This is a genomic window from Planococcus maritimus (assembly GCF_001592825.1).
In the GTDB taxonomy this organism is placed as follows: domain Bacteria; phylum Bacillota; class Bacilli; order Bacillales_A; family Planococcaceae; genus Planococcus; species Planococcus maritimus_C.
In genome coordinates this window covers 748136-805806 of the sequence record NZ_LTZG01000001.1, presented here as the reverse complement: position 1 = coordinate 805806, position 57671 = coordinate 748136, and the positions used below count along the sequence as shown (strand labels likewise).

Sequence of the window (57671 nt, the reverse complement as noted above, 5' to 3'; positions counted from 1 at the left end):
GGATAGTGCCGGGGTATTGATTGCTTTATTCCTGCTTTGTACGGGGGCGCAGATCAATTTGAAAAATGTTGGGGTCTCACTAGGAAAAGGGGCGACATTACTTGCCACGAAATGGGTGGTCGGCGCTTTATTCGGATTGATTGCTTATATGTTTGCGGGAGATAATGGATTGTGGCTCGGGCTTGCGCCTATCGCCATTATTGCGGCGATGACCAATAGCAACGGCGGTTTGTTCGTCGCACTGGTCGGCCAATACGGAAACAAAGAAGACCGCGCGGCATATTCACTATTGGCTTTGAATGACGGGCCCTTTTTAACGATGGTGGCGCTAAGCATTTTCGGGGCGATGGGCTTTGTGGAAGGCTTGTTTTCTCCAATTGCCTTCATTGCAGTGCTGTTGCCGATTATTATCGGGATGATCTTAGGGAACTTGGACGAAGACATGCGTTCCTTCTTGGATAGCGGCAGTTTGATGCTCATTCCGTTCTTTGCATTCGCACTCGGTATGGGGATCGACTTTACGGCGATTGTTCAAGGCGGTCTAGGTGGAATCGTGCTCGGGCTCTTGACAGTATTTGTTACAGGTACGGCCGGCTATTTCGTGTTCAAGGCGTTTAAATGGAATCCGATTGTCGGGGCAGCGGAAGGCTCGACTGCCGGAAATGCCGTGGCGACACCGGCTGCGATTGCTGCTGCAAGTGCGAGCTTCGCGTCTGTCGTGGATATCGCAACGGTTCAAGTAGCTGCTTCGACAGTCACCACCGCGATATTGCTGCCATTATATATAGGCTTTTTAGTAAAACGATTAGAACGCAAAGGGTTTATTTTTGAAAATGGGGAAATGCTACAAAAGGGTAATTAAGGAGTGGACGAATATGGCAGGGAAGATTGGAATTATTGCTGACGACTTTACAGGGGCAAACGACAGCGGTGTCAGGCTGGCGCAAAAAGGGCTGCGGTCCAAGGTGATGCTCACCCCGCCGGCTCACCCTGCTGCAGATGAACCGGAGATTGATGTGTGGATCGCTGATACCAACAGCCGATCAATCGCACCCGATCAAGCGTATCAAAACGTTTGCCTGGAAATACGGCAGTTAAAAAAGCGCGGCGTCACGAGCTTTTATAAGAAAATCGACTCGACGCTTCGCGGCAATATCAAAGCGGAATTAACAGCATTGCAAGATGAAGCGGCTCTCGATGTCCTATTGATCGCGCCGGCTTTTCCGAGCATGGGGCGTACTGTGGAAGACGGCCATTTATACGTATACGGCCAACTGGTCACTGAAACCGAATTTGCCCGCGACCCCAAAACGCCGGTCTTGTACGATTACATTCCGGACTTGCTGGAAAGTGAAGGCGTTGCGATCGATGTTCTTGATCAAGCACGGCTTCGCGGGGAAGCACCTGAACGGTGGATTGCCGAGCGAGTTCAAAAGGGCGTCCAATGGATTGTCTGTGATACTTTGGAAGAGCGGGATTTAGCGGTACTTGCGGCTCTTGAAGCGAAACTCGATCTCTCGATTGGCTTTGCAGGATCTGCAGGGCTCATCGATCACTTGTATACACCCGCCGCAGGCAATAATGAAAAACCGGCCGGGCAAATGGAAAAAGTGCTCGTGGTGAGCGGCAGCTTGTCGAAAAACACGCAGAGCCAATTAACGAAACTGAGAGAACGGCCTGCGACGTATATGATTGAAGTGGATCCGATGGCTTTACTGGAGAATCCAGCAGGTGTAAAACAGTCGATTTCAAAGCTGGACGAAGCAACGGATTGGGACAGTGCGGTGATTTTTGTCGAGGCATCTGAACGCAACCGTGATCAGGTGAAAGCCTGGGCGAAACAACACGGCGAAAAGACTGAAACGGGCGCCGCCATCATTGCACAAGGCCTGGGCAGTTTGGTGAACGCCGCAATGGAAAAGCATCCGTTCGATGCGGTCGTCATGACTGGCGGCGATACAGCGAAAGCAATCTGCAGCCGGCTTGGCATCGCGGATATGGAATTGAAGTTTGAGATTGAGGCAGGGTTACCGCTTGGTTTGGCCAAATGGCGGGAAAAAGAAATTTCCGTCATCACCAAAGCCGGAGGATTCGGCACTGAAAATTCACTGGTGTATGTAGTGGATTATTTGAAAGGGGCAAAAACGTATGACAATGAGTAAACCAATAATCGGGATCACCATGGGTGATGCGGCGGGCGTAGGACCGGAGATCATCTTGAAAAGTTTTGAACACGATGTGGTACATGAGACAAGCCGTTCGTTTGTTATTGGGGACGCCAACATTTTAGAGCGGGCACAACAATATACCGGCAGCACAAAAGCGATTCGCCGCATTGCGTCGCCTGCAGAAGCGCAGTTTGAGCGTGGCAGCATCGATTGCCTGGACTTAGGGTTGTTGACTGCAGATTTGCCACTCGGCGAAGTATCCGCACAAGCGGGCGATGCCGCTTTTCAGTATTTGGCAAAAGCCATCGAACTGGCCAATGCGGCAGAAATCGATGCCATTTGTACGGCACCGCTGAATAAAGAAGCGTTGCAAAAAGGCGGCCATATGTATCCGGGACATACCGAGATTTTGGCCGACTTGACGGGAACGAAGGATTACTCGATGATGCTGTCTGCGCCGAATCTGAAAGTCATTCACGTCACGACCCATGTGGGGATTGTAGACGCCATTCAAATGATTACGCCAGAACGCGTGCTGCATGTCATTCAATTGGCACACGATACCTTGAAAAAAGCCGGCACTGAAAACCCGAAAATCGCAGTGTGCGGAATCAACCCGCACGCCGGGGAAAATGGCTTGTTCGGTTACGGCGAAGAAGAAGAAAAAGTCATCCCCGCCGTTCAACAAGCACAACAAGCAGGCATCGACGTTCAAGGGCCGCTCCCGGCAGATACACTGTTTTTCCGTACCGTGCGCGGCGACTTCGACATCGTGGTCGCGATGTACCACGACCAGGGCCACGCACCAGTGAAAGTGTTGGGGCTGGAAGCTGGCGTGAACATCACGGTCGGCTTGCCGATCATCCGGACGAGTGTCGATCACGGGACTGCTTTTGATATCGCGGGTACGGGGGTTGCGGATGAGAATAGTTTGGTGGAAGCCTTACGGCAAGCGGTGGAGTTGGCACCGAAGAGAGGGTAGTTTGGTGTTGTGGATTTGGAATGTCCCTGTAAACGGAACTATTCTGATAATAGAAACCTTGTAAGATGGGGATTTGTCGATGTATTTGATCGTTTTTGTCCCTGTGCATGACACAATTCACCATAAAAAAGCGCCAGTTGAGCATTCAACTGGCGCTTTTTGCAGAAAAACAAGCTCGAGAACCACTCGTGCCATATAATAGAACCAGCTAGGACATCTGAGAACTAGTCATAAGAGTAAGGATACCGTCCGAATGGGGGGATTCTTATAACTGAATTCTCCGCGTTCTTGCCTCCTATGTATTCTGCGCATACGTCAGGCTATCGGTCACTTTAAAATTCTTCTTTTAGTACTTTCCAAGTCTCATTTTTGTAATGTGGAGGACGGTGATAATCTTGAAAGGACTGTTAACAGTTCTAGTGGTAGGGTTGATTTGTGCGGCTCTTTATATCTTATTGGATGCTGGTGATAATGATCAGCAGTCTGCTTTATTGGATGAAGATGCCTTTCTTTTGATCGCTCATCGTGGGGCGAGCGCAATTGCTCCTGAACATACGTTAGCATCCTATCAGATGGCGGTAGATATGGGTGCAGATTATATTGAAATTGATTTACAGATGACAAAAGATGGGGTTCTGGTTGCCTTACATGACGATGCGGTGGACCGCACAACCGATGGCAGCGGAAAAGTAGCGGAAATGGATTTGGCAGACATTAAAAAACTGGATGCGGGTTCCTGGTTTAATGCCGAAAATCCGGGCAGGGCGAAAGGTGAGTACGTAGGCATTCAAGTTCCGACCCTCGAAGAAATCTTTACTGCTTTCGGTGATAGTACCAACTATTATATTGAAACGAAACAGCCGGATGAAAGTGAAGGAATGGAAGAGAATTTGCTGGAATTGCTCAATCAGTTTGAGTTGTTGGAAGAGTGTCTACCGGAAGGCAAAGTGATTGTCCAGTCGTTTAGTTCAGACAGTTTAACTGCGATTCATGGAATGGACGACGATATACCACTCATCCAATTGATAGACAACTCGGAGCAGCTAATTCCTTCCCATGAAGCTTTTGAGTTGTATAGGGAATATGCCGTTGGTATTGGCGTTAGTCATAGGAAGGCGGACGAGGTATATATTGCTGCTGCAAGAGAAGCCGGTTTATGGGTCCATCTTTTTGCTGTCGACGAACTAGCAGAAGGGAAGAAGCTAAAATCCTTGGGAGCAAACGGGATCTTTACGAATGATATTGACGCTGTTCGCGGTTTGAAATGATGATGGCGTCCCTGTGCACGACACAATTCGAGAAAAAAAGACCGTCAGTCGGGGATTTCATTTTAGTATTGTCCCTGTACACCACACAATTTAATGCAAAAAGAGACCCAGTTGAATTATCAACTGGGTCTCTTTTTACTTCGGATACATATAAGAATTTCCTGCTAATATGCGAACTAGCTTAATTAGAAGGCGCGAATATTAAGGAGTTCTATTCCCGATATCCTTTGTCGAACTTTCTTGCGAAATCTTGATCGTTCAATATTAAGTATCGAATTCCTTCGATAATACCGAGTATAGCTGGGATGTAAGTCCAGAAGAAAATGATATAGATGATTCCCTGAATCCACTTGCCCAAATAGAATTTGTGAATGCCGAAAGCTCCCAATAAAATAGCGAGCAACCCAGCAGTTACCTTGCTCTTCGAATAGTAGGGCATTCTGGCAGCGTCGCTACCAACGCTTGAAGATGCACTAGCAGCTCCCCCACCGCCTCCAGCGTTCATGAATACCATAGGTTGTTGGCTTTTACCTGAGTCTTCCAGTTTGTCCATTTTTCTCTTTTGGTCTTCGAATATCTCGTCTACACACTTTTTGCAGGTGTTTTTGCCTTTCAATTCAGTATTGCAATTTTCGCAAATGAACTTTCCGCATGATACGCAGGTTCCTACGGATAAAGCTTCTTCGTGTACATAACAATTACTCATAGTTTTCATCTCCTAATTTTTTTATATTTTTAAGTACAATGACATTGGAAATTCGGATTTTTAAGAACTAAATTACTTATGATTATATCGATAAAAATAGTTAATGTATACTACTTATTTGGAAATAAAATAATTATAACTTATTGAGAATATAGCGGTTTTTCTAGTATTCAAAGTGTAATGAAAAATATAGTATTGCCATGTGCCTATTCAAGAAGTAAGATTTTACTAATACTAAATACATGTAATGTGGAGGTAAAAGATGAGCTTTTGTACACAGTGTGGTAACCCTGTTGAAGTGACGGCGAAATTTTGCGGAAAGTGTGGTGCAGGAATTGAGGGGGAGAAGCAAGCTTTACAAAAGAATGGCCCCCTTGATTCAGATGTTAACCCTATTAACTCGCAACCAAGCGCTATTCCTTCTAGCAAAAAGAATCAGAGAAATTGGAAAATCGGTGGACTAATAGCAGTGGCGTTAGTTGCTGTGATTTATTTTATGGTTTCTCCTAAACAATTGTCCGTGCCGGAATATGAGAATCTAGCGATTAAATTACTGGTTGCTGATGAACTGGCAATGGAGGAGTTCGGTGAAGCGATCGAATATTCGAATGTATACTTTGGGTTTGAACCAGACTGGTCAGAAGAATATAGACAATTTGTGGAACCTGCAAATAAGCTTGAGCAGGAGTTTGGGAATTTAAGAAAGACCTTAGAGGATGTAAAGCCTCCGCGTCAATTTGAATTTGAGCATGAAACGATGCTAAAAGCTTTTGTGGCCCACGAAACCATGGCTGCCAGCCTCGGAGCCTTTATGGACACTGGCAGAGAAGAACACATCGAGTCTTTTGAAGAATACGAAAGTAGAGCTGAAGATTATATTGAAGAGTCGATTTTCGCATCGGAGCAATATGAAGATCGAGTGTATGAAGCTTATCAAAGTTCGATGGTGGAATGAGTGGCAGAGATATAGAGAATAACGGCCAGTATGCAGATCATAATGTTCTGCATACTGGTCTTATTTTTTACAAAGCGATCGACTTAGAATACTTTTCAATAAAATAAGGGACCGAATTGTTGGGCATTTAGTCGAACTAACATAAATTTCGAGCACGTGTAGTACTATCTATTTTTTTACTGATATTGCCTTTACTTACAGGTAGATTCTATTATAATGGTAAAAAGGTACTGTCGATGTTAAAAAAACGTGTACCTTTTGAATTCCTGCAATTGTACCTACTTTTATCTACTACTTATTAACAGGAGGGAACAGAAATGAAATGTCCAAATTGTCACCATGAACAAGATACGGGGAAATTCTGCGGAAAATGTGGAGCGGGCCTGGGCGCAAATCCGAACATGGGGGCCCAAGCAACCGTAACGCCAGAACCAGCCGGGTATCAGGCAGCTACTGCAGTTAATCCTGCGCACACGGAACCCAACCAGCACGTGGAAAAAGTGAAAGTGCAGTCAAAGCAATACTGGAATTATTTCTTGCGTTATTTCAAGCAACCGGGATCGATTATCGACCAGTCGGCTGATCAGTTCGTCAATGCTCTTATTACGATGGGGATTTTTGCGCTATTCTTCTCGTTAGCTATTTATAAAAACTTGAGTGTGGCGCTTAGCCCGATGGACGAGCTTGGTGGTTTCTTCGGCGGTTCTCAAAGCCTTATGCCTTCCTTTTTCTCAGTTCTTTTTGGTACTGTGCTAACTTTGGGCTTGCTTTTCGCCCTGTCTGCAGCCTGTATCTACGCGGTCAGTAAGTTTGCCGGGCCGGATGGATCGTTCAAGAGTATTGTGACCAGCTATGGGACTTTGATGATCCCATCGGTAGGACTTGTCGTGCTTGCGTACGCTTTATTGTTAATCAGCTCCATGACTTTCGGGAATTTGGTGCTGATTATCAGCTTGAGCTTAGCTGTTTCGGTGATGCCATTGTATTTGGTTACCGTTTTATTGAAGAAAGCTTCAAAAACATTTGATTCGTACTATGCGTACCTTTCTTACATCGTGTTATTCACGATAGGTACATTCATTATTATGACCGTGTTTTTTGACTCAACGATTGGCCGTTATATGGATGATTTTAGCGATCTATTTTACTTTTAAAATTTGAAAGCATGGTGAAAATATGAAGACGTTCTGTACAAATTGCGGGCATGAAAATGACCAAGCCAACCAAGTATGTGTGGAGTGCGGAAAGCCGCTTTCTAAAGACAAGCTGAAAGCGAACTCCCCTGCGCCGAAAAGAGATAAAAAACCTCTAAGTTTAAAAACGAAAATACTGGGTGTAGTGGGGATCTTGCTCATCGCATCTTTAGTGGGAGTCTATTCGTGGGGAACAAAGACGGCGTCGGCGGAGACAGCGGTGTCCAAATTCTTCGAAACATTGCAAAATGAAGATGCAGAAGGTTTGGCCAAACAGGTCCAGTTATCAAATGGCAAGAAGATGACAACTAAAGAGGCAGAAGCGTTTATCGCAGAGTATGGCGATATCACGCCTTATGAGCTGGAAGATGTCGCGAACGTTGAGAAAAATGGAAAAGTGATGGGGGTTTTCAATGCCCATCGAGTTGTCATTCCGGTTCAGAAAGTGTCCTTCTATTTTGCTGACGAAGGGCTAACGCTGAGCTTAAATGGTGAACTGGTAGAAGAAAGTAAGACTAAAGATGATGAATATATATTTAGTGGGATTACCCCTGGTAGCCATAAAGCTGAGTTTATCTACAAAGGCGAGTTTGCCGAATTCACTTATCCATTTGATTTATATGTAGGATTGAGCCGTGCCTCATCAGAACCTGAGGAAATTTACGAAGAGTTGCCGCTCACTTCAGTGGTGTTTGCCTTGGATACTTTTGTTGTCGATACACCAGAAGCGAATAAAGTAATGATTGGAGAGACAGAAATCCCAGTGAATGAAATGGGCGAAACTGATGAAGTCGGTCCGCTTTTATTTGACGGCAGCGTGACGGCGCAGGCTCAGGTAGATTTCCCGTGGGGCACCCAATTATCCGAACCGGTAGAAATTACTTCTGGATATGAGACCTTGGAGTTCACTGGACTGGACGAAAAACAGCAGCCAGCTTTAATCGAACAGGTAAAAGTCTTCGCTGAAGAGTACGTGGAAGCCTTTGCTAAGCGAGATGAAGCCGTGTTTACAAGCGTAGAAAAAGACCAGCTTGCTGTATCTAAGGAAGATTTTAAGTGGATGAAAGAATACGAAAATCACTTTATGGGAGCGCTGACTGAAGTCGGCATCGATGAAGATTCGATTGCCATTTTAGATGACGGAAAAACCGTAGAGCTCGGTGCAGAATTCCTGATTGACGGTGACGAATATTACGTGTCGGATACACCTGAGTCTGAAGAAATCACAAAAGACGTGGCCATGAATTTTGTCTATGACGAAGAGAATGAAAAATGGATGGTGAGCTCGTACAACGACGATATTTGGATGTACGACGTAGCGCCGACTAAAATAGTTGAAGGCAGCAAGAAGATGCATAAATCCAGTGGGACTTCAAAAACAGCAGTTGAAGAAGAAAGTAAAGAAGAAAGCGAAGAAGAAAGTGAAGAAGAAAGTGAAGAAGAAAGTGAAGAAGATACTGGAGGTTTCGCTGATAGTGATGAAACCGTGGAATGGTTCATGAGTGATTACAACGACGCCAGTGTCGCGGCCATCAACCAGGGAGATTACTCAGTCGTGTCCGAATTTGTACTGGAAGACAGCCCAAAAGCGAAAGAACAGTCTGCATTCGTCGATAGCATGTATGAAAAAGGAATCACGGAAGAACACTTAGATACTACATTAGAAAACATTGAATCGGTTGGCGGAAAGTATTATGAAGTGACTACTATTGAAACGTTTATCATTCATGGTACAGAGAAAAGTAGTGAAAAAACCTATCGAACAGTCACGAAAATTACGGAAGAGGCTGATGGACTTCAGGTTTACGAGTTAATATCAACAAAAGAAATATAGGAGGGAAAAGATGAATCGTTTTTGTAGTGAATGTGGCCACAAACTAGAAGCGGATCAGGTTTTTTGTCCGGAATGTGGGACTCAGCAAAAAACAGAAAAGCTTGAACAGCAGCAGGCACCGGTCCAACCTCAAGCACCAGTTCAACCGCAAGCACCTATCCAGGATCAAGCTCCAAAGCCACCAAGAAAGCCAATGACATTAAAGAAAAAAGTGGGCTTGTCGCTTGTCGTCTTGCTTGCGGCAGGCGGAGTCGCTGGACACCAAATCATCAAAGCGAATACAGAACCTCAACAAAAAGTCGATGCATTTCTCCAGGGCTTATACGAAGGGGATATGGATAGCGCAATGGGAGAAATCAATGTGCCCAAAGATACAGTCTCAGATTTCACTGCTTTTCAAGATTATTTAGTGGAACAGGATTTAACAGAGTTTAAATCCCGTTTTTACGAAGCTGGCAGTGGAGTTGTAGAAGATGGCATTACAAGAGTCGTGCTTCATGAAAATGGTACGGAACTGTTTAAGGTGAAGGAAAGCAAATTCATCGGCATGTATCCAGGTATTGAGATCGAAGCGATCCCGATGGACGTGGAGCTTGCTTCAGACGTGGAAGGCATGGAATTCATGTTAGGGGATGAGTCTGTTGCTACCGTAGATGGAGAGCTGCCACTTGGGAAATACTTGCCTGGCGTCTATAACTGTTCCTTGTCGATGAAAAATGGCGAAGTCGAAAAACTGGTGGAGTCCGAGTGTGGAATTACAGAAGGCGATGAAATCCTGCTGGATTTCAATCTCAAAGACATGGGCGTAGAAATTTGGTCGAATGACGAAGAGGCCATTGTTTATATCAACGAGAAATCGACTGGAAAAACGGTAAAAGATTTGCCTTTTGTTGGTCCGCTTGCTGAAGATGAAACCATTAAGCTATTTGCTGAAAGAAAGAATGTTAAAGGTGATGTCGAACAGTCGGAAGTCATAGAAGCTGGAATCGGCAGCTTTATTCAATTACCGATCTATGCAGCTGTGGCCGAGGATGAAGAAAAGGAACAGTCGGAAGAAAAGGAAGATGAGGAAGAAAGTGAAGAGGCGGCAGAAGAGGAAGTAGAAGAAGAGGAGACTGCAGAAGAGGTGACTGCTGAGCAGTTGCAAACCTTCATCGCAGATTTCCGCTCCGCTTACGAAATTTCACTGAACGCAAAAGACTTCTCTGTTGTCGATAGCTACCTGAAAGAAGGCAGCATCGCCCGCAAAGAACTGGTCGACTTCATCGGAAATATCGGAAACGATTATTATTTGTATGAATTCTGGGTCGACGAAGCGGTCGGTGTGGAAATTCAAGGGGACAAAGCATTCGTCACGACTTATGAAGAATTTGATTTCACCAATCACTTAAGCGAAGTGACGAATTACAAACGAAGCAAAAAATATGAGATTCAAGGATTGGATAGTGGGGATCTGAAAATCTCGAGAATTGATATTATTGATACTACCCGGGACTGATATGGTGGTGGTGTCCCTGTGCACGGAACGATTCTGACAACGGAAATATTGTAGCGTGGGGATTTGGCGGATGGTTAGACCGTTTTTGTCCCTGTGCGCGACACAATTCAAGTGAAAAAGCCCCCAATCGGCGGACCGATTGCGGGCTTTTCTCTATTTTCTAGTCAGTATAAGGGAGCTCTATATCACACTTCGCAATCATCTTACGAGTCGAATGTTCATTGTCCGGAATTATCACCGGGTCCAGCGTTGCCGGATTGGATTTTCTTTAGGTGAATTTCTCTGAAAATGCGCATCAGCGGGCGAATGAGCAGTTCGATGCTTCCGAATAGAAAGAACCAGATCGCTACCGTTTCTGTTTCCTTCCAAAAGAATAAGGTACTGCCGATGATGAACCAAACCGCGATGAGGACATCGTTTACATTGTAGTAGAACTTATAGCGGTTGCGAATAATGAGTTCGTGATTGCCTGAAATAACATCAATTTCTGGATGCTCGGTTTCATTTTGTCGTGGCATGGGTGAATGCACCTCCTCCAGACACAGTCTCGATTCCGTCGATTCATTTTTCCATACCCCAAAATGGCGGCACTTAAAAGAAGTTCATGATATTGCCGTGGCCGTTTCTTGATATTCAGGAGTTGATGCATGGCTTAGTCCTCGAAGTTCTGAAAAAAGTAGGCTGTTTTTGGTCAAATCCCAAATGTGGGATCATAACTGCAGCGCAGAAAATAAGCTTATTTTTAACCGAAATAAGCGGAGAAATGACAAAATTAAGCGACAAAATGGTGGATTTGATGAGTCTTTTTGACTTAAGTTGGCTAATGACCATATTCGCGTAGAAAAGGGAAAAATATCTATACAAGTAGACCTAAAAAACTATATAATGAGTAAAGTTAGAATAGAGTGACAAATTCATTCCGCTTTAGCGGCCGTAAGAGTTCCAACCTAATGCGCTGGAGCTTGGCGGCTGTGAGAGCCCACTTGGAGCGACGGAGAGTCAGGGGTATTTGGCTGATGGGGTTTATCTAAAACGTGGAAGCAGATGAGATGCCGCGAGTGCGCGGGATGTCGTTGAATCGGATAGCTGTTCTCGAAACTGACGATGAAATCGAATATGGGGAGGTGGGCTATGTACACGCTTAAGGGGATTAAGGCAAAAAGAAACCTCCGGATGTAATGGTCTTGGGAGACAGACATCCGGAGGCACTCAGTTGGAGTGTACCAACTATTAGTTAGTATACTCCTTTTTGGTTGAAGAGATAAGCATAAACTCAAAAAAGGGGATACGGAAATGAGAAAACGGAAGAATTTCAAGTTGGAAATGAATATTGAAAAGGAAATCGGGCAAGATACCGTATTGATTTTGCCGGACTACGATGAACATGGTTGCTTGAATTCAGTGATTTATCATACGGGCGGCATGATCAAAGTCGAGTCGAAGCCTTTCGATTTGATCGATACGAATTTACGCTTCCGGGGGTCGAGCATGCGCGGCGCGGTGGAAGGGTCTGCGGCGATTCTTGGGAAACTCAATAAGAACCCAATCATCATCGACCGCGATAAAGGCATTATTTTATTGCCAAGCAAGTCAGCATTGCTAGAAGGCTGCGTCTGGCTGTCCTTGCAGCATATCATGGAATGCATTAGCCTGGACGGCCGTACGACGAAAGTCAATTTGAGCACGGGCAGTTCGATCATCCTCGAAGGCAGCAAGAAGTCGATCCAGCGCCGCATGGAAAAAGCATACGAGCTTCAGTTCAAGATGGAAGCGCAAAAACGGTTTTTCGAAAGCGGCCGGACCTTGCCGGAGACGACGTATCATCTGGTTAAGCAAGCGGGACAAGTGAATTACGAGCATAAGGCTTTGGAATAGATAGTAGGGGGAGAGCGGGCATTGTGCCTGCTCTTTTTTGTGTTCGTGTCCCTGTGCATTACACAATTCGCGTGTGAAAAAGCTAGTGATAGCGGGATTTCACTCGCTTTACGTCCCTGTGCACGACACAATTCTCCCCGTGCGGTAAACTGGAGAAAACGCACGAGAAAGGAAGTTATACATATGGACAGCATCATTTTTGATTTGGACGGGACATTGTGGAATTCGCTCGACGTCGTGTTGAAGGCATGGAACGAGGCGCTGGAGGAAAGCGGCGCAGAGGGGAATTTGACGAAAGAGGATATCCGCGGCGTCATGGGGCTGCAGTCAGATGACATCCGGGAGAAGCTGTTCCCTCATCTATCGGATGAGCAGCACCGCATCTACACCGAGAAGGCGTCGGAGTTGGAAAGTGCGTATTTACGCAAACAAGGCGGCCAACTGTACGAAGGTTTGGAGCATGTGCTGGAGCGATTATCACAGAAATACAATTTATACATCGTCAGCAATTGCCAGGAAGGCTATATCGAAAGCTTCTATGCGTACCACAAGCTGGATCGGTATTTCCAGGATTTCGAGAATCCGGGAAGAACGGGCTTATCGAAGGGTGAGAACATCCAGCTGGTCATGGAGCGCAACAATGTGGATAAAGCCGTGTATGTCGGCGATACCGCAGGCGACCAGAAGGCGGCAAAAGCGGCCGGGACCCCGTTTGTTTATGCGGCGTATGGATTCGGGGAAGTGGAGGAATATGATTATGTGATCGAGCGCTTCGGGGATTTACTGACATTATTTATGTGAAAAAGCGGAAGTGTTGTAGCGATAGAATTTAGTTAAATACCTTGCTACAATAAGCATCAATAGAATAGTTATTACGCAGTAGGCAGATATGACGTTTAACGTAAAAAGTTTTGGTGCGAAAGCTGACGGACTCACTGATGATACTAATGCCATTAAATCTGCATTCAATCAAATGCCGTCTGGTGGCACTCTTTTCTTTCCCGCGGCTCAGAATTATCGAATCTCAGAACCAATTATTATCAATAAGCCATGCACAATTACCGGTAATAAATCATTACTCAGTTCTTTGACTAGTGATATCTTCATAGTAAACGCCGATAACGTTTCGATTACAGGAATTGATTTCATCTGTGACACCAGTAATTATTTCAAAGATCGCACTTTCATTAAAGCTACAGGCAAGAACTTTGTGTTTGCGAACAATCGCATAAAGGGTATTCAACACAGCGGAGTTAAGCTCGAAGGGACCACTAATGCCAAGATTATAAACAATGACTTTAAAGATTGTGCTTATATGGTTTATTGCAGTAATACTGCCGTAACCTCAATTCAAAATAACTATTTCACGGGAGGTAGAACTCACTATTCTAGTGGAGAAACAACAGTTGGTGACGGCGTCAAGTTAACTGGCGACTACAATAGAGAAATCATTATTAACGGAAATTTCTTTGAAGGCATTTACAGAGATGCTATTGACATGTTCCGAGGTGGATTTAACGTAATTATTTCAAACAATGTTATGAAAGATATAGACATCTTAGGTTTGGACATAAAGACAATATACCGGAATCCTGAAGATCCTAACGGTACGTCGACCGAAGAAAACAAGAGTAGAGAATACACCATCACAGGAAATAGATTTTACAACTGTGGCACTACTCCGGATGGTGCAGCTATATCTATCACCCACTCTGAGCATAGGACAGGGCTTACAAGAGACTACAAAAGAGGCGTAGAAAGTGTATTGATTTCCAACAATTATATCGACAAGACATCTCGTCTCGGAATTGTTTTGGAGAGTTGTTTTGATATTAGTATTAGAGGAAATACGATAAAGAAAGTTCCTGGTAAAGCGATTCCGTTACTGGGTGAATGCAGAAACATCAGAATATCAAATAATGATATCGATGCAAGTGGCAGTAATGACGCAGTTATCGCTCCAAACACTCTGTGTTCTAATATAACGATTACAGGGAACTCAATAAATAGAAGTGACACTACAATTTATAGTGGGATTTTTCTTGAAGGGGATTATTTGGAAGTCTTAAATAACACCGTCAAAAACTTCGCTGTAGGGATTAGTTCCTCATTAGGGAAAAGACATCATTTGAATGGCAACAACCTTTATAATTGCTCAACCGCTGGCATTAGTACGGGCGGTTCTACGACATCGCCGATCGAATCTATATATCAAGCAAACGTTATTCACGATTCTTCACGAGCATTTTTCTTTAGGAGTGCAGATGGCAAAAACTTAGTAGTCATGAATAACGTTTCTGTAAAATGCAGTACCAACTATTCCAATAGTAGTTCAATAGAAGCGAGTAAATTTATTAATAATCAAGTTATAGCGTAGCTAGTAATTAATTTACCTCTACTCATCCTCTTTCTCAATTGGTATACTTTGTTAAAAAGGAGTGTTCATATGAGTAGTGTAGTAAGTAAAATGATCTATTTCGGATATTTTTTAAAAAGCGCGAATTATAAAGAATTGCGTCAAAACATTAATTTCGTAAGCAAAGAAAAAGAGGTTTCCAAAATTAAGATAGTTGGAGATTTTCTATCTTCGTCAATCAAATATGAATCGAGTTTTGAAGATTATTTTGATTTGAGGTTCTTTGACATGCCGAAAGGCGAAAGAAAAAACTATGCTACCACTGGCATTATGAAACAATATCACACACAAAAGAACCAAAAAAAAGAAGCCGAATACTTTAGAAATAAGTTTTTGTTTTCTGAAAAATTCCCTTCTTACACAAAACGTTCTTTCTTACAAACAGATGATGTTTCTGAGGAAGAAATTGCGAAATGGTTTGTGACTCATGAAAGTTTCATAGCAAAACCTCTTTCCGGTCAAGTCGGTAAAGGGGTGGAAAAGTTGAGTGTTAATGACTTCGAAAGCCTAAATACATTAATCACTTATTTAAAGACAAACAAGTTAAATTTATTGGAAGAGGTAATCGATCAACACGAAGACATGAGCTCTTTGAACCCTACCTCGGTAAATACTGTGAGAGTGATGACTGATTTGCACAATGATAAAGTTCGCATTTTGGGAGCAAGTTTACGGATCGGTATGGGTGGAATCGTAGATAATATGGCAGCTGGAGGAATAGCAGCCCCTGTCGATCCTGAAACTGGAATAGTTTCGGGAACGGCAATGTCTAAGAGCGTAAAAAGAGAAATTTATTCTGAGCATCCGATTACAGGTGCTGCAATAACAGGAATTCAATTGCCTTACTGGGAAGAAGTATTAAAAATGGTCAGGGCGGCAGCGTTGGTTGTTCCAGAGGTGAAATCAGTTGGGTGGGACGTAGCTATCACCCCAAATGGACCAGCAATTATTGAAGGTAATGACAACTGGGATAAAGTCTTGTGGCAAATGCCTCAAAGCAAAGGTTTGAAATACATGCTTGATTCAAAGTAGAAGCAAACTGCATATTAATGAAATTAGTCAAATCTTTATTGATATTAAATGTAAATAGAGTACTTACTATAACAGCAGGTATAAAAAAGCCGGAAGTCTCGTGTCTCGAGATTTCCGGCTTTTAATGCGTTTTATCATCTTTTAAAACATGGGACAGTTTCCGCATGGCATCTGAAAAAGCGGGAATCACACCTCCGTGAGACCGAACATGCACGCTCAAACGGTAAGCAGCGTAAACCCCGGCGACATCAATAACAACATCGACGAGCCTCCCGCTGCGTTCAAAGAACAATTGCAGGAACTCCGTGAACAGGGCGAACAAGCTGCATAGGACGATGGCGGCGCGGTGGTCTTTGATGGCTTGATTTAGTAATAGATACAATACGCCGAATGACAGGGCGTGGCCGGTCTTCTGGAACACGTAGAGCCTGCTGTCGAGGTGGATGTCGCTTGTGATGAATAGGTCGGACAGGTTCGGGAACAGCCGAATGTTGAAGTTGACGTCGTGTGCGAATAGCGCTGTGAAGTTGTAATTATTGGTGGCGACGAGGATGCACAGCGCCCACAGGAGGACGGGGATGCATTTGGCTTTCATAATAGGTTCCTCCGCAGTGATGCTAGTTAGTTGGAATGGCTTTGGTCCGGCGTCTGTTGATGGCGCCGGATGGGAAGTTGAAGGCAATCAAGACGATACCGACAATCGTGGTGACCCACGGATAAAGAAAAGGATACAAAAGTGATGGGTAATAATAGCCCGGCGGCAAATAATAATTGATCGGCCCGCTAAAGTTTTCGGTGATCAATTGTGTCTGCAGTTTAGATTTATTTTCGAAGGTGAACAGTTCTACTGAAACATTTCCGTCTTTAGCGATTTTGATGAGCTTGAATTCCCGGTCTTCTGTGGAAACGTAGCCTTCAATCCAGCCATCTTCATCAATCTGTCTCGTATCATAGCCATTTTGAGTAATCATGATAGCGAAGAAATCCCGGTCAGTGAATTTGTCCTCTACGGCCCAGTAGGTGATGGCATGTCCGTAACGGTTGAGGCCTTCGACGGCAATATCTCCGGAATCGAGCAATTGAACCGGGTAGTCTTCGAGTGTTTCGATGGTTTCGCCGTTGACGGTGAGACGGATGTCGCTCGGGTAAACGAGATCGTCCCAATCATTCGTATACGGCTCGCCGGTTGTGACGTGCGAGGCGCGGATAATGTTCCCGTTGTAATTCGTGTCGTCCGGGGCGCCGGCGTAATCGGAGTTTAATTCGTCGATGTCGTAGCGAATGTTCATTTCTAGCTTATAAGCGATTTCCATCAGCATCGGAGTGATCGAGGGAAGCGATAGAGCGACTAGGATAATGCCGATAGTCAGGCGTGTGCGTTTCTTTTTGGGCATGAGGAAAATCCTTTCATTCGTAAAGTCGGTCTAGGTTGATGAGTTTGCCGATTTGTTGCGAGTGGCCCGCCACAGCGTGTTGATCAGCCGGCGGTACGGAAAGCCAATTAATAGGAATAAGATTCCGACGCTACTCGTCAGCCACGGATAGACGAGCGGCACGAGGAAGTTCGGGTAGGAGCTATCGGTGTAATAGCCTACAGTCCCGTTATAGTTTGCTGAAATGAACTGGGTTTGCAGCTTGGATTTGTCGCTGTAGCTGAATTGTTCTTTATCGATCGTACCGTCGGGCTGGATCGTGAGGAGCTTATAGCGGAGTTCTTCGCGCGGGAGCTCGCCTTCCATATAGCCGTCGACGATCTGCTTGGTGCGGTAGCCGTTTAACCGGTATGTGACGGCGAAAAACTCGCTGTCTGTCGTTTTGTCTTCGATGAGCCAATAGCTCAAGTAGTCGCCGTATTGATTGAGCCCGTCAAACCGGTCGAAGTCTTGCTTTTGGAGAACGGGATAATTGCTCAGAACTTCAGCCGCTTCGCCGTTAATGAAAATGGTCAAGTCTGCTGGATGGACGAGGCGGTCCCAGCCATCGAGGTAAGGCTCTTCCCCTGTCAGCGTATGTTCCGTACGAATTGTATTTCCCCGGAAATAATAATCCGTCGGCGCATCCGTAGCCAATTCGTTGATTTCAGTAATGGTGTAAGCGTCCGCCATTTCTTGTTGGTATTGCCGCTCGAGCATCTCGGGTGCTGTATAAAGCATGGAGAAACCGAAGAGTGCCAAGCCAAGGATGAAAAAGGTAGGTTTGAAACGTCTCATAGGAAAAATCCTCTCATGATGAATCAAGCTATGTATAAATGCCTATGCTTAATTATAACAGGAAATGATGTTTGTACCGAAAATTACTTGAAGGAAGATGGGTAATTTATTAATAAGTGGAAGAATAAAAGTGCTGGAGTAACACCCTTAATTGAAAATGATAGGAATAAAGATATGAAAAAAACAGCATTTCACAGATTTTTATTGTATAATAGTCCTTGCTGATTTTAAAACGCTTTTAACGGGGGCATCCCTGTCGAAAGGAAGGACGTGTCAATTTGAAAACGGTCATACGCACGACCATTATTATGCTCGTCGGGCTCGGTATACTCGCAGGAGCGGGATTCTGGGGATACAAGAGCTTGACAGCAACCGATGAACAACAAATCTCGAAAGCGGCAGAAGAAGCAGATGACAAGCTTGAGCAGGGAGAAAATACGGTAGCGCCGACATCTGATGAAGACGTGGAGACGGTCGGATTGAGCGAAGGGGAATTTCAAGTCAAGCTTCACCAAATGACGCATCAGAAAATCAAAGCGACCGAAAAGCGTGGGGCCATCCAGATGACCGAAGCGCGAATCGAGGAAATGCAGAAAATCCTTTACGCCAATAAAGGCGCATACGAGCAATACGATTTCTATGAACGCAGCTTAGAGGCCTGGAAAGATGGCGATTTCTCAAATGCCGTCAGTGTCCACAACACCATCTGGGAATGGCATAACGGCACGGTCGGACGCGCGACAGGATTGTTGTCGGCAGAAGAAGAAGCGGAGTTTTTAGAAGAACGTTTCGAGTAAAGGATTCGGTTTTTTATCAACTGCCTGAGGATGTGTAGGTCATGAGTGAATTTGCTAAAACGATGATGCTTTCAGTCGTCTTAATCGGTTTGATCGGCGCTGCGGGTTATTATGTATTGCTCCCGCTATTCTCAGCAGATGCGAATATTGCACTGGCTGCCAAGAAGGCGAATGGGCAAAGGCCAGAAGAGGGTCAAGCGATCGGCATGTCGGAGCCTCAGTTTCAAAAGCGCTTGCATCAGATGACGCATCAGAAAGTCGTTGCGGACGAAAAGCGTGGAGTGGTGGAAATGACACCGGAGACGATTGAGAATATGCTCTTGATTGTCACAGCCAACCAAGACGTTTACGACCGTGCCTTTTTCTATGAATTGGAATTGAACGCTTGGCAAGAAAGCGACTTCAGTAATGCCTCCGAGTTCCATAATGTTATATGGAAGTTGCAAAATGGAGTTGACGGAGAAGCAACGGGATTGATGACTGAAGAGCAGGAAGCACGTTTTGTGGAGAAACATTTCCGTTAGCCGAATGTCTTAAAACTTCATGGCCTGCCATGTAAAAACCTCGGATTCCTTTATGGAGTATGGGGTTTTGGTGTATTCGGGGAGGAAAATGGAATGAAGCGAGAGGTCCTGTTATGAGCGGAATTGCCGAGTTTTGCTAAATATGCAAAATAATTTCCTGAATATTGTTTAAACCTTATGGAGTGAGGGAAATATTTCATATCTTGAAATATTATAGGGGGAGAACAGTTGGAAGGATTTATGAAGGGAATTGCTGATTTTTCAGCGTGGATATGGGGCATCCCGCTCATTACATTGTTATTGGTTTCTGGACTTTATATGACGTTTAAATTAGGGTTTTTTCAGTTTCGGTATTTCAGATACATAGTAGGGCAAACGTTCGGTAGCATTTTCAGAAGACCTAAAGGCGAAGGGACGGTTACGCCGTTCCAGGCATTGACGTCTGCTTTGTCTTCGACGATCGGTGCTGCGAACATTGTCGGGGTTCCGGCGGCGATCATGTTCGGCGGGCCGGGCGCAATTTTTTGGATGTGGGTCATCGCATTGATCGGCATGGCGCTGAAATTCGCGGAAAGCGTACTGGCGGTGGAGTACCGCGAGAAAAACGGCAACGGCGAATTTGTCGGCGGGCCGATGTATTACATGACGAAGGGCTTGAACATGAAATGGCTCGGCGTCTGGTTCTCGTTTGCATTAATGATTGAATTGATTCCGAGCATCATGGTGCAAGGGAACTCGATTGCGAGCACTGTGGAAGCAACATTCAGCATTCCTGCCTTATGGACAGGCATCGCGACTGCTATTTTAGTATCGATCGTCGTCTTTGGCGGCATCAAGCGCATCGGCAAAGTGACGGAGATTTTCGTGCCGTTCATGGCCTTGATCTACGTCGGTGGGGCTGTTGTCATTTTGTTAATGAACGTTCAAGCGGTTCCGGAATTCTTCATGCTGATCTTTAGCAACGCCTTTTCACCGGCGCCTGTCATGGGTGGTTTTGCCGGTGCGGCAATTGTAGAAGTCATTCGCTGGGGCTTTGCCCGCGGATTGTATTCCAATGAAGCGGGACTCGGGACAGCGCCGATTGCACATGCTGCGGCGACAACCGACCATCCGGTGCGCCAAGGCTTTTGGGCCGTTATTGGTGTAGTTGTGGATACTTTGATCGTCTGTACGGCGACCGCATTTGTCATCTTGTCTTCCGGCGTGTGGACTGAAGAAGGCGCCATGGAGAATTCATCGGCTTTGACGAGCCTGGCCTTTGAAGAGTATTTCGGTGACTTCGGTGCCATTCTCGTAACGATTGCCTTAATTTTCTTCGTACTGTCGACGATTTTGGTCGTCGTGTTCTATGGCGCGAAGCAAGCGGAGTTCTTATTCGGCCTAAAAGCCGCACAAGGCATGCAAGTGGTTTACGTATTCGCTGTTATCCTAGGTGCAGTTGGTGCGGCAGAAGTCATCTGGGGCTTCCTCGACATCATGCTTGCGGCCATCCTCATCCCGAACATCATCGCGATCTTACTGCTTAGTAACAAAGTAAAAGACTTGAAAAACGAATTCTTCTCGTCGGATGAGTACTATCATAAGGACCGGAAAGTGAAGAAACGGGCGAAACGTTGGAAAGCCGTGAGGGAAGAGTAGGTGTTTTGCGTCCCTGTGCACCACACAATTCGGAAAGAAAGATTGGCGGCGTGGAGGGATATCGATGCTTCGCTGTCCCTGTGCGCCACACAATTTCAGTAGCTGGAACATCAAAAGCCCCTTGAACTCGAATGAGTTCAAGGGGCTTTTATGCATTCTGGATTTTCGGGTCTGTTGTGTAATGTCCCTGTGCATGACACAATTTTTAGCGCAAAATTTGCGTCGCTTCGGGAGTTTGTTTCGTCTCTGTCCCTGTGCGCCACACAATTTAAAAGATAGACGTTCTGAATTTTTATAAAACTTATTGAATGGTCATAAGTAAACGAATGCATGCAAAAAAGAGTGTAGGTCGAGAAAAAAGTTTCAAAAAAACATTATAGCGATTTCCTTTTTTCTGTAAACCAGGCAGGGTATGCACCGAAGAATATTTGAAAAAGTGGGGAAAGAAACCTTTAAAACAGTGGATTCCCCGCAATCTTGTTTGTTTCTCGGTCAATTCGCAGGCTGGAAATTTTCCATTAAAAGTATACAAGAAAAACAAAATAAAATCTGAATTATGAGAATTTTCATAGCTTACTTTACATATTTTGGCCCTTAATGTAGTCTTATTGTAGTGTTAAATATTATACTAAATTGCTTTAGAGATAATTAATTGATATTAAAGTATTAATTGGTGATGGCAAAAGCAGTTTCAGGGTTTTGGGCTCATGGGATGATTGGAAAAAGCCGGTACTGGCAATTAATCAAATCGAGCGGGGGTATGGTTGGCATGATGAACATGCAACAGGTGATTTCACCAAGCGACAAGATTAAAAGGCAGATGGATGCAGCAGCGACAGCGCCCTTGCAGACTGAGGAGTGTGTCATTCCTAAAACGGGAGAGCAAAAACTCCTCAATTGTATATTGGCTTGCCGATGGAACGGGGTGTTTCCGTTCAATTGTACCGAGATGAGCAATTGGGTGTGAACGATGCAGAAATCTTGATTCCGGTTGAGCAAGTGGCTCGGTTCACACGAGCCCTTATTGAACATCCGCTCTTGTTGCCAACGAGTTATGCGCAAAGCTCTCAAGTAAATGACGGGCAGCACATACTGCGGATTGCTTCGAAGGAAGCTTTGGCAGATTTTGTAGAACGGCTGACGGATGCACTTGATGTGTTAGCGCGAACAAAGTGATTATGGCAGATCTTCCTGTATCTTTTGAAAGGGAAGAAATGCATTTAATTTAGCATGACCAGCAAGGTTTAAAGAACCAAGTTAGTGGCCGCGTACTTAATACTTGTAAGGACCAAAACCGAGGAGGATGAACCGGATGACTACAACTGTAAAAAAAGAATTAACACTGGAGACCCCGACTAAAAATTATTTGCAAACTTATAAGGACTATATCGACGGCTATAAGCAGTATAAGCTGGAGAAATTGGCGCCGCAGTGGCATGTGCCAGTCGGCAGCAAGCTGAAGAGAATATAGGGATAGTCCCTGTGCGCCACGCAATTCAATTGTCAAAAAGCCGAGAACTCTAAAGAGTTCTCGGCTTTTTAGTTACCTAATTATCATAGTAAAAGAAGTCTACAAGATTTCTTTCTAAACGATGAAGTGTGTAACTCATTCAGCCACAAATCGTTGACACTAAAATATTTTTTGTATGAAATCTTGACTTTAAGTGTGTCTTTTCGCGCTCTTATCATATGTATATAATATAGTAACAAACTTCAAAATATTTAATGAAAACAGGAAGTGAAAATATGACTGGAAAAGAAAAAGTTATGGGTCTAATAGAAAGTGAACTCACTATTCTTATAGGAGAATATGAGAAACAATTAGACACGAAAAATACGGAAATTCAAAAGCTTAAAAAACAAGTGTTAGAAAGTAATGCACGAAATGTAGAATTAATGTTTATAATCCAACAGCAAGCAAAAGAAATAGAGCTGAATAAAAGGCAATCGCTTTCTTATCCAAATATTCTAGAGGATGAAAATCTGATGGAGTTTAGAAATACACTTGAACGAAACGATCTACAAGAAATAGCTGATCTCGCTTCAGCTATGGAGCAGCTTTGGAATAAAAGAGAAAATAAAACCTTAATTAATTTGCTTAAAGAATTGAACTCTACACTCTACAGAAATCAGTTTAAAATAAGTGATTTCAATCATCGCATCTCGATAATATGCAAGGAAATTTTAAGTGCTACTGAAACAATTGATTGCCAATTAGATTCTTTAATTAAACAAGCAATAAACTACGGTATTAAGAGTATCGACACTAATGGAGAGAAACTTTTTCGAGACCTGTTGAGGTCAAAGCACACAGAGATATTTACGGCTTTATTAGATCGAAATGAATCAAATTTAATTCGGGACTACTTCCGCTTGCTACTTGTATTTAAGCAAGAAAAGACTTTAAAGGAGGCTCTCGAACACATAATAACTGTCGAATGGAGTTTCTTGTTGTCAACGATTACTGAAGAGGATTTTGAATTTTACTTTTGGTATAGCTACTTATTTAATAGTGAACAAGGGATTCTCGAAAGTGTGAAAGATTTCTACCCACAAGGTATGCAAAACGAGAAAGATTTCGATTTGTATTATCAAGCAACTAAACTGGCTGGTGTGACGGAAGAATCCTATCGAGTATCAAGAAATGCATTCCGTTCAAATAAGAATTTTACGAATTTGGAACGGAACATGGTTTTAAAAAAAGTCGATAGCCGAATCAAGCAACGTTTACTAAGTGGCGTACAAGCTCACGAAGCGCCAGTTTATATAATTACTGCAAGCGAATATGGCAAGTTGAAACAAACATTGGGATTACAACGCAAGCGCGTAAAGCTGCCTTTGTACCAAAGAGGCACACCAAACCAGATCTATTTATATAAAGAAATCGACGTCTGGTTTAGTAAAGATAGAGGTCGAGCATTTTTAGCAAACAAAGATTATCGTGCATTTAGCGATCAAATTGCTCCCTTGGTTATTAAGACCGGAGAGATGAGATATACAATACCTCCCGAAGAACAAGTGAAAGTCCAATCAGATTCCTTTGCTTGGCCGCCAACTGAAGTTAAGACGACAAAAGAAAATCTATTAAGCGATGAGAAAATATTGAATGAGACGAGCGAATTAAAAAAACTGGGATATCAGATTACAGGTGTTACGCGAGCCAAAAGATGGCAAGCATTAGAACTCGCCGTTCCTAAACTGGGTTTGAAAAAAGTTGTCGGGATTATTAGTTATAATATTCTGTTGAGAAAAGGTCAAAAGAATGGAGAAAGAAAATTCTCCTATGCTATTGCTGAGTGGGAACATGACTTGGGAAAATTAAAAAAACATTACTATCGCAGTGATTTTAAATGGCCGGATCCTAATAAGTGATGATTATTTATGTGATATAAAAGTGCTTAAGTCGGCGGAGGGATTAGAATGGAAGGTGTATTGCTAAAAGCGGGCGTATACGCAATCATCAATAAAAAATTGAACATTGTTTACGTTGGAGAAACTGAGATTTGTTTTTTAATTCGTTGGATTGAGCACGTTTCTAGGACTTCGAAGTTTTTAGATGAGCGAGATAGAGCCCTGCTTTACCTTGATAAACAAACTGAATATATAATGTTGAAAGAATTGGACCCAACACAGGTTAGCCGTAAAGAATTCTATCGGTATGAAGAGGAAGCAACTAAATTTTATCTAAATAAAGGGTGGATTGTTGTCTCCAAACCGAATTACCATCCCGTAATGAATGAGGTAACTTACGAAAATTTGGCAGGTACTATGAAAAGGTATAGAAAAGCTGTTAGACACATGATCAATACTATCGGTCTGAAAAACACAAAAGAAAATAATGTTGGACGGTTATATGCAGCGTTGTATAAAAAAATAAATAGAAATTTCGATACGGATGTGTGGGAGCGAGCGGAAGATAATATTATAGATACTTTAACTAAAGAAGAACTGGAGTTTATTTTAATGGATTTATTCCCGCGTTATCGTGAAAAGAAATTGAGTCTAGATCGGAAAGAATATAGGCAAATGGAGCGGCAGTTGTCTTTGTTTCAATAAGCAAATGAATGAAATTGATCTAATATCGTTGTAGTTGTTTATTCGAGCCCATCTAATTCAAATGGACTTAACCCCTTTATCTATAAAAATAATATAGTGAAGAGGTTCGCCATTTAAATCGTGGGCTTCACTTTTAAAATTGTTTTTTTAAATCATTTATTGCTTTAGTTATTTTATCTAGATCTTCATCTAGAATGTGGCATGGATAATTAGTTTTAATCTCCTTTAATTTACATGCTTTTTCGAAGTTTCTATTCGATCCATACTGTACGAAAACTGTACAAGCCTTATGAATATTATTTGGATCTGAAGTATGCCAATGTACAGTTCCATAAAAAACTCTATAGTTTCGTTTAACTCCGTTTAATTGTCCGGCACTTGAAGGAACTAATATATGATTCCATTCTTGATAAAGTGGATGATTTTGCATTGTCAATCACTCTCCTTTAGATTTGAAGCTAGCATACATTAGAATCACTCAATTAGTAAAACCGATAAAAGGGCGTTTTTTCCTACAATGGTTTTATACAGTTCCTACTAAAATCTCTCATATACTCTCTTTTTCTTAGAAATTCATTTATTTTAGTAAATAACTCAATCGAATATGACTTCTTTAAAAGTAAACGCATCGTATACACTAAATAAGTCCAGATATCAATCGGATATTAACAAGCTTTATATTGCTGGGGGCATCTGTAATACCCAAATTGAAAAAACTGAGTAAAACTGTTTTTGATGACGAAAATCGTAGAATAATGCTTTTGAGACATAATGGGAATCATTTTTTGTTGCATGTTTGCTATCAATAGAAGATGACAAACTTAGTAATGCAAAAAAACGTTATCCCGCCAGCTGAGTTAATCTATGAAGAATACCTCTTTCGATTCCCAGTAAGTATCGGTGAAAGGAGCCTTTAATATGGATGCATTTTTGAAAAAAGCAGAAAGTGTTCTTGGCACGGCGAAAGTGAAAGAACTAAAAAGAGAAGCTTATGTGGCGGCTCAAATAAAAACCAAAAGAAAAGAACTCGGATGGTCACAACAACAGTTGGCCGACCGAACAGGTTTACAGAAATCGACCATTGGCAGGATCGAAGCAGGATTGAATAGCCCAACTATTGAAACGGTCGGGTTGATTGCAGAAGAACTGGATATGGATATTATGATTCCAGGGAAGAAGGAAAAAGTATAGTTGTCCCTGTGCACCACACAATTCGTGCGATGAGATTCGCGTCATAGCGGGATTCTGGCGCTTGGATGTCCCTGTGCACCACACAATTCCATTCGAAAAAGCCGAGAACTCAACTGAGTTCTCGGCTTTTTTGGCATTATAGGTTTTTGACGTAGTCTTCTACTTCCTCTGAAGTTGCAAGACCTAAGATGTGGTCGACGTGCCCTTCCATGTCCGCTTTTGATAGGCGGCTTAGCTGGGAGCGGGCTTTTAGGATGGACGAAGCGCTCATCGAGAATTCGTCCAGGCCGAGGCCGAGGAGAATCGGGATGGCGATTTCGTCGCCGGCCATTTCGCCGCACATGCCGGTCCATTTGCCTTCTTTGTGAGACGCGTCAATGACGTTCTTCACGAGGCGCAGGATGGCTGGGTTGTATGGCTGGTATAGATAAGAGACCGATTCGTTCATACGGTCAGCGGCCATCGTGTACTGGATCAGGTCGTTCGTGCCGATAGAGAAGAAGTCGACTTCTTTTGCGAACGTATCTGCCATGACGGCAGTCGACGGGATCTCGACCATGATGCCGACTTCGATGGAATCGCTCACGTCGATGCCTTCTGCTTCGAGTTTCGCTTTTTCTTCCATTAGAAGCGCTTTCGCTTGGCGGAACTCATCGAGTGTGGCGATCATCGGGAACATGATTTTCAGGTTTCCGTGAACACTCGCGCGAAGTAATGCGCGAAGCTGCGTGCGGAACATGTCCGGCATTTCCAGGCAAAGACGGATGGCACGAAGCCCTAGGAACGGGTTCAGTTCTTTTGGCAAAGTGAGATACGACAATTCTTTGTCGCCGCCGATGTCGAGCGTACGAACGACGGTCGGTTTGCCTTCCATGCCTTTTAAGACAGCGGAATAGGCATCGAATTGCTCGTCTTCGGTCGGGAAGTTGTCGCGGCCCATGTACAAGAACTCGGTACGGTACAAGCCGATTGCTTCGCCGCCGTTTTCAAGAACGCCGGTGAGGTCTTTCGGTGTGCCGATATTGGCGCCGAGTTCAACTTCCACGCCGTCTTTTGTGACGGTCGCTTCGTTTTTCAGCTTGGCCCATTCGGCTTTTTGGCTGGCAAATGCGCTTTGCTTTTCTTTGTACTCAGCGAGTGTTGCTTCGTCTGGATTGAGCAGGACGTCGCCTTCGAGTCCGTCAATGATGACGATGGTGCCGTTATCAATTGTGCTCATCGCGGATTTCGCGCCGACAACTGCCGGGATTTCCAATGTGCGTGCGAGGATCGCGGAGTGGGATGTGCGCCCGCCGATATCGGTAATAAAGCCCTTAATGAATTTCGGGTTTAATTGGACCGTATCGGAAGGAGTCAAATCTTCTGCAATGACGACGACTTCATCGGTGATCATGCTTGGGTTTTGGATCTTGACGCCGAGGAGATGGGCGAGTACACGTTTTGTGACATCACGCACATCGGCGGCGCGTTCTTTCATGTATTCATTGTCCATCGCTTCGAACATGTCAACAAACATTGTCGAGGTTTCGTGAAGCGCGAACTCGGCATTGACGCCATCGGTTTTGATCTTGTCGGTAATCGGCCCGATCAATTCCGGGTCTTCTAGGACGAGCAAATGGGCGCCGAAAATGGCGGCTTCCTTGTCGCTGATTTCTTCTGCGGTGCGTTTTTTGATCACTTCGAGTTCGGCAATGGATTCTTTCACTGCTTGATTGAAGCGTTCGATTTCCGCCTGGGTGTCCGTCACGTTTTTCTTGTCGACTGTCAGTTCCGGATTTTCGAGGCGGAAGGCCTTGGCGATGGCGATGCCATTAGAAGCTGCGATTCCGGAGAGGCGATTCATTCGTTCGAGATTCCTTGCTCGTTCAGTACGCGCTCGATCGTTTCCATCGCTTCTGCTTCATCTGCACCATCAGCTGCGATTTGTACAGTGGATCCAGAAGGAACGCCCAGTGACATAACGCCGAGGATGGATTTCAAGTTGACTTTTTTGTCTTTGAATTCCATCGTGATGTCCGATTGGAATTTTGATAACGAACCTACAAGTGCTGAAGCTGGGCGTGCGTGCATGCCTGCTGGATCTGTGATTGTGAATGTTTTTTCTACCATGAATAATTCCTCCTTAGGATGCTTGTTGTGTAAGCGAATTCACCCTTCATTATGACATTATCTGGCCCAATTGCATAGCGGGGTGGTGGGATCAAAAACGACAGCTTTCTTGGTTGTCCCTGTGCGCCATACAATTTCTTGGGCCGAAACCTTATAACGGCGGGGGTTTTGTCTGTTTGCGTCCCTGTGCACGGCACAATTTGCAGAAACGACAGCCTTGTCCGGACAGCGGCGACAAAGTTGGTTTTTCATTAGATTGAATGCGCTTACAAGGAGAGCGTATAATCAGAATTAACAAATAAAGTATATGGGCAAAGGCCCAATAAAAGGAGATGAAAGGAATGGCACGAGAACGGTCGAGCGTTAAAGTGAAAGTCCAGAAGTTTGGTAACTTCCTCAGTTCGATGGTTATGCCGAACATCGGCGCGTTTATTGCTTGGGGACTTATTACCGCATTGTTTATTCCAACAGGATTTTTCCCGAATGAGAATTTCGCGTCACTTGTCGGGCCGATGATCACATATTTGCTTCCACTCTTGATTGGTTATACGGGTGGTAAGCTTGTTCACGACCAGCGAGGCGGCGTCATTGGCGCGATCGCCACGATGGGGGTTATCGTCGGGGCACCGGATACGCCGATGTTCCTCGGCGCGATGATCATGGGGCCGCTCAGTGCCTGGGTCATCAAACAATTTGACCGTTTGATCGAAGGCAGGATCCGCTCTGGTTTTGAGATGTTGGTCAACAACTTCTCAGCAGGTATTCTCGGCGGGGCATTGGCGATCTTTGCTTACCTTAGCATCGGGCCAGCCGTCAGCGCATTGACGCAAGTATTGGTCGCAGGTGTTGACTGGTTGCTTGAAACCGGTTTGCTTCCACTGACAAGCATCTTGATCGAACCGGGTAAGATTTTATTCCTGAACAACGCAATCAACCACGGCATTTTGACGCCGCTTGGGCTTGAACAAGTCCAGCAGGCAGGCCGTTCGGTTCTCTTCTTATTAGAAGCGAACCCAGGGCCAGGTCTTGGCGTCTTGCTCGCGTTCATGTTCTTCGGAAAAGGAATCGCGAAGCAATCGGCACCAGGGGCAGTCATTATCCACTTCTTCGGCGGGATCCACGAGATTTACTTCCCGTACGTGTTAATGAAACCGATGCTTCTATTGTCTGTCATCCTTGGCGGCATGAGCGGTGTCTTCACACTCGTCTTGATGGGCGGCGGCTTGATGGCCCCAGCATCACCAGGCAGTATCTTCGCCATCGCAGCGGTCACACCGCCTGAAGGCATGGCATATGTAGCAAACTTCACGGCGATCTTGGTCGCAGCGACTGTGTCGTTCTTGGTGTCAGCTGTCATCTTGAAGCGCAGCAAAGATACGGAAGAAGATGGAGACGTCGAAGCAGCAACAAGACGCATGGAAGAAATGAAAGGCAAGAAAAGTTCGGTTGCCGGCGCACTTGGCGCGAGCGCTGGAGCGTCAGGCACGACTTCTGCATCAGGCACGTTCCCGGACGATGTCCAAAAAATCGTCTTTGCGTGCGACGCTGGGATGGGTTCGAGCGCGATGGGTGCTTCGCTCTTGAGTAAGAAAGTAAAAGAAGCGGGCATGCACATCAAAGTCACCAACAGCGCGATTTCGTCAATCCCTGCCGATTCGCAAATCATCATCACGCAGGATAAATTGACGCCGCGTGCAAAAGATAAACGCCCGGATGCGTATCACATCTCAGTGGACAACTTCCTATCAAGCCCGGAATACGACCGTTTGATCGAGCGCATGAAACACGGCGTGACCGAACAGCAAAGTGAACTGGTCGACGATAGCGAAGCGAATGCAGCGACTGGCGATCAAGGCGATGCGCCACTACTCACGGAAGATAATATTTTCATGAATAAACGCTTCCGCAATAAAGAAGAAGCGATCCGCTTTGCAGGCGACGCACTCGTGAAGGCTGGCTACGTCGAGCCATCATACGTCGACGAAATGCTGAAGCGCGAAGAAATCACGACGACTTATATGGGCAATGATGTCGCGATTCCGCACGGCACCGAAGAAGCGAAAAAATCAGTCATCAAATCCGGCTTCACGGTTGTCCAAGTTCCGGACGGAGTAGACTTTGACGGAGAGAAAGCGAAGTTGATCTTCGCTATCGCCGGTAAAGACGGCACGCACCTGGAAATCCTTTCAGGCATCGCAGTCATCTGCGCCGAGCAGTCGAATGTCGACGAACTCGTCGCTGCCAAATCCGCTAAAGAGCTGCTCGACATCTTGAACAGCAAGTAAATAGCACGGCAAAAAGGCAGGGGAGATCCTGCCTTTTTGTGCTATTTCTTTGGTTTATTCACATTGGGTTATTTTGATAAAGAAATAGATATAGTACAAGATAGTGGGGAACTCGCTTCGGGCGGACGCTTTAGGCCCGCAGGATGCGGGTCATGCAGCTGATGCGACAGGACGTCGCGTTTTCAGCTGCCCGCGGACAAGGCCTGATGTTTGCCCGTGGATCATTTAAAACGCTGCTGCTCCCACATTTGCAGGCAAATGCGTCGCAAATGAACAAGCTTAAGTACCTCTCGCTTATTCATTAGTCGCCGCCTTCCGCTCATTCATTTTAGTGTGAATAATTTATATTGGGGAAGAAGATATAACATGGCGCAATTGCTAATTGATAAAAATGCTAGCTGCTTTGCGGAATAAAGATAGTAGTGAGAAAATGAAGACATAACGTTGAAAAGCTTTTAGCCATAAGAGTAAGAGTTCAAAACAAACTGTTCAGTGAAATATTAGAGTGTTTGGAAATGAATGAGTGAAGCATAGCTGAGCACATTCATTTGCGACGCATCTGCTATGCAGATGTGGGAGCAGATGCGGGAAACAAAGTCTTTTCGCACTAAGCGTAGCGAATGAGGAGGCTTGGACGCGAGCCCACGGAGTCGTGCGGTAAGCTTCGGAAAACACGGTTTATGAAAGACTAGTTATTTGATTCTACAAAGTCTTCATCAACAAAAGGTGACCAGGGAGCAGGTGAGTGGATGATTGTCACGGTTAGGGAAAAATCGATTATTGAGTTGGTCACGCGGATGTCCGAGAAGCATACGGTCAATTCCTTGGCGGCGTATCTTGATGTCAGTGCGCGGACGATCCAGCGGGATTTGAAGTCGGTGGATAAATTGCTCGAGCCGTTTGGGCTGATGATGAAGCGCAATGCAGCGGATGCGCTGTTTATTGAAGGCAATAACGAAAAAATTTACCGGCTGATGCAGAAGCTTGCCGCTTCGAGTGCGCCAGAAGCGACGCCTGAGGAGAAAAAACTGCGTTTGCTCATCATTTTAATGGAAGAAGGCGCGTTTTTTAAAAAGCAAGTGCTGTCGAATCAACTCGGCATTAGCACAACGACCTTGACGTCTTATTTGGATGAACTCAGCAACTGGCTGCGCAAATTCTCAGTGACCTTGTCGCGCCAGCGCGGTGTCGGCGTGGAAGTGGCGGGGGAGGAAGCGCATAAACGCCATGCCTTGGCTGCGTATTTCCTCATTCATTTCTACGAAGAGCTGATCGAAAGCTTGTATGATTTGCAGCGGGGCAAGGCGCCGGACGGCCGGGTGCTTGGGTATTTCAATCCCGATTACCTCGCCTCGGCAAATCGCTTAGTTGGCGAGCATATTAGCGACGAACAGGTCCGCTTGGCCGACAGCGATTATACGGGCCTCGTCGTGCATTTGACGCTAGCGCTGCAGCGGGTGGAAAGCGGCTTATTGCTGGAGCCTTCGGAACAAACGGAGCGAAACGCGGAATACGACATGCTCGCTGGAATTGGCGAAGCTTTGCACGAACAGTTCGGCGTCGAGCTTACGGAGCGCGATATCGAGTTTCTCGCGGTGGTCTTGAAAGGCTCGAAAATCCAGGCTTCGAATGTGTTGTATTACGATAGCGTGCTGCTTGGGAAATTGGTCAAAAACATGATCCGCGCTGTGTCCGAGCAACTTGGCGTTGATTTGACGAAGGATTTTTCCTTGTATCAAGGCTTGCTCGCGCATATGGAGCCGCTCATTTTCCGGCTTAAGCAAAAGCTCGAATCGTTCAATCCGCTGACCGATGAAATCAAGAAGAAATACCCGGTGTTGTTTCTTGCGGTCAAGCAGACGTTGGAAACAGAGTTTGACGACCTCGAGTTTTCGGCCGACGAAGTGGCGTTTATCGTGCTGCATTTCGGCTCGGCTTTATTGATGAATGAAGAACGCGTACAGATCGACGCGGTCGTCGTGTGCCCAACCGGCATTGGCACGTCGAAAATGCTGGCGAGCCGCATCCAAAAAGAACTGCCGGAAATCGATACGGTGAAGATATTGGCGATCCACGATTTCCAAACGGCGAATTTCCAGGATTACGATTTGGTCATTTCGACGATCCGCCTGCCGGTGACCGATGTGGATTATTTGATGGTGAGCCCGCTTTTGAACGAGCAGGACATTAGCCACATCGAAAATTATTTGCAGCACAATATCCAGAAAGTGACGCGTAATAAACAGTATTTGCATGCAGATGATGTGAAAGCGGCTATGCCTAAACACCGGCCGGAGCTAAGGAAAATGCTTGGGGATATCCGGCAAGTGCAAACGGGCATGGAAGCGATACTCAATCATTTCCGTTTGTTGAAAATGAGCGGCACGGATTATTGGCAAGTGCTCGCGGAGGTATTGGACGGTTTGGAATCAGACGGGTTATTGGAGGCCGCGAGTACCTTGCGGCAATTGCAGGACCGCGAGACCAAAGGCGGGCTCGGCATTCCGGGGACCAATATGGCGCTGTTTCATTGCCGGGACGAATCGGTCCGCGAATTGATGTTCCAAGTGGTGCATTTGGATTCACAGATTGCCGTAAAGGGAATGGATGACAAAGAGATGCAGATGACGAATTTATTGTTGATGCTGACGCCGGTGGAATTGAGCGAACGCCAACAGGAAATCATGAGTTTGATCAGTTTGAGCTTGATCGAAAGCGAAGCCTCGATGATGATTTTCTCGTCGTCGAATGAAGACGTCATCCGCAATAAGTTAGAAGAGTTGTTTTATGAATACTTACAAAATAATTTGATGAAGGAATGATTTTAATGAAACAAGCGATTCATTTTGGAGCAGGCAATATCGGCAGAGGGTTTATCGGGGCGTTGTTCTCGGAATCCGGCTACCACGTCAGTTTTGTGGATGTGGCTGAAAACATCATCAATCAATTAAACGAACAAGGCCAGTACCGCGTGAACTTGGCGCAGGAGACAGAAGAAAGCGTCTTGGTGGAAAACGTGTCCGGCATCAATAATATGAAAGACGAAGAGGCGGTTATCGCGAAGATCCAGCAAGCGACGTATTTGACGACAGCGATCGGGCCGAATATCCTGCCGCGCATCGCGCCGCTCATTGCGCGCGGAATCGAAGCGCGGGTTAAAGGCAATTTTGGGACTGGGGCGGATTTGGAGCCAGTATCCGATTTGGACGTGGCATCTGATATGAGTTCGGAATCGGAAAAATTATACATCATTGCCTGTGAAAACCAAATCGGCGCGACCGATATTTTGAAAGGCCATATTTTAAGCCATTTGAGCGACGAAGCGAAAGCGGAGCTCGCGGGCAAGGTGTATTTCTTTAATTCGGCGGTCGACCGCATCGTGCCGATCCAAGAAGGCCAGTCGCTCGACGTCTTGGTCGAACCGTATTACGAATGGGTCGTGGAAACGACAGAAGACATTCCAGACGTTTCCGGCATGACCATCGTCGAAGACTTGGCGCCGTTTATCGAGCGTAAGCTGTTCACAGTCAACACCGGGCACGCGGTCATCGCCTACCTCGGCTACCGCGCCGGCAAAACGACGATCGACGAAACTTTGGCGGACCCTCAAATCGAGCAGCAAGTGCGAGAAACCTTGAAAGAGACCGGTGCTTACCTCGTGAAGCAATACGGCCTCAATGAAGACGAACATTTGGCGTATATCGATAAAAACATCAAGCGCTTCAAAAACAGCTATTTGAACGACGGCGTCACACGCGTCGGCCGCGCGCCAATCCGCAAGCTCGGACCGGAAGACCGCCTCGTGCGCCCGGCCGTGCAAGCGCAAAAAGCAGGCTTGCCGTATGCGCACCTCGCGCAAGCGATTGCTTCAGCTTTATTGTTCGACTTCGCTGAAGACGAAGAAGCAGTGAAGATCCAGGACATGATCGCACAAGGCGGGCCAGAGCAAGTGTTGACAGAAATCAGCGGGCTAGAAGCTGATAGCGAACTGGCGCAGGAAGTCGTGCGCCAGTACGGGGCGATGAAGTCGTAACTGTCCCTGTGCACCACACAATTCCAGCCGCATTCCGAAAGCCGAAAAGGCGCCGGGATGCGGTTTTGGCGTTGTCGGGGTGTGTTGTGCGTCCCTGTGCGCCACACAATTTCGGCGGGAGAAAATGCGGTGTCCCTGTGCAGCACACAATTTGGCGGAGCGGATTCCCGCTGCAGCGGCATTTGCTGGCTGGAATGTCCCTGTGCGCCACACAATTTGCGTGACAGTATACTTTTTGTCAGTATGTGAAAATAAAGTGCGTACTTCCCGTGAGAGATGCCAGGCCGTACACTGGAAAAGCATCAAAATACGCATACGAGGAGAGACCTATAGATGAAATTACAACTCGCATTGGATTTAGTCGATATTCCACAAGCCATTGAATTGATCAAAGAAGTTGAGGGCTCGATCGATATCGTCGAACTGGGCACGCCGGTCATCAATAAAGAAGGATTGAAGGCGGTTCGTGAAGTGAAAGCGGCGTTTCCGCATTTGGAAGTTTTGGCGGACGTGAAAATTATGGACGCGGCGGCATATGAAGTCGGCAACGCGGCCGAGGCAGGAGCGGATATCGTCACGATTCTCGCGCAAGCAGAGGATTCCTCCATTAAAGGCGCAGTCGAAGAAGCGAAGAAACTCGGCAAGAAAATCCTAGTCGATATGATTGCTGTCAAAGACATTGAAACGCGTGCTGCGGAACTGGACGTGCTCGGTGCGGATTATATTTGCGTCCACACGGGCTATGATTTGCAGGCGGAAGGCAAGGATTCATTCGCAGACTTGCGCACGATCAAACGTGTCGTGAAGAATGCGAAAACGGCGATCGCTGGCGGGATCAAACTCGACACTTTGCCGGAAGTGATTGAAGCGCAGCCGGATTTGATCATCGTTGGTGGCGGCATTACGTCAAAAGACGATAAGCAATCCGAAGCGGCGAAAATCAAGGCGCTGATGAACGAAAGCGTGACGGTATAACGTGAACGCGAATGGTTTCATGAATGAAATTTCAGCTGAATTGTCGCAAGCGCTTGGACAAGTAAGCGAGGCGGAAGCAAACCGTTTGGTCGCCGCTATGGGACAAGCGGACAAGATTTTTGTCGCAGGCGGAGGGCGCTCCGGTTTCATAGCTAAAGCGTTCGTCATGCGCATGATGCACATGGGCTTGAATGCTTATGTAGTGGGCGAAACGGTGACTCCGAGTTTATTGGAAAACGATTTGTTTATCGTCGGTTCGGGTTCCGGGGAAACGGCGAGCTTGCTGGCGATGACGGAGAAAGCAGATAAAATCGGTGCCACGGTCGCAGCAATCACGACCAATCCGGCGTCATCGATTGGCCAAATTGCCAAGCTTCACCTCACCATTCCGGCGCAAGCCAAAGCGGACGGCGCGAGCGGCAAATCCATCCAGCCGATGGGCTCGCTGTTCGAGCAATCGCTGTTGGTCGTGTATGACGCGCTCGTATTGGCCTATATGGAAGAGCACGAGATTACGGCTGATGCGATGTTCGGCACGCACGCCAATTTGGAATAGCATGGACATAAGCTTGGGACTGGGAACGATTCCGTCTCAAGCTTATTTTAATTACCAAGCGTCCTTATTGGACAATCCTTCCTGAGAGGTTCAAAATTAGTGGAATAGATTTGCCGTGACAGGCAGATTGGATGGCAAGGAAGACGAAGCGCGACCCTAACGAAGGGCACCTGGAAAAAAGTATGATGTGAAGGAGCAACGATATGTATAAAATGATTGCGATTGATTTGGATGGAACGTTATTAACAGACGAGCTGGCTGTCACAAAAGATACAGCAAAAGCGATTCGAAAAGCGGCAGAGCTCGGGGTGGTCGTGACGATCGCGACGGGCAGAATGTACCCTTCCGCACAGCGCATCGCATTGGAGCTGGGACTTGATGCGCCGATGATTACGTACCAAGGAGCGGTCATCAGATCAGCAACGAGCGAAGAAGTGCTGCGCGAGCGCATGGTGTCTTACGAGATCGCGCAAAAATGCATTCACTTAGCAGCGGAAAAGCAAATGCATATCCAAGTCTATCAGGACAATGTGCTATATAGCGCAGTCGATAACGAGCAAGTGAAAGCTTACTCCAAAGAAGTCGGCATCGGGTACACGGTAGAACCGGATCTCCTCGGGCTCGCGAAAGACGGCTTTACGAAATTGCTGTTTATCGACGAACCCGAAGCGCTCGCACCGGTACAGGAAGAATTGCAGACTGTCTTGGGGGATGCGGCGTGCATCGAGAAATCGAAAAAGCGCTACCTCGAAGTGACGCATCCAGAAGCGAACAAGGGCAGCGCTTTGACATTCTTAGCTGAAGAGCTAGGCATTGACCGTTCAGAAGTGATCGGCATTGGCGATAATTTCAATGACATGGATTTGGTGAAAGCAGCAGGCTTCGGCGTCGCGATGGGCAATGCCGTCGACGAATTAAAAGAGCTCGCAGATTACACCAGCCTATCGAATAACGAAGAAGGCGTGCTGCATGTGCTCAATAAATTTATTTTGGAACCTCGCGCATCAGCGGCTGATACGGCGAACTAACCGGTAGCACTGCGGAACTTCCAGGAAGAAACGCAACAAAGTTGGAGGAGTGGCACATGCCCAATTTGGGAGAAAAGACGTTCAATTGTGAAAAAGAATTAACCCTTTCCATCATCGGCGGAAAGTGGAAGATGCTCGTGTTGTGGCATTTAGGAAAATCCGGCACCAAGCGCTTCAGTGAATTGCAACGGCTCATCCCGGGCATCACGCAACGCATGCTCGTCAACCAATTGCGCGAGCTGGAAGATCATTTGATCGTCCACCGCGAAGTGTACCCGGTCGTGCCGCCGAAAGTGGAGTATTCGCTGACGGAACAAGGCGAGAGCCTCATGCCGATTCTCGACTCGATGTATGATTGGGGAAAAGAATACATGGAGCGGAATTTGTAGCTGGTTGATGTCCCTGTGCATCACACAATTCGGCAGGGGAAATGCCCGGCACGGCGGCATTCGGCTGTCCGCGCGTCCCTGTGCGCCACACAATTTGAGCAGAAAAAAGCCCGTTCCAGGGGAGGAACGGGCTTTTTTGATGTCCAGCAGTTTAACGGACATTCATTTCGTTCGGGTGTGCGCCTTTGCGGCGGTTTTTGTCGAGTCCGTTGATTTGGTTCATGTCTTCTTCGCTTAATTCGAAATCGAAGACATTGAAGTTTTCTTCGATCCGCGATGGTGTGACGGATTTCGGAATAACGATTGTGTTGTTTTGCAAGTGCCAGCGCAAGACGATTTGGGCTGGGGATTTCTTGTGCGCTTCAGCGATTTTTTGAATCACTTCGTCTTTCAGTACTTCGCCGCCTTGATCGAGCGGGCTCCATGCTTCGACAAAGATATCATGCTGCGCGCAGAATTCTTTGACGTCGTTTTGTGCCAAGTACGGATGGCATTCGATTTGGTTGAGGACTGGCGGCACGTCGCACTCATCCAATAAACGCTGCAAATGTTCAGGTTGGAAATTGCAGACACCGATCGCTTTGACGCGGCCGTCTTTGTATAGTTTTTCCATTGCTTTATAAGTTTCGACGTAATTATCAAACTCAGGTGTCGGCCAGTGGATGAGGTAGAGGTCCACATAATCCAAGCCGAGGCGCTCTAAGCTTTCGTCGAATGCACGCAAGGTGTTGTCGTAGCCTTGGTCTGAATTCCAGACTTTTGTCGTGATGAACAAGTTTTCACGCGGGACAGAAGTTTCTTTCAACGCTTTTCCGACGCCTTCTTCGTTTTTATAGATCATGGCTGTATCGATCGATGTATAGCCAGTTTGAAGTGCTGTTGATACGGCTTCCGTTGCTTGGTCATTGTCGACTTGCCAGACGCCAAAGCCTAGTTGAGGCATTTCTAGTTTGTTATTGAGTGTTACATGATTCACGGGACATTTCTCCTTTTCGTGTTTTTATCATAACCCTCTATAGAATACCCTGAATTTAGTAAATGTAAGCTAGTTTTTTGGATTGTCCCTGTGCACCAAACAATTTCCAGTAGTGAAACCTTAGTGTGGCGGGGTTTTGGTGGTTAGCTGTCCCTGTGCGCCACACAATTTTCAATGACCCTCGATACTTTTGACCCTGCTAATGTTGGGATATATTACAAATAGACAAGAGAAAATGAATAGTTTTACTAAGAAGTGACAAAAATTTCAATTGCTACAAACTTATGGACTGTAAATAATCTGAATTTAATGTTTATTTGAGCTTATGTTAATAATTATTAACTGAAATTTCTGCTTTTTATCGTTTTCATGTGTTTTTTTGTAGTTTGATCTCATTTTGGAGCTTATCGTATTAATTGCGCAAAGGAATAGATGTGTTAATATTCAGATATTATCGAGTTGTGTTAAATATAGTCAAATAAGGGGGCGTAAAAATAAAAAGGAAATAATTTACTCATTTCATGCGAACTTAATTTTTTGACCCATCAAAAAAGAGGAGGAAGATGAATGAAAAGTTATTCTGGAAAGAGGTTAGCGTTTAATGGCAAGACAAAACTATTTTCGGCGGCGTTAATGGCGGGTGTGTTGGCGATGTCTCCGCTCTCGGCCGAACTTAGTGGCGGAAAAAATGGCGTTTCGCTTCAGCAAAACGCAGCGGAAGCAGCTGGGCTGGCGGATGTCGCCTTGCTTGAAAACCAGAATTTGCGGGCGGATTACAACTCGACGACCGGCATTTTAACGTTGGATCTCGATGGGACGGTGTTACTGGATCTCAGCGTAATCAACGAGCAATATTATAATTTCCAGCTTCCGGAAGCCTTCAAAGAGATTCTGGCGTTACCGAATTTCCAAGATGCTGCGCAGATCGAGTATGAGCAGCGGCTCTTGCTGGGATTGTTTCCCGTGAATAGCGGCACGATTAGCGGGGATGATTTAGAGGTCGATTCAACGACGGGTCTAGTCAGAGGCGCAAGTTTTGATGTGCTCAATCTGAGCGCTTTGTCTACCATGAGTGCTGAGCTGACAATTGATTTGAACGCCCTAGGCAAAGATTTGCCGGTGAGTGATTCAGGTGAACTGGAGTTCTTCGGGGCTGCGACTTCTGAGCCTTTATTAGACGTGTTCGTGCTAACGGATGAAGGGGCTCAAGCGTCCTTGTACAATTTGGAAAACGCTGATTTGTCGGTAGGTACAGTGACGGATCAGGATACGGTCGTCGAAGGAATTAAAAAACGGGGCTCCGCTACAGAAATCCGTGTATTTGATGGCGAGGATGAAATCGGTAGAGGAACGGTCGATAGCGACGCCAATAGCCCATACGCAGTCGACATTCCGCAGCAACAAGCAGGTACGGTATTGACGGTACAAGCTTACTCTTCTTCAGGCGATCCTGTAGGGGAAGCGCTAGAAGTGACGGTGAGTGATGTAACTGCACCTGAAACGCCGGTTGTGGATGGTGTGACCGACCGCGATACTTCTGTCACGGGAACTGGTGAAGCAGGAACGGAAGTGACGGTCACAAAAGACGATGAAGTGCTGGGCACTGGCACAGTCGACGGAGACGGGAATTTTGAAGTCGCGATCCCTGCGCAGCCGGGCGGAACGGAACTTGGCGTCTTCTTGACAGATGATGCAGGGCTGACGAGTGAGGCGGTTGTCATTTCCGTTGAAGATACCATCGCACCAGACGCGCCAGAAGTGGATGATGTCGGCGATAGCGATACGGAAGTAACCGGAACTGGTGAGCTGGGAGCGGAAGTTGTCGTTGAGACGCCAGGCGGAACGTATACCGGAACTGTCGACGATGACGGCAATTTCTCTGTCGACATTCCCGAACAAGAAGCCGGAACGGAAATCACAGTGACTTTGGAAGATGACGATGGCAATGTCAGTGATGAGACGGTGGTCACGGTAGACGATACAACTGCTCCGGATGCGCCAAGCTTGAAACAAGTGACGAACAAGTCCACGAGCATCAGCGGCACAGCTGAGGCAGGCAGCACGGTCGTCATCAATAACGGATCGACTGAAATTGCTAGAGGAAAAGCGGGCACGGATGGACGCTTTAAGTTGGATATTGACCCACAAGCAGCCGGTACGGTCTTGACAGCTGTGGCAATTGATGCGGCAGGCAATAAGAGTGATCGAACAAAAACCACAGTCGTTAAAGTAGATTCGGAAACGACAGATCGTATTTCAGGAAAAGACCGGTTCTTGACAGCCATTGCGATTTCACAAGAAGGCTGGGATTCGTCCGACACAGTCGTCTTGGCAACTTCCGCTAATTTCCCGGATGCTTTGGCTGGCGGGCCGCTTGCCTTCCAGGAAGATGCACCGATCCTGTTGACTCGCACGAATAGCTTGAAGAGCGAGACCAAGAAGGAAATTGAACGCTTGGGCGCAAGCCGCGTCATCATTCTCGGCAGCACAGGCGCGATCTCCGCTTCCGTGGAAGAAGAGCTTGAAGACATGGACTTGGATATCGAACGCATCGGCGGCGAAACGCGTTTTGACACAGCGGCGTTGATTGCAGATGAACTGTCTTCCGATGAAGTGGTCGTCGCGAACGGCTTGAACTTCCCTGACGTACTATCTGTATCTCCCTATGCTGCGAAAAATGGCGTGCCGATTCTCTTGACGCGCACCGATCGTTTGCCGGGAGAAACAGAACAAGCCTTGGAAGATTACTCTTCATCGCTTGTTATCGGTGAAACCGGCGTAGTCAGCGAAGAAGTCTATGACGAATTGCCGGATCCAACGCGCTACGGCGGCGAGACCCGCTATGAAACTGGAGCAGAAATTGCCACGAGGCTCATGACGGGTACGGACCTTGCCTATATCGCGACCGGCAGAGACTTCCCGGATGCACTGACTGGCTCTGTCCTGGCAGCGAAAGACGATTCGCCAATCTTGCTCGTTCGCCCGAATAAAATTCCGAATGCGACGAACAAGCTCTTGCCGAATTACGCCGACTTCACGATCTTCGGTGGAACGGGCGCCGTGTCTGATGAAGTCAAAGATGCATTGGATGAAGAATTGGATAATTGATTTTGTCCCTGTGCATCACACAATTCAAACCGCATCCCCGCTGCCAAAAAGGCGGGGGGATGCGGTTTTTGGTATTGGGTGATGTGTTTGCGTCCCTGTGCGCCACACAATTTAATTCAACGCGAAAAAATGCCTCCTTCAGATGAGAAGGAAGCAGTTTGGATTGTGCTCGTTTATTATAAGCCGAGTGCGTTCAAACCGGTTTCAGCGAGTTTTGCTTGTCCGGCGTTAGTCGGGTGGATATCTCCTGGAAGAACGTAGAGGGCTTGTTGGTTCCCGAATGCTGTGTAGGCATCTGCTAAAAAGATGTCTTCATTAGCGAAGGCGAAGGCAGTCAATGAGAGATTGATGGCTGGAAGAATGGAATCGGCGACATAATGAAGCGGGTCAGTCAGTTGGAATGGGTTGTAAACATTATAGAGCAGAATCGGCGAATCGGTCAGTGTACGGATTTCCGAGATGATTTGTTGGATGTTCGAGAAAACGTCACTTTGGTTAAGTTTGATGCCGAGTAATTGCTGGAACAATACTTGATTCCCGCCACTTTCGGCTGCCGCCTCGCGCAGAATAGCGAGTAAATCGTTATTGCCGATCGTCACTGCGACATAATCCGAGTGGATGATGGCTTGACGGTATTTCTGATCGGTCTTTAAGGCTTCAAGCAATTGAGCTGATTGCCAGCCAGACACGCCAAGATTTCGCACTCGGAGATCGGCCAGCTTGCCAATGACATATGGATAGCTGGTTTTTGCCGGATTTTGGTTAGTTTGGCCGAGATTCAAGCCGAACGGAATCGAATCGCCGACTGCAACAAGCGATTCTTTAGCGTTATCACTCCTGGCAAAAACACTTGGCGATGCGAGCGAACTGGCAAGCAATGCGACGATAAGGATGTAGATGAGCTTTTTCATAGGACCCTCCCTTTCTGTTTTGTTCAACTCTAGTATAAAACTAATAGTCCGAATATTCTATCTATATTTGATGTGTTCGATTCGTTTGAGTCATAGGTCACTATTTCACCAGAGAGGAGCCTATGAAAAAATGCAGGACTTAGGGGAAAGTGGATAAGGGAGGAATCGGTCATGAAAAATCGGGGCATGTCGAAAGTTGCCGCTGGATTGATTGGATTGATCGCGGGAGTCTTGGTTGGTGGTTTTCTCGGGCTGGTCATTGGGGACACGTTTTTGGGCGGGTTCGACATTTATGAAAATACAGGCATGGAAGGCTATGAGCTGACAGCGTATGTTGGAGCAGTAGTCGGGGGGGATAGCTGGACTGGTAATCGGGATTCGCCGAGCAGGAAAGGGAAAGTGAGTGTGTCCCTGTGCATCACACAATTTGCTGGGCAGGAATGCTTTCGTGGCGAGGTTTTGCTGCTTGGTTGTCCCTGTGCATCACACAATTTAAACTGCATCCTCACTGCTAAAACCGGAAGGGATGTGGTTTTTCTTGTTGCGGAATGGTTTTGCTTCCCAATGCGCCACGCAATTCAGATGAAATGATTGCCAAAAAGAAAATCGAATTACTATTAAATGGAAAAACAAGATGTTACAATAACCAAGAATTTACAAGCCACGGAGAACAGCTGAAAGGGGTCAATATTTTGAAGACATCTAAGAAAATCGGAATCACTTTGCTTACGGGAGCGGCTGTGCTGCACGCGGCAGGGGTAGCGTTAGCGGATGAAAACGAACAGACCGACCGCGTCATTGTTACATTAGAAAAAGGGGCAGGCAATCATGCACTGTCAGGAGAAATGACCGAAGCGCTAGACGTTAACACAGCGAACAAATTGGTGACGGCAGAAGTGCCAACTGGGCAAAGCGTGGACGAGTACATAGAAGAACTTGGCAAAGCGCCAGGTGTGGCAAATGTCGAGCCGGACCATTTGCTGAAGACGACAGCGGTACCGAACGATCCGTATTATTCCTTCCAGTATCATCACGAACTGATCGGGTCGGAGCGCGCATGGACCAGAACGATGGGCACACAAGACGTATTGGTCGCCGTGCTGGATAACGGCTTTGATTTGGATCATCCAGATTTAGCGGGGCAGTTCACGAGCTCTTATGCGACAGCTTCGAGCATCAGCGAAGACGACCACGGAACCCATGTCGCCGGCATTATCGGCGCTGCGCAGGATAACCGGACGTTTGGTACGGGCGTGGCACCGGAGGCAAGTTTGCTGGCCATCGATGTGTTCGAGGGGGATGATGCTTATTCGTCTGATGTCATTGAAGGGATTTATTACGCCGCGGATGCGGGGGCGGATATTATCAATATGAGTCTCGGCAATTATTTCTATAGCGAAGCATACCAAGTGGCAATTGACTACGCGCACGAGCGAGGCGTTTTGGTCGTTGCGTCTTCTGGCAATGAATCGACAGACGAGACCCATTATCCATCGGGCTATGAAAACGTGGTGGCAGTCGGATCAACCGACCACGAAGACTGGTTTTCGGGCTTCTCGAATTATGGAGTGGATCAGGACATCACGGCACCTGGCACGGGCATCTGGTCGACGGTCGCTGGAGGCAGCTTTGGTTCCTTGAGCGGGACTTCGATGGCAAGCCCTGTCGTTGCGGGAGTTGCAGCGCTTGTGAAAGCGAACGAGCCGGAGTTGACGAATGAAGAACTCGAACAGCGCTTATACGACACGTCCGATGATCTTGGGGCGCCAGGAAAAGATCCGTATTTCGGCCACGGGCGAATCAATGCGGAAGCGGCGTTGATGATTTTGGATATTGCGCAGCCAACCGTCAGTGATGTCTATGAAAGTTCAGTGGAGATTTCCGGCACCTTGGATCAAGCAGTGGAAGACGCTGTCATTACGGTGCAAGATGAAAGCGGCGAAATCACCCGCCAAGAAGGCTATGCCGGAGCGGGCGCGTTCAGCTTGGACATTCCGCAGCAAACAGCAGGCAGCGAGTTAACACTGACGATTCGTGATCGTTATGGCAATCAAAGCGAAGCGCTCGATATTGTCGTGAAAGCAACAGAACCGCAACAGCTGCCTGAGCGCATCTCCGGCATCAACCGCTACGAGACGGCGATTGCCATTTCACAAACCGGCTGGGCGTCAGCCGATACGGTAGTCATCGCTACGGCCGGCAACTTCCCGGACGCACTGGCCGGTGGACCGCTGGCGTATAAGGAAGAGGCGCCGATTTTATTGACGCGTTCCGGTGAACTTCACGAAGAAACGCGCAAAGAAATCGAACGCCTGGGTGCTGACAAAGCCGTTATTTTAGGCGGCAGTGGAGCCGTGTCGGACGCGGTGGAAGCTGAACTCGTTAACATGAATCTCGAGACCGAACGCATCGGCGGTAAAACACGCTACGAGACCGCGGCGTTGATTGCCGAGAAGTTGGAGTCCACACAGACAGTCGTCGCAAGTGGCTCGAATTTCCCAGACGTCTTGTCGGTGTCGCCGTATGCTGCGAAAAACGGCATCCCGATCTTGTTGACGCGCAGTGATTCTGTGCCGGACGAAACAGCATCCGCGCTTGAACGTTACAACTCAAGTTTGGTCATCGGCGGCACGGGCGTCGTCAGCGATGAAGTCTTCGGCAAATTGCCGGACCCTCAACGCTTCGGCGGCAAAGACCGCTACGAGACAGGTTCTCAAGTGGCGACACGGCTATCGCTTGGCACTAGCCAAGCCTTTATCGCCACGGGGTTGAATTTCCCGGACGCGTTGACAGGATCTGTGCTCGCCGCGAAAAACGACGCACCGATATTGCTCGTGCGGCCGGACAACATTCCAGGGGCGACCGAGCAGCAACTGTCATCTTACCGCGACTTCTCGATCTTCGGAGGAACCGGAGCAGTGTCGGAACAGGTGAACGCGCGCTTGCAGCAGTAGCTGTCCCTGTGCGCCACACAATTCGCAACATAGAAATGCTGTTATAGCGGGGTTTAGATACGTGCACGTCCCTGTGCAGCACACAATTCAAAAAGCCGCTTCCATCGAAATGGAAGCGGCTTTTTTGCATATTTTTTATTCCTTACAGCCCAGGCAAGATCCCGGAGAACAGGTTCAGGATAAAGACTGTGATCAATGCGGTGACGCCGGCGATAAAGCCGCCGCCCGTCCAGGCGAGAAGCGTTTGCGGAACAGTGAGTTTCCCGAAGCGGTTGACGACCCAGAAGCCCGAGTCGTTCGGCAAGGACAAGCCGATACCGCCGGCACAGATCGCGAGGCCTAAAAGAATCGGGGAGACGCCGAGTTCTGTAACCATTGGCCCGAGGATGCTCGAAGTTGTAACGAGCGCGACCGTAGCCGAACCGAGTGAAGCGCGCAAAATTTGCGAGAAGATGAACGCCAGCAACAGGACCGGAATGCTCCAGCTTTGCATCGTCGTGATCAAGTGATCGCCGATGCCGCTATTGTTGATGACTGCTCCAAATGCACCACCGGCTCCTGTAATAAGGATGATCATGCCGGCAGAATTGATGGCTTCGCTATATAAGCGATTGTTCGGAATGGAAATATAAGGACGCAAGAAGATAACGGCTGCGAACACGCTGATTAATAGGGCGACGTTTTTCTCGCCAACAAAACCGAAGAAACTAGAAGCGGCGGTTTCAGGAAGCAATAGTTTCGAGACGGTATTTGCCAGGATCAAGACAATCGGCAATGCCAGCATGAAGAAACTCAAAGCGGTGCTGATTTCCTTTTTCGGAAGATCGGCTTTTTCGACGATGACTTCTTCAATTTCACCGGAATGCTTCACGCGTTTTCCAATGAACATGCCGTACAAATAGCCACCGACCAATGTCGCAGGAATAGCGACGATGATGCCGTAGAGAATGAACAGCCCGAGTTCGGCACCCGTGTTTTCTGCAACGACGAGCGGTCCAGGTGTCGGAGCGATCATATTGTGGGAGACGATCAAACCGACGCCGAGTGCCGTGACGAAACTGACGATGGAAATGCCGGTCTTCGTGGACAGCGAGCGGATCAAGCCGCTCAAGATAACGAATGCGGCGTCAAAGAACACCGGAATGGAGACGGCTGTACCGGTTAAAGCAAGGCCAGCTGGCGAACGTTTGATGCCAAACACTTTCAATACCGCTTGGGCGATTTTTTCGACTGCGCCGGATGCGCCAAGAAATTGGCCGAAGATGACGCCGAGGCCAATCAAGATACCGACACCGGCAAGCGTATTGCCGAACCCGGTCGTGACGGTTGATGCAACGTCTTGCAGCGGCATGCCGATTGCCAGTGCAGTGAGCACGGCGATGGTAATCAAGGCGAGGAAAGGCTCGATTTTTAATTTAAGAATAGCGAAAAACAAAGCGGCGAGCGACAGAACAAAAATCACAATTAACATATTACCTGTAACCATGTGAACATCTCCCTTTGTGGTCAAGTTTGGTGGGGCTGTTTGATGCACTAGCCAGAGCGTTGACTAGATATGACTTACTGTTTTTAAAAATGCAAAAAATTCCCTCGAATAAATCCCTGAATCTATAAGAAAACTTTCATCCGGCATCCGAATTTTTCAACAGGCGGATAAACCGTGCCATAACCGGGACGATCGCTTGTTGCATGCCGGCCATTCGATCGGACAAATGCATCGGCTCCCCAGCGGTTTCTTTTAAATAGCTTGCCGCGGCGAGGGACACTTCCGTATTGACGTTGACTTTGCAGATGCCTTTAGCGACCGCTTGTGTCATCGTGTCGTCCGGTGTGCCGGAGCCGCCGTGGAGCACGAGCGGGATGCCGACCGCTTGGCGGATGTCGTCGAGGAGCCCGAGCTTGATATCGGGTTCGCCGGTGTACATGCCGTGGACCGTGCCGATTGACGCGGCGAGAAAATCGACGCCGGTTTGGTCGACGAATTCTTTGGCGGATGCAGGATCTGTCAAAGCGCCGGTGCCTTCCTCTTCGTCCGAAAACGCGCCGCGTGCCGTCGAGCCGATTTCCGCTTCGACACTGACGCCAGCTTGATGTGCGAGTTCGACGATTTCTTTTGTGAAGGCGATGTTTTCGGCGAGCTCATGTTTCGAACCGTCGTACATAACGGACGTGAATCCGCAGGCAATCGCACGGACGATCGATTCTTTCTCGTACGCATGGTCAAGGTGCAAGGACACCGGGACACTCGCTTTTTCCGCCAAGGTTTTCGTTAAAGCAGCAAAGCCTTCGACATCGACCGTACCGAAATACCGTTCGCCGAGTGCGATAATGACCGGCTGGTTTTCTTGTTCTGCCGCTTGGATTGCGCCTTGCAAAGTTTCAAGGCTATACACATTGAACGCGGCGACCGCATAGTGTCCGGCTTGAGCCGCTTGCAAGATTTCTTTTGTTTGAATGAACATCTTCACACCGCCTATTTTTGTATTCGCTTACATAGATGGTAAGCGGCAAACGCCGCCTGCTTTATCCGTGCAGGATTTCCGCTACGTCCTTTAAGCTCGTTTTCGAACCGACATTGCCCGGGAAAATGACGTAAGCGATTCCTGGGAATTTGCTTTCGCTGCCCGTCAGCCAAACGGGAATGCCCGGTTGAATTTGGCCGGCGACCGTGGCGCGCTTGACGCTCAGGCCGTTTGTCCCGATGTCGCTCGACGTGATGCCGCCTTTTGCGATAATGAAACTTGGACGGACGTTCAAGTTTTTGACGATGCGTGTAACGGCGTCTGAAATTTTCACCGACAGCATTAATTCTTCTTCCTGGCGGTTATTCCCAAGGTCCAGCCGCTCACGCTTCGTGTAGACCGCAACCGTCTGGCCTTGTCGGATCAAGCGCTCGCTCGTGTCGATAATGCGCTTGATTTCCGTTTCGAATTGTTCGGGATGCAAGACCAGATGAACGTCGAACTCGATAAATTCAATAAAGTCAGCGGTTTTCAGCACTTCGAATTGCTCAGTCGTCTTTTTCACATGGGAGCCGATCATGATCAACCCACCGTTTTCGCTCGGTTCGGTAATCAATTCCGCTTTTGTTAGCAAAGCTTTGTCGCTGATGCCGCCGATGATTTTCGTTAAGGCCGCAGCACTTCGGAACATGAATTGCTTGCCGGCGTTCATCGCGCGAATCAAGGCGATGACGACGACTTTGGCATCCACGTACTGGGTGGCGTTGACGATCACTTTATTGAAATCCGAAACGGTCATCAATTGCTCGACGAGACGATCGATGCGCAAGGCGCGAATGTCTTCGAGCGATAAATAGACTGCGTTTTCAGCTTTGAAAGCACCGTTTGACTTTTCTTCTGCCCATTTGCCGAGATGCGATTCGGTGTAGCCAAACGTGCGGTCTTTGGCGAATTCAGTTTCACCGGCCGGCACCAATTGCTCGCCTTCCTGGACGTAGTGGATATTGTCGATCGTCAAGCGGCCGCCTTCTTGAAAGAACGGCATGATGACTTCGCCGTCGAATGAACGATTGGATTCGGCTTCGACCGTATTTTTCAGCACCTCGGTCTCGAGCGGGTAATGCCCGCGCAAGGTCGAGTCGCCGCGGCTGATGATGATGAACTCTTTGCCGTGCTTCGCCGCGGTTTGTTGGACGGTGCGCGCGATGTCTTCATGCGCTTGCTTTGTTTCCGCTGCCGTAAAGCCTCGGGAATTGGTGAGAATGAAGAACATCGATTGCTGTTCTGCAAATCCGGCGTCGATGCTTTCCGCTGTCCAATCGGTATAGACGGAAACGCCGTGAACGGTTTGCACGCCGGTCGGATCGTCATCGAGCACGATGATTTTTTTATTGAAATCGCGCAGCTCACGTTCGAGCATGGCATCGACGTGGTGTTCATCCGGGACAGTCGAAAGGGAAGCGAGCGTTTGCTGTGCATTCAACAGGTTAGAATGTGTCATTATTTACACCTTCCTTACTTCGACATTCGCCAGCTTTTCGTAATACTGGACGATGCCGCCATGGTCGTCCGCTGCTTTGCCGTCGACTTTCAAGGCGTGGAAAATCTCGACCAGCTGGCTTGAAAGCGGAAGTGGCACTCCGATTTCGTGTGCGGTTTCCATCACGTTCGTCATGTCTTTCAAATTAATATCGATTCGGCCGCCTGCAACGAAATTGCGATCGAGGATCAATGGCACTTTTGCATCCAGCACGGCGCTGCCGGCCAAGCCGCCGCGAATGGCTTGATACATTTTCTCGACATCGATGCCAGCTTTCGCAGCAAGTACGAGTGCTTCAGACATTGCGGCGATGTTCAAGTTGACGATGATCTGGTTCGCGAGTTTTGCGGTGACGCCGCTGCCGTTGTCGCCGACGAGGACGATGTCAGAGCCAACACATTCCAATACATCTTTTACGGATTCGAAAACGCTTTCTTTTCCGCCCGCCATAATCGCCAAAGTGCCATCGATTGCTTTTGGCTCTCCGCCGCTGACCGGTGCATCGATCATGTCGACGCCGCGCTTCTCTGCTTCATTGGCAATTTCGACCGAAGCGACTGGCGAGATCGAGCTCATATCGATGATGACCGTTCCTGGTGTCGTGTTCGTCAAAATTCCGTTGTCTCCGAGCACGACTTGTTTCACGTGATGAGACGCAGGCAGCATCGTGATGACGACGTCGCAACGTTCTCCCATCTCTGTGGGTGTCGCGAATTGTGCACCAGCCTTGACGAGTGTATCGACAGTTTCTGTATTGAGGTCATTGACGTGCACCTGGTAACCCGCTTTCAGCAAATTCAATGACATCGGTTTGCCCATAATACCGAGTCCGATAAATCCTATGGTTTTGTTCATGGATGATTGCTCCTTTCAAATTAGCCAAGCCCTCGATGAAAATAGAGCGCTTTCATTTCTTGTTAATCAATATAGTACACATTATTTCTGTTTTTGTATACAAAATATTTTAAAATGTATACAAAAAAATATAGTGGCTTTTAAATTCTTCCAATAGAACTTATACTTTGGAAGGAGAAATAAATTAGCCAGGAGTCGATTCGCATGACCAAAAAATCCACACAGCTTGCGTATATCCAAGCTTATGAATACATACGGGATCAAATTTTGAACGGAGAACTCGAGCGCGGCACGAAATTAGTTGAAGAACGGCTCGCCGAAGAAATGGGCATCAGCCGGACGCCGGTGCGCGATTCCATCCGCAAGCTCGAGCAAGAAGGGCTCATCAAAGACAAACGCGTCGTCAACCCGAGCGACAGCGACCTGCGCGACATCTTCCAAGTGCGCACGCTGCTCGAAGGCTTCGCCGTCCGCCACTGCGCGATGTATATGAGCGAAGGCGATCTGGACAAATTGCAGGAATGCGTCAAAGTCGGCCGTAGCGGCACCATGGAACAAGTCATGACAGCCAATAAAGAATTCCACGAAATCATCATCGGCGCGACGAACAACCCCGTCATGATCGACATCTTCGAACGCATGCAATCGATCATCTACCTGTTCCGCAAAACCGTCGTCTACCACAAACGCCCGCTATTGATCGACGAACATCAAGACATCTACGACGCGATCGCTGCCCACGACGCAGACAAAGCGGAGCAGCTCATGAAAGCCCATCTCCAGCTCGACCTGGAGTTCTGCTTGCAGCGGATGAAAGGGTAGGGCGGCGTTCTGCCCCTGTGCAAGACACAATTTGCAGAGGGGAATCGTTGGTTTGGCGGGGGTTTGTCGCTCTGTTGTCCCTGTGCAAGACACAATTCAACCGAAAAAGAAGCATCCATCCGTGTTGACGGATGGATGCTTCTTTAAATTGTGTGATGCACAGGGACGCAAAAGCAGTGAAATGCCGCCAGACCGCGAATCTTGCTGCGCGAATTGTATGGTGCACAGGGACATAATAAATACGCCGTTGAAAGGGTTTTCATGCTACTATGGATTTAACGGCTGTGCCGAGAGAAAATGGAGGAATGAATTTTGAAGACGATGGGTTTTGTAATTAGCCGTAAGAATAACGAGAAGCGGCGGGCGATTTTGCCGGCAGATTTGAAGCAAGTGACACATCCGGAGCGCTTGTATTTTGAGCATGGCTACGGCGAGGTGCTGGGCCTGACGGATGAAGATTATCGCGTGATGGGCGTGAACATGTCTACGCGTGAGGAAGTCTTGTCTTGTGATGCGATTGTCGATGTGAAATTGGGCTTTGCGGATTATTTCGATCAGCTCGAAGAGGGCAAGTTGTTGATTGGTTGGGCGCATGCGATCCAGGACGTGAAGTTCACGGATGGCGCCATTGCCGGAAAGCATACGGTCGTCGCTTGGGAAGAGTTATTTGAAGGCGGGCGTTATATTTTCTATCGCAACCGTGAAGTGGCTGGGGAAGCGGCAGTGCTTCAGGCGTATCAACATTGTGGCAAGATGCCGTATGAGACGCGTGTCGCGATTCTCGGAAACGGCCACACGGCGAAAGGCGCGATGCGCATCCTTCATGGACTCGGTGCAGAAGTGGACGTTTACGGCCGCCGCGCAGAAGCTTTGTTCCGCGAGAAGATGGTCGATTACGACGTGCTCGTCAATTGCATCATGTGGGACACGACACGTACGGATCGCATTATCTACCGCGAAGATTTGAAGCGCTTGAAAAAAGGCGCGATGATCATCGATGTCAGCTGCGACCCGGAACTGGAGATCGAAACCTCGACACCGACGACGATCGACAACCCGGTCTATACGGTTGATGGCGTTATCCATTATGCCGTCGATAACACGCCGGCGATGTTCCCGCATACGATCACGAAAGTGCTCAGCACCGGTTTTGCGCCGATGTTGGATGAGTTGCTTGAAGGCCAAATTTCCAATATGGTTCAACAAGCTATCGTCATCGAAAAAGGCATCATCAAAGATCCGCGCATTACCGAATTTCGCCAAGCACGCGGATTGACAGTTTAATAATAGAGAAACATTGATCCGCCCTGGTCTTATCGGCCAGGGCGGATTTTATTATAGTTGCAAGTATAAAAATAGTTATTGCGACCTAATTGCAGCCGCTATATAATAAGTTAATTGATCTATCGCGGACCGAGAAATAGATTTCTGACGAATCATGGGAAATGTCTAGTTCGTGGCATAGAGCTTAGGGAGGAATGGCATGAAGTTGTTTTGGTCTATACTTTTTAGTTGCCTATTGGGGTACTTTTTATTCGTGTTGGGGCCGCCAGTCGGAGGCATCCTGGCTTTTGGAATTTTATTCGGTTGCCTGTTTAGGGGACTGTATTTATTGAGTACGCTCCATGAAAAGATCGCGAAAGCAGAAATCGTCAACAAGCAAGCGCCGCGATCCCGTGATGTGATTTAACAATATGGCTAATAGATTCGACTATTTATATATAGAAGAAATTTAAAGGGGATAGAGAAACATGATGGCGACTGTTCACATCGAGACGGCGGATGATTTGGTCCGGGTTATTGGAGAGTTATGGGAAAAGAAATCATTGCGGGCGGCAAAGGAATTTTTGGCGGCCATTCCAAATGAAGAGGAATTTTACCGCTTGATCCGCATGGCCGATGAGTCGGATTTGTATGGCTATAGCAATTTGTTGGCGACGGCGAGCTATAAGCGTTTTGGCAGCTTGCGGTCTTATGTATGGCATTGCGTGCACTTTATGGAAAATGGCCGCAGCCTGGAAGCGGAAGAAAAGATATTGGCGCGCTTGCAAGGCATACATGCCGATGCTTATGAAGACAAGGAATTGGTGCAAGCGCATCATTTATTGATGAAAGTGTATTGCCAGTTGAACCGCATTCCGGAAGCGTCCGAGCAATTGGCGCGCATTGAGGAGCTCGGCGGGGCACGCCCGGACCAGCAAGCGTTTTTTGCGATTCATAGCGGAGACTGGGACGGCGCGGAAAATATACTGGTCGAGGCATTGCCGGATACGAAGAGCCGGTGGAGCACGAGCATTCATCTGTTGTATGCCGATCTTTTAGCGATGCGCGGAGCACCGGAGCGTTCGCTTGAATTATTGATGCGTGCCGCCGATGAATTTCCGAACGTCCATGCGTTTCGCACAGAACAAATCAGCAGGCTGCATCAGCTGGGGCGTTACGAACAAAGCCTGACAGAAATGGAAGCGGCGATCAAACGGAATCCATACCATTCGCGCAAAAAGCTGTTTGTTCATCTATCGGCGCATTGTTTGTATGAATTGGAACGTTTCGATGAGTTGAACAAATGGATTGCCCAGCATCCGCGTGAATTGAAAGACAGCTTGTACACGAAAACGGAAATCAACCCGGATGGAATGCATAAAAAACTATCGTTGACGCCTGAAGTGCAGAAACTCAATTATTGTGTCCCGGCTTCGTTAGCGCTCATTTTGCAAGCGTTCGGACAATCACAAACGCAAGACGATATCGCGGCGCACGTCTTTGATGTAACGGGTTCGAAATTACAGACAACAATGACGTATATGGAATCGCTCGGCTTTTCGGCGCGTTATTTCAAAGGCACAATCGACCAGTATAAAACTTTTATCGATGCGGGTATTCCGATTTTGCTCAGCATGATGATCGAAAACAGCGCGCATGTGCAAGTGGTGATCGGCTACGATGACCGTCTGCAAGCGCTCGTCATTCAAGACCCAAATGATTTAGGGCCGTATTTGGTGGCGTATAATGAAGTGCCGAAAGAGTTTCGCATGACCGATTCATTGAGCATGGCGTTTGTGGATGATGACCGACTCGATTTACTTGAGAGCTTGAATGAGGCAGACCATCGCTTTTTCACGGAAATCTATGAACTGCTGGATGTCGAACCAATTAACGAAACGCCGTTTGTGGAATTTTTGGAGCGCCATAAAGACCAACGCTACGCAGCAGTCATCGGTTTGACGATGGCACTTGCCGGCCAGTCCATCGAATGGCACGAACAATGGCTGGAGATATTGCGCGCGGATTTCGGGGTACATGACGCCGAACTGGAATTATTGGAAGCGCATTTGTATTTCCAAAAAAATGAGGGCGAAAAAGCCTTGTCGGCATTAACAGAGCCTACGCATGCGAAAAGCCCGTATGCCTTGTTTTTACGGGCGGCCATTTTCATGAATGAAGGCAAAGTGGAACAAGCGATGCCGCTATTGAAACGCTCAATTGAATTTGATCATTATCAACCGCTTGCTTATAGTCATTTGGCTCGCTGTTATTTAGAAGGCGGGCGAATTTTCCAAGCCTATAAATGGTCGCAAATCGCGACCGGGCAATTGCCGGAAGACCTGTACGCCCAAATTACGCACGCCCTTATCCAATATGAATACGGAGCGGTCGAACAGGCCTATCGCCGTTTTGCAAAATTAAGCGAGCAGCATCCAGACGATGGCTATTTCTTCTACGAAATGGGCCGCTGTCAGCAAGCGCTCGATCAAACAGAGAAAGCACTGGAACATTACCGTCGTGCACTCGCCTTGGACGCGCAGCAGCCATTTGCGTATTTGCGCATGGCGGAGCTGTTCATGGAGAACGAGAACTGGCAAGAAGCGCAAAAGATTATCGAAAAAGGCTTGGAAAATGAGCAGGATCAAGACATTTTCCACGTTTACCTGGGCCATATCGCCATCGAGCAGCAAGATTTCAAAACGGCGGAATCAGCTTACCGGCGTGCGTTCGAACTCGATCCGAAAGATCTGTTCACTCCCGTTCACATCGCACACGCCTTGTACGGCCAACAGCGCAATACCGAAGCACTAGCTTTGTTGAAACAAGGACTGGCACAAGCAGATGCCGGCTATCGCTTGCGTTCTGCTGATTTGATCTTGGAACAATCGGAAGATCCGGTATCTACTGGTGAAGCGATGACAATTATTGAAGACGGTTTCGAGCTTGTTGAGGGGGAAGAGCTGTTGATGCTCGCCGAACGATACAGCGAGTTGGGAGAGGTGGCAAGTTTGCGTCACCGCATTATTGGCGGATTGAAAGAGTTGCGCAAGAGTGGAAATCCACATATTCTTTGTTTGGAAGCAGAACTCCACGAACTGGCGGGCAATTCGCGGTTTGCCAAGCATCTGTATGAGGCCGCCGGGAATTTTCCGCTGGCACTCGTCAAGCAAGGGCAACTTGCCGAAGCGGTTGGGGACACAGAACGCGCTGCGGTATTATACGAGCGAGCGGCTGATCAGGAAGCGGGCTATGCACCGGCGCTTGGTGGCTTGGTGCGCAGCTACCGAGAATCTGGAAATGTGCCGAAAGCTTTTGCGGCGGCACTCGATTTTATCGCTGCGGAACCTTTGTCTGCTGTACTGCCGGACTTGGTACAGTTTGCCGCAAGCCCGTCCGATATTGAAAAATTGAGCCGCTTGCTCGACCGGATCGAAGACCAAGTGCCAGCTGAGTGGTCGTATGCTGCACGGGCCCATGTCTGTGAAGCTGCGGGCGACTTCGATCAAGCAGAGAATTTGTTTTCGCAAGCAAGTCAAGAACCGAACGCGTTCCCGTCGCGTTTCCAATACGTGCAATTTTTGAATCGACAAGGCCAGCATAAACGGGCCTTGGATCATCTCAAAGAATTGCTTATACTGACGCCAGAAGAGGAAGAATTATACAGCGAGTACGTGCTGACACTCGAAGCGCTCGGGAAAATCCCATTCCTTAAACGCAATTTGCAGAAGTGGCTGCCCCCAAGCGAACAAGCCGTAGCTTATGTACTGGCGGCAGAGCAATTGATGAACCGGCTCGAACAGCTGGAAGAAGAACCGCCAAGCGGCATTATCAAGCGCATACGCCATCACAGCAAGCGCATGATGTTTGCGAGCACCGTCATCACGCTTTGCGAAACGGCTTCAAAGCTTGCACCGGATCGCGAAGACGCAGCCATTCAACTTGCGAAGTTTTATGTGAACCGCGACATGGCAAAAGAAGCGGTCGATGAATTAAAACCTTACGCCAAAACAAGAGCGCCAGGAGAAGCGCAACGCATGCTGATGTTTGCGGAACTTCAATTGGCGGAAGAGAAGGGCAATCCGAAACAATACGAATCTCTTGTGAAGCGCTTCAAGGCTTACGAAAAAACGGCGCCGCTGGACGCAGAGCTGCTGTCTTGGTGGAGTGAAGCATTGGAAATTATGGAAGATATTCCAGGAGCGCTAGACAAATTGGATGCCGCCATTGCACTTGAACCGTTCAACGCAGATCTATACATCCGCAAATGGAATGCCTTGGAATCGTTGGATTTTGACAAACGCATTGAATTCGAAGATAGCCTGCCGGAAGAACTGCATTTTGCGGAATGGTTAATCGTGACGCGGGCGTCGGGTTATTCGACGAAACGCCACGGGCAGCGGGCGAAAGAGTTGCTTCAACCCTTGCTCGAGGACATGCCGGGCTTTGCGCCGGCACAGTATGAGATGGCGCGCGCACAAGCTGCACGGCATCAGCCTTTTGCCGCAAAGGCAATTCTAAAGGAACTACTCGAAACCGAGGAAGCTTCCGCGATTTGGGAGATGGCAGTGGAAGAGGACCTATTCTCGTCATTTATTGTGGAGCTTACGAGACCATAAAGAGGAGAAAAGTCTCTCGTGCAACTATTCTGAATATGATAATGTGAAGTAGAATAAAGCTGCACGGATTACAAGCCACGGGCCACAAACCTGAAGGGGGCGTTCCGTATGAAGTTAGAGAGTATCCGCACCTTTTTATCTACGCTTCTCGAATACCGCGGTGTGCGCATCACCCAGACCTTCAATTCCGATGACGGCAAAACGCTTATCGTTCAGTGTGAACCAAACAGCGGGGGATTGGTCATTCGCGATATGTCTAACGGCATGATGTGGGAGTACACGACGCTCGATGAAGCGACGCAGTTCATAGACAGCTATTTGCACCCAGAGACACCTAAAGTCAACGCCTGAACAGTATTGTTCAGGCTTTTTTTTGAGCTAATAAAGGGAACAAGACAGGAAAGGAAGACGTGCCATGAAAAGACTAATAAGCTTACTGATGC

The 57671-nt window shown here is 47.3% G+C and carries 49 protein-coding genes (2 of these 49 running past the window's edge); 35 read left to right on the top strand and 14 right to left on the bottom strand.

Annotated features, from left to right (window positions below; translation table 11 throughout):
* The 4 genes from AY633_RS04015 to AY633_RS04000 all read left to right on the top strand — a co-directional run.
* Positions 1-862 carry the 3' portion of a 2-keto-3-deoxygluconate permease gene (locus AY633_RS04015; protein WP_068486710.1) on the top strand. 131 nt of this gene lie to the left of the window's left edge, so the window shows 862 of its 993 coding nt (coding positions 132-993); its start codon lies off the left edge, out of view; it ends in the stop codon at positions 860-862.
* A gap of 13 nt (positions 863-875) precedes the next feature.
* Complete coding sequence (locus AY633_RS04010; RefSeq protein WP_068486708.1) at positions 876-2162, top strand: four-carbon acid sugar kinase family protein; 1287 nt, start codon at positions 876-878, stop codon at positions 2160-2162.
* Positions 2149-3150 carry a 4-hydroxythreonine-4-phosphate dehydrogenase PdxA gene (gene pdxA / locus AY633_RS04005; protein ID WP_068486705.1) on the top strand — a complete coding sequence of 334 codons (1002 nt, stop codon included), beginning with the start codon at positions 2149-2151 and terminating at the stop codon, positions 3148-3150. The genes AY633_RS04010 and pdxA overlap by 14 nt, the downstream gene beginning before the upstream one ends.
* Before the next feature lie 386 nt (positions 3151-3536).
* The gene (locus tag AY633_RS04000; protein ID WP_260804491.1) at positions 3537-4418 is read left to right on the top strand and encodes a glycerophosphodiester phosphodiesterase; all 882 of its coding nucleotides are present in this window, start codon (positions 3537-3539) and stop codon (positions 4416-4418) included.
* 211 nt (positions 4419-4629) lie between these two features.
* Here AY633_RS04000 and AY633_RS16895 read toward each other — a convergent pair whose 3' ends face one another.
* Positions 4630-5124: a TM2 domain-containing protein gene (locus AY633_RS16895; protein ID WP_390176110.1), complete on the bottom strand. Its 495-nt coding sequence runs from the start codon at positions 5122-5124 to the stop codon at positions 4630-4632.
* 262 nt (positions 5125-5386) lie between these two features.
* Between AY633_RS16895 and AY633_RS03990 the strand changes: the two genes are divergently transcribed.
* From AY633_RS03990 to AY633_RS03975, 4 genes are all read left to right on the top strand, one after another.
* A complete protein-coding gene (locus AY633_RS03990) occupies positions 5387-6079 on the top strand; it encodes a zinc-ribbon domain-containing protein (RefSeq protein ID WP_068486701.1) in 693 nt (230 codons plus the stop codon).
* Between the two features lie 317 nt (positions 6080-6396).
* Positions 6397-7233 carry a zinc ribbon domain-containing protein gene (locus AY633_RS03985; protein ID WP_068486699.1) on the top strand — a complete coding sequence of 279 codons (837 nt, stop codon included), beginning with the start codon at positions 6397-6399 and terminating at the stop codon, positions 7231-7233.
* Positions 7234-7255: 22 nt separating this feature from the next.
* A complete protein-coding gene (locus AY633_RS03980; protein WP_068486697.1) occupies positions 7256-9106 on the top strand; it encodes a TcaA NTF2-like domain-containing protein in 1851 nt (616 codons plus the stop codon).
* 10 nt (positions 9107-9116) lie between these two features.
* Complete coding sequence (locus AY633_RS03975; RefSeq protein WP_068486695.1) at positions 9117-10604, top strand: TcaA NTF2-like domain-containing protein; 1488 nt, start codon at positions 9117-9119, stop codon at positions 10602-10604.
* A 218-nt stretch (positions 10605-10822) separates the two neighbouring features.
* Here the strand turns inward: AY633_RS03975 and AY633_RS03970 are convergent, their stop codons facing one another.
* Positions 10823-11122 (bottom strand): YrhK family protein, encoded by a 300-nt coding sequence (locus tag AY633_RS03970; protein WP_068486692.1) that lies wholly within the window; start codon positions 11120-11122, stop codon positions 10823-10825.
* Positions 11123-11897: 775 nt separating this feature from the next.
* Here AY633_RS03970 and AY633_RS03960 point away from each other — a divergent pair.
* From AY633_RS03960 to AY633_RS03945, 4 genes are all read left to right on the top strand, one after another.
* On the top strand, positions 11898-12479 hold the full coding sequence (locus tag AY633_RS03960) for a competence protein ComK (protein WP_068486688.1): 582 nt from the start codon (positions 11898-11900) through the stop codon (positions 12477-12479).
* 183 nt (positions 12480-12662) lie between these two features.
* Positions 12663-13280 (top strand): HAD family hydrolase, encoded by a 618-nt coding sequence (locus AY633_RS03955; protein WP_068486686.1) that lies wholly within the window; start codon positions 12663-12665, stop codon positions 13278-13280.
* Positions 13281-13368: 88 nt separating this feature from the next.
* On the top strand, positions 13369-14856 hold the full coding sequence (locus AY633_RS03950; RefSeq protein WP_068486684.1) for a right-handed parallel beta-helix repeat-containing protein: 1488 nt from the start codon (positions 13369-13371) through the stop codon (positions 14854-14856).
* A 69-nt stretch (positions 14857-14925) separates the two neighbouring features.
* Positions 14926-15927 carry a sugar-transfer associated ATP-grasp domain-containing protein gene (locus tag AY633_RS03945; RefSeq protein WP_068486683.1) on the top strand — a complete coding sequence of 334 codons (1002 nt, stop codon included), beginning with the start codon at positions 14926-14928 and terminating at the stop codon, positions 15925-15927.
* A gap of 121 nt (positions 15928-16048) precedes the next feature.
* On the opposite strand, the gene AY633_RS03940 is transcribed toward AY633_RS03945, so the two are convergent.
* From AY633_RS03940 to AY633_RS03930, 3 genes are read right to left on the bottom strand one after another with little or no spacing between them, the layout of a single operon-like run.
* Positions 16049-16522 carry a VanZ family protein gene (locus tag AY633_RS03940; RefSeq protein WP_068486681.1) on the bottom strand — a complete coding sequence of 158 codons (474 nt, stop codon included), beginning with the start codon at positions 16520-16522 and terminating at the stop codon, positions 16049-16051.
* 22 nt (positions 16523-16544) lie between these two features.
* A complete protein-coding gene (locus tag AY633_RS03935; protein ID WP_068486679.1) occupies positions 16545-17321 on the bottom strand; it encodes a hypothetical protein in 777 nt (258 codons plus the stop codon).
* A 30-nt stretch (positions 17322-17351) separates the two neighbouring features.
* Positions 17352-18137, bottom strand: coding sequence for a hypothetical protein (locus AY633_RS03930; protein WP_068486677.1), 786 nt, complete (start codon positions 18135-18137; stop codon positions 17352-17354).
* A gap of 278 nt (positions 18138-18415) precedes the next feature.
* On the opposite strand from AY633_RS03930, the gene AY633_RS03925 reads away from it, so the two are divergent.
* The 7 genes from AY633_RS03925 (at position 18416) to AY633_RS03895 (ending at position 25152) form a co-directional block, all read left to right on the top strand.
* Entirely contained in the window at positions 18416-18934 is a 519-nt protein-coding gene (locus tag AY633_RS03925; RefSeq protein ID WP_068486675.1) for a DUF6241 domain-containing protein, read from the top strand.
* A 41-nt stretch (positions 18935-18975) separates the two neighbouring features.
* A complete protein-coding gene (locus AY633_RS03920) occupies positions 18976-19458 on the top strand; it encodes a DUF6241 domain-containing protein (RefSeq protein WP_068486673.1) in 483 nt (160 codons plus the stop codon).
* 228 nt (positions 19459-19686) lie between these two features.
* Positions 19687-21096, top strand: a complete 1410-nt coding sequence (locus AY633_RS03915; RefSeq protein WP_068486670.1) for an alanine/glycine:cation symporter family protein — start codon at positions 19687-19689, stop codon at positions 21094-21096.
* Positions 21097-22011: 915 nt separating this feature from the next.
* A complete protein-coding gene (locus AY633_RS03905; RefSeq protein ID WP_186008738.1) occupies positions 22012-22272 on the top strand; it encodes a hypothetical protein in 261 nt (86 codons plus the stop codon).
* A gap of 136 nt (positions 22273-22408) precedes the next feature.
* On the top strand, positions 22409-22567 hold the full coding sequence (locus AY633_RS16540) for a hypothetical protein (RefSeq protein WP_186008737.1): 159 nt from the start codon (positions 22409-22411) through the stop codon (positions 22565-22567).
* Positions 22568-22821: 254 nt separating this feature from the next.
* On the top strand, positions 22822-24468 hold the full coding sequence (locus AY633_RS03900; RefSeq protein WP_186008736.1) for a hypothetical protein: 1647 nt from the start codon (positions 22822-22824) through the stop codon (positions 24466-24468).
* Between the two features lie 48 nt (positions 24469-24516).
* A complete protein-coding gene (locus tag AY633_RS03895; protein WP_068486662.1) occupies positions 24517-25152 on the top strand; it encodes a hypothetical protein in 636 nt (211 codons plus the stop codon).
* 133 nt (positions 25153-25285) lie between these two features.
* Here AY633_RS03895 and AY633_RS03890 read toward each other — a convergent pair whose 3' ends face one another.
* A complete protein-coding gene (locus AY633_RS03890; protein ID WP_068486660.1) occupies positions 25286-25582 on the bottom strand; it encodes a hypothetical protein in 297 nt (98 codons plus the stop codon).
* Between the two features lie 488 nt (positions 25583-26070).
* Here AY633_RS03890 and AY633_RS03885 point away from each other — a divergent pair, with 488 nt between their 5' ends.
* Positions 26071-26343: a helix-turn-helix domain-containing protein gene (locus AY633_RS03885; protein WP_068486658.1), complete on the top strand. Its 273-nt coding sequence runs from the start codon at positions 26071-26073 to the stop codon at positions 26341-26343.
* A 136-nt stretch (positions 26344-26479) separates the two neighbouring features.
* On the opposite strand, the gene ptsP is transcribed toward AY633_RS03885, so the two are convergent.
* Both ptsP and AY633_RS03875 read right to left on the bottom strand, forming a co-directional pair.
* Positions 26480-28186: a phosphoenolpyruvate--protein phosphotransferase gene (gene ptsP / locus AY633_RS03880; protein ID WP_068486656.1), complete on the bottom strand. Its 1707-nt coding sequence runs from the start codon at positions 28184-28186 to the stop codon at positions 26480-26482.
* The gene (locus AY633_RS03875; protein ID WP_068463656.1) at positions 28183-28452 is read right to left on the bottom strand and encodes a phosphocarrier protein HPr; all 270 of its coding nucleotides are present in this window, start codon (positions 28450-28452) and stop codon (positions 28183-28185) included. The genes ptsP and AY633_RS03875 overlap by 4 nt, the downstream gene beginning before the upstream one ends.
* Positions 28453-28793: 341 nt before the next feature.
* Here AY633_RS03875 and AY633_RS03870 point away from each other — a divergent pair, with 341 nt between their 5' ends.
* From AY633_RS03870 to AY633_RS03840, 7 genes are all read left to right on the top strand, one after another.
* The gene (locus AY633_RS03870) at positions 28794-30737 is read left to right on the top strand and encodes a PTS mannitol transporter subunit IICBA (RefSeq protein WP_068486654.1); all 1944 of its coding nucleotides are present in this window, start codon (positions 28794-28796) and stop codon (positions 30735-30737) included.
* A 749-nt stretch (positions 30738-31486) separates the two neighbouring features.
* Positions 31487-33559, top strand: coding sequence for a BglG family transcription antiterminator (locus AY633_RS03865; protein WP_068486652.1), 2073 nt, complete (start codon positions 31487-31489; stop codon positions 33557-33559).
* A gap of 5 nt (positions 33560-33564) precedes the next feature.
* A complete protein-coding gene (locus AY633_RS03860) occupies positions 33565-34770 on the top strand; it encodes a mannitol-1-phosphate 5-dehydrogenase (RefSeq protein WP_068486650.1) in 1206 nt (401 codons plus the stop codon).
* Positions 34771-35103: 333 nt separating this feature from the next.
* Positions 35104-35745, top strand: a complete 642-nt coding sequence (hxlA, locus tag AY633_RS03855) for a 3-hexulose-6-phosphate synthase (protein WP_068486648.1) — start codon at positions 35104-35106, stop codon at positions 35743-35745.
* Positions 35746-35764: 19 nt separating this feature from the next.
* Complete coding sequence (gene hxlB, locus AY633_RS03850) at positions 35765-36301, top strand: 6-phospho-3-hexuloisomerase (protein ID WP_068487861.1); 537 nt, start codon at positions 35765-35767, stop codon at positions 36299-36301.
* 203 nt (positions 36302-36504) lie between these two features.
* Complete coding sequence (locus tag AY633_RS03845) at positions 36505-37329, top strand: Cof-type HAD-IIB family hydrolase (RefSeq protein WP_068486646.1); 825 nt, start codon at positions 36505-36507, stop codon at positions 37327-37329.
* A gap of 56 nt (positions 37330-37385) precedes the next feature.
* Positions 37386-37718 (top strand): winged helix-turn-helix transcriptional regulator, encoded by a 333-nt coding sequence (locus AY633_RS03840; RefSeq protein WP_068463644.1) that lies wholly within the window; start codon positions 37386-37388, stop codon positions 37716-37718.
* Between the two features lie 151 nt (positions 37719-37869).
* Here AY633_RS03840 and AY633_RS03835 read toward each other — a convergent pair whose 3' ends face one another.
* Positions 37870-38694, bottom strand: a complete 825-nt coding sequence (locus AY633_RS03835) for an aldo/keto reductase (protein WP_068486644.1) — start codon at positions 38692-38694, stop codon at positions 37870-37872.
* A gap of 567 nt (positions 38695-39261) precedes the next feature.
* On the opposite strand from AY633_RS03835, the gene AY633_RS03830 reads away from it, so the two are divergent.
* Complete coding sequence (locus AY633_RS03830) at positions 39262-41802, top strand: Ig-like domain-containing protein (protein ID WP_068486642.1); 2541 nt, start codon at positions 39262-39264, stop codon at positions 41800-41802.
* A 176-nt stretch (positions 41803-41978) separates the two neighbouring features.
* Here the strand turns inward: AY633_RS03830 and AY633_RS03825 are convergent, their stop codons facing one another.
* On the bottom strand, positions 41979-42713 hold the full coding sequence (locus AY633_RS03825) for a GDSL-type esterase/lipase family protein (RefSeq protein WP_068486640.1): 735 nt from the start codon (positions 42711-42713) through the stop codon (positions 41979-41981).
* Positions 42714-42884: 171 nt separating this feature from the next.
* Here AY633_RS03825 and AY633_RS03820 point away from each other — a divergent pair, with 171 nt between their 5' ends.
* Together AY633_RS03820 and AY633_RS03815 are read left to right on the top strand one after the other, a co-directional pair.
* Positions 42885-43304 (top strand): hypothetical protein, encoded by a 420-nt coding sequence (locus AY633_RS03820; protein WP_068486638.1) that lies wholly within the window; start codon positions 42885-42887, stop codon positions 43302-43304.
* Positions 43268-45667 (top strand): cell wall-binding repeat-containing protein, encoded by a 2400-nt coding sequence (locus AY633_RS03815; protein WP_186008735.1) that lies wholly within the window; start codon positions 43268-43270, stop codon positions 45665-45667. The genes AY633_RS03820 and AY633_RS03815 overlap by 37 nt, the downstream gene beginning before the upstream one ends.
* Positions 45668-45809: 142 nt before the next feature.
* On the opposite strand, the gene AY633_RS03810 is transcribed toward AY633_RS03815, so the two are convergent.
* The 4 genes from AY633_RS03810 to garR form a co-directional block, all read right to left on the bottom strand.
* On the bottom strand, positions 45810-47153 hold the full coding sequence (locus AY633_RS03810; RefSeq protein ID WP_068486634.1) for a GntP family permease: 1344 nt from the start codon (positions 47151-47153) through the stop codon (positions 45810-45812).
* Positions 47154-47289: 136 nt separating this feature from the next.
* Complete coding sequence (locus AY633_RS03805) at positions 47290-48129, bottom strand: class II fructose-bisphosphate aldolase (RefSeq protein ID WP_068486632.1); 840 nt, start codon at positions 48127-48129, stop codon at positions 47290-47292.
* Positions 48130-48190: 61 nt separating this feature from the next.
* The gene (locus AY633_RS03800; RefSeq protein WP_068486630.1) at positions 48191-49630 is read right to left on the bottom strand and encodes a four-carbon acid sugar kinase family protein; all 1440 of its coding nucleotides are present in this window, start codon (positions 49628-49630) and stop codon (positions 48191-48193) included.
* A gap of 3 nt (positions 49631-49633) precedes the next feature.
* Positions 49634-50524, bottom strand: a complete 891-nt coding sequence (gene garR / locus AY633_RS03795) for a 2-hydroxy-3-oxopropionate reductase (protein ID WP_068486628.1) — start codon at positions 50522-50524, stop codon at positions 49634-49636.
* Between the two features lie 204 nt (positions 50525-50728).
* Between garR and AY633_RS03790 the strand changes: the two genes are divergently transcribed.
* From AY633_RS03790 to AY633_RS03765, 5 genes are all read left to right on the top strand, one after another.
* The gene (locus AY633_RS03790) at positions 50729-51346 is read left to right on the top strand and encodes a GntR family transcriptional regulator (protein WP_068486626.1); all 618 of its coding nucleotides are present in this window, start codon (positions 50729-50731) and stop codon (positions 51344-51346) included.
* Between the two features lie 321 nt (positions 51347-51667).
* Positions 51668-52630 (top strand): N(5)-(carboxyethyl)ornithine synthase, encoded by a 963-nt coding sequence (locus AY633_RS03785; protein WP_082799207.1) that lies wholly within the window; start codon positions 51668-51670, stop codon positions 52628-52630.
* A 467-nt stretch (positions 52631-53097) separates the two neighbouring features.
* The gene (locus AY633_RS03775; RefSeq protein ID WP_068486622.1) at positions 53098-57228 is read left to right on the top strand and encodes a tetratricopeptide repeat protein; all 4131 of its coding nucleotides are present in this window, start codon (positions 53098-53100) and stop codon (positions 57226-57228) included.
* A 108-nt stretch (positions 57229-57336) separates the two neighbouring features.
* On the top strand, positions 57337-57579 hold the full coding sequence (locus tag AY633_RS03770) for a hypothetical protein (RefSeq protein ID WP_068486620.1): 243 nt from the start codon (positions 57337-57339) through the stop codon (positions 57577-57579).
* A gap of 64 nt (positions 57580-57643) precedes the next feature.
* On the top strand, positions 57644-57671 hold the start of the coding sequence (locus AY633_RS03765; protein ID WP_068486618.1) for a rhodanese-like domain-containing protein. It continues 332 nt past the right edge of the window; the window shows 28 of its 360 coding nt (coding positions 1-28); it begins with the start codon at positions 57644-57646; the stop codon falls past the right edge of the window.

What these genes read in the sequence shown, in the direction of transcription:
- AY633_RS03825 (WP_068486640.1), bottom strand. Translation starts at nt 42,713, where the DNA reads ATGAAAAAGCTCATCTACATCCTTATCGTCGCATTGCTTGCCAGTTCG.
- AY633_RS03800 (WP_068486630.1), bottom strand. Translation starts at nt 49,630, where the DNA reads ATGACACATTCTAACCTGTTGAATGCACAGCAAACGCTCGCTTCCCTT.
- AY633_RS03820 (WP_068486638.1), top strand. Translation starts at nt 42,885, where the DNA reads ATGAAAAATCGGGGCATGTCGAAAGTTGCCGCTGGATTGATTGGATTG.
- AY633_RS03830 (WP_068486642.1), top strand. Translation starts at nt 39,262, where the DNA reads ATGAAAAGTTATTCTGGAAAGAGGTTAGCGTTTAATGGCAAGACAAAA.
- hxlA (WP_068486648.1), top strand. Translation starts at nt 35,104, where the DNA reads ATGAAATTACAACTCGCATTGGATTTAGTCGATATTCCACAAGCCATT.
- AY633_RS03905 (WP_186008738.1), top strand. Translation starts at nt 22,012, where the DNA reads ATGGAACGGGGTGTTTCCGTTCAATTGTACCGAGATGAGCAATTGGGT.
- AY633_RS03890 (WP_068486660.1), bottom strand. Translation starts at nt 25,582, where the DNA reads ATGCAAAATCATCCACTTTATCAAGAATGGAATCATATATTAGTTCCT.
- AY633_RS03920 (WP_068486673.1), top strand. Translation starts at nt 18,976, where the DNA reads ATGAGTGAATTTGCTAAAACGATGATGCTTTCAGTCGTCTTAATCGGT.
- pdxA (WP_068486705.1), top strand. Translation starts at nt 2,149, where the DNA reads ATGACAATGAGTAAACCAATAATCGGGATCACCATGGGTGATGCGGCG.
- AY633_RS03950 (WP_068486684.1), top strand. Translation starts at nt 13,369, where the DNA reads ATGACGTTTAACGTAAAAAGTTTTGGTGCGAAAGCTGACGGACTCACT.
- AY633_RS03785 (WP_082799207.1), top strand. Translation starts at nt 51,668, where the DNA reads ATGGGTTTTGTAATTAGCCGTAAGAATAACGAGAAGCGGCGGGCGATT.
- AY633_RS03940 (WP_068486681.1), bottom strand. Translation starts at nt 16,522, where the DNA reads ATGAAAGCCAAATGCATCCCCGTCCTCCTGTGGGCGCTGTGCATCCTC.
- AY633_RS03865 (WP_068486652.1), top strand. Translation starts at nt 31,487, where the DNA reads ATGATTGTCACGGTTAGGGAAAAATCGATTATTGAGTTGGTCACGCGG.
- AY633_RS03860 (WP_068486650.1), top strand. Translation starts at nt 33,565, where the DNA reads ATGAAACAAGCGATTCATTTTGGAGCAGGCAATATCGGCAGAGGGTTT.
- AY633_RS03885 (WP_068486658.1), top strand. Translation starts at nt 26,071, where the DNA reads ATGGATGCATTTTTGAAAAAAGCAGAAAGTGTTCTTGGCACGGCGAAA.
- AY633_RS03900 (WP_186008736.1), top strand. Translation starts at nt 22,822, where the DNA reads ATGAAAACAGGAAGTGAAAATATGACTGGAAAAGAAAAAGTTATGGGT.
- AY633_RS03975 (WP_068486695.1), top strand. Translation starts at nt 9,117, where the DNA reads ATGAATCGTTTTTGTAGTGAATGTGGCCACAAACTAGAAGCGGATCAG.
- AY633_RS03990 (WP_068486701.1), top strand. Translation starts at nt 5,387, where the DNA reads ATGAGCTTTTGTACACAGTGTGGTAACCCTGTTGAAGTGACGGCGAAA.
- garR (WP_068486628.1), bottom strand. Translation starts at nt 50,524, where the DNA reads ATGAACAAAACCATAGGATTTATCGGACTCGGTATTATGGGCAAACCG.
- AY633_RS16895 (WP_390176110.1), bottom strand. Translation starts at nt 5,124, where the DNA reads ATGAGTAATTGTTATGTACACGAAGAAGCTTTATCCGTAGGAACCTGC.
- AY633_RS03960 (WP_068486688.1), top strand. Translation starts at nt 11,898, where the DNA reads ATGAGAAAACGGAAGAATTTCAAGTTGGAAATGAATATTGAAAAGGAA.
- AY633_RS03805 (WP_068486632.1), bottom strand. Translation starts at nt 48,129, where the DNA reads ATGTTCATTCAAACAAAAGAAATCTTGCAAGCGGCTCAAGCCGGACAC.
- AY633_RS16540 (WP_186008737.1), top strand. Translation starts at nt 22,409, where the DNA reads ATGACTACAACTGTAAAAAAAGAATTAACACTGGAGACCCCGACTAAA.
- AY633_RS03955 (WP_068486686.1), top strand. Translation starts at nt 12,663, where the DNA reads ATGGACAGCATCATTTTTGATTTGGACGGGACATTGTGGAATTCGCTC.
- AY633_RS03870 (WP_068486654.1), top strand. Translation starts at nt 28,794, where the DNA reads ATGGCACGAGAACGGTCGAGCGTTAAAGTGAAAGTCCAGAAGTTTGGT.
- AY633_RS03970 (WP_068486692.1), bottom strand. Translation starts at nt 11,122, where the DNA reads ATGCCACGACAAAATGAAACCGAGCATCCAGAAATTGATGTTATTTCA.
- AY633_RS03840 (WP_068463644.1), top strand. Translation starts at nt 37,386, where the DNA reads ATGCCCAATTTGGGAGAAAAGACGTTCAATTGTGAAAAAGAATTAACC.
- AY633_RS03775 (WP_068486622.1), top strand. Translation starts at nt 53,098, where the DNA reads ATGATGGCGACTGTTCACATCGAGACGGCGGATGATTTGGTCCGGGTT.
- AY633_RS03790 (WP_068486626.1), top strand. Translation starts at nt 50,729, where the DNA reads ATGACCAAAAAATCCACACAGCTTGCGTATATCCAAGCTTATGAATAC.
- AY633_RS03875 (WP_068463656.1), bottom strand. Translation starts at nt 28,452, where the DNA reads ATGGTAGAAAAAACATTCACAATCACAGATCCAGCAGGCATGCACGCA.
- AY633_RS03935 (WP_068486679.1), bottom strand. Translation starts at nt 17,321, where the DNA reads ATGCCCAAAAAGAAACGCACACGCCTGACTATCGGCATTATCCTAGTC.
- AY633_RS03895 (WP_068486662.1), top strand. Translation starts at nt 24,517, where the DNA reads ATGGAAGGTGTATTGCTAAAAGCGGGCGTATACGCAATCATCAATAAA.
- AY633_RS03930 (WP_068486677.1), bottom strand. Translation starts at nt 18,137, where the DNA reads ATGAGACGTTTCAAACCTACCTTTTTCATCCTTGGCTTGGCACTCTTC.
- AY633_RS03770 (WP_068486620.1), top strand. Translation starts at nt 57,337, where the DNA reads ATGAAGTTAGAGAGTATCCGCACCTTTTTATCTACGCTTCTCGAATAC.
- AY633_RS04010 (WP_068486708.1), top strand. Translation starts at nt 876, where the DNA reads ATGGCAGGGAAGATTGGAATTATTGCTGACGACTTTACAGGGGCAAAC.
- ptsP (WP_068486656.1), bottom strand. Translation starts at nt 28,186, where the DNA reads ATGAATCGCCTCTCCGGAATCGCAGCTTCTAATGGCATCGCCATCGCC.
- AY633_RS03810 (WP_068486634.1), bottom strand. Translation starts at nt 47,153, where the DNA reads ATGGTTACAGGTAATATGTTAATTGTGATTTTTGTTCTGTCGCTCGCC.
- hxlB (WP_068487861.1), top strand. Translation starts at nt 35,765, where the DNA reads ATGAATGAAATTTCAGCTGAATTGTCGCAAGCGCTTGGACAAGTAAGC.
- AY633_RS03845 (WP_068486646.1), top strand. Translation starts at nt 36,505, where the DNA reads ATGTATAAAATGATTGCGATTGATTTGGATGGAACGTTATTAACAGAC.
- AY633_RS03980 (WP_068486697.1), top strand. Translation starts at nt 7,256, where the DNA reads ATGAAGACGTTCTGTACAAATTGCGGGCATGAAAATGACCAAGCCAAC.
- AY633_RS03945 (WP_068486683.1), top strand. Translation starts at nt 14,926, where the DNA reads ATGAGTAGTGTAGTAAGTAAAATGATCTATTTCGGATATTTTTTAAAA.
- AY633_RS03985 (WP_068486699.1), top strand. Translation starts at nt 6,397, where the DNA reads ATGAAATGTCCAAATTGTCACCATGAACAAGATACGGGGAAATTCTGC.